Consider the following 57,671-nt stretch of genomic DNA (forward strand, 5'->3'; position numbering starts at 1 on the left):
TCAAGAGCGCATTGACTTCATGGTCGCAGGCCAGGTGCCACCGGTGGCCATCCAAATGAGGCTTCTCGTGCAAGTGGCCAGCGACGCAATGCCAGACCAGATGGGCCTGTAAAAAGGCGCGGGTGGTGGCATTTAACCCAGCGCTGTAAGCCGCGTTGAAAAACAATGACTGACCATCCGTAGTCGCAGTGGCGAGGCGGTCATCAAGCACCGGCACCAGTGCCAGGCCATCCGCAAGCATTGTCATTAACGGGTGGTGCCGACGCCAGGCGTCACGATCAGCTTGCCATAAGGTCAGTTGTTCATTTTTGATACAGGGGATATCTGAGAGAACTGGCTTCATGTCGAGGACCTGGCATTGTGCGGTGAACATACTGGCTCCTGATGCTTCCCTTGAGAACACCTCCACCATGACAGGGCCTAACGACAAAACATGTCGGATAACCTTGATTATCCACTCCCCGTCCAGGTATTTTCACACACCGAGGTACCGGCATCGCCGTATCCTCGTACACCATCATCGCAGACCATAGCACCTGGCATGTTGGTATCGGCAACGGTGGCCGGGGTGGCGACGACAGCATCTCAACCAGCCGTTGCCATGTTACCAGTTCACCCATATGTGCCAAGAACCGTTCCCGGCGGGTGACCTTCTTCTTGTTCTGCTTCATCAAGGCACGGATGTGCCGTTCGGTTCAGCCAGTTTCAACAGGGAGATCAGCTGTGTTCCACGCCGCCCACGACCCCGGGGTGTTCGCCACGTCGGAGAAGCCAGCTCGCTTCAGAATGCTGGCGGCAATGGAGGCACTATAGCCTGAACCGCAGTAGGTGACGGTGGTCTTGTTCGGATCCAGCTCGTCAAGCTGATCGGCAAGATGGGCGACGAAGATATGCTTTGCGCCAGGCACCCGACCATTGGCAACCTCATTCGGACTGCGCACATCGAGCACTTGAACATTGGGCTCTTCGCGCCGGGCGTTCAGCTCGTGGACGGTCCATTCCTGCAGCATGTTCAGCGGCAGGGCCGTGTTTTGCCAATCCGTCATGCCATTGCGCAGGTAACCACGGATGTCATCCAGACCGATGCGGTAGAGCTGGGTAATGGCTTGATGGACATCGTCTGCCGACTCGCCCACCAACAGGATCGGGCGGGAGTCATCGAGCATCCATCCCGCCCAATTGACGAACTCGTTACGCAACGCAATGTTGATCGCCCCCGGCACATGTCCACCGCCGAATGCCAGTATCGAACGAATGTCCACGACCTGCATGTTGGCGTTGCCGGCTAGTTCCTGGAAGTCTTGAGGCGACAGCGGCGGAGGCAGCGATGGGCCTTCCATCTGTACGGCGGGACAGACGTTCACCTTCTTCAGGCGCGCATAGTGACGCGGCGGTTCTGGCATATCGGCAAGCAGCCAGTCGATGAACGCCTCTTCGCTGCGCTCTTCCTGGAGGGCAGGATTAAAGAGCCGCTCGTTGCCAAGCGTGGAATGACGCCGGTCACCGATCGACTTGCCGCACGCCGAACCGGCACCATGGCAGGGATACACTTCTATCCGGTCGCCCAGTGGTAGATAGCGATCGAAGAGGCTGTGGAACAGCTTGCCAGCCAGCTTCCGCTCGCTGCCTTCCCCAAGCAAATCGGGTCGCCCGACGTCTAGGTTGAACAGGGTGTCGCCGGTGAACAGTGCGATGGGCTCGCTACCCTGCTGCGTATCGAACAGCTGCAGAGAAACGTGCTCTGGCGTATGGCCCGGCGAATGCATGATCTGCAGCCTTACCTGACCGAGCTCCAATGTCTCGCCATCGCTGACTTGGCAAAGCTCGAACTGGTAGGCATCGGAATGGCCGCCAATGATCTGCGCGCCGGTGTGACTCGCTAGCGCCTGGGCACCGGATACGAAATCTGCGTGAATGTGTGTTTCGATGGCATAGGCAATTCGCAGGCCTTGTTCCTTTGCCATCTGCAAGTAGATATCGATATCGCGACGTGGGTCGATTACCGCAGCCACTGCCGCCTTGCTGTCGCCGACCAGATAGGAAATCTGCGCCAAGCCAGCTGTATAAACAGGCTCAAAAATAAGCATCGCTACCTCCGTTAAAATATGAGACGTAATAGCCCGATTTTTTCTGAAAACGTGAGTGCTTCGCCATTTAATATAGCTATTACCGCAAACTTGTCTCATCTCTGCCGCGACCCAGCAACTTGGATTGCTATCTAGCCTTGGCATAGCCGCTAAAATGTCGCCATCATGTAGAGTGCGTACAAAGCGTTGATGCTTACTTACCGGACATTAGCGGTGAAATTGTGGCCTATATTCGAGATGGCCACGCCTTTCATATCCCCGAGTACTTTTTTGTCCTCCAAAGCGTCAACAGTAGAGCTGTGGTGTCTCCGCAAGAAAACTGTTGCCAGATCACAGCTGTTAAAGCGACGACCCAAAGCGGCCTTTTAGGAGCTTTGCATATAAGCTCAAAGCGTCGCTTTGTACTTCGAATGGGAATGCTTGTCGGCGTTAGTCAAGTCATCACAATCAGCCGGATGTAGAGGTACAGAGATGCAGGGCACTCTGCGAACTCAACATCGAAGTCGAGGCACGATAGGCTATACTTGAACGGTAATCCGGGAGGAGATTTAAGAAGAGGAGGTAGCATCCGACTACTTTAAGGGGGAGACTCTGAGCCGATGACACAGGGAGCCTCAAGGAAGCGGCGCTGGTGGTGGCTCGTGCTGCTGTTGGTGGTGCTGGTCGTGGTCATCGTGCAGCTGATGTCATGGAACGTCTTCAAGCCGTTGATCGTCGAGCGTCTCGAGGCGGCGAGCGGACGCTCAGTAGCCATCGAGGGCGATATCACCGTCGAGCTGCTCCCGCGCCCGAAGATCTCGCTGCACGACGTCAAGATCGGCAACCCGGAATGGGCAGCCTCGCCGCAGATGCTGGAGGCGCGGCGCGTCAGTGTCTCGCCATCGCTTGGCGATTTGCTCGATGGCGAGTTCGTGCTGGACGCGGTCGAGATGGCCGGCCCCACCCTCACCCTCGAACAGCGCCATGACGCCCCCGGCAATTGGGTGTTTCGGAATGCGCAGGGCACGACAGCCGAGTCGTCGGCTGCCGGCGATGAATCCTCGGCGCCGCCGGTGGCCATCCGCCGGCTCTCCCTGACCAATGCCCAGGTGCGCTACCGAGCCGCCGGCGCGGACACGCCGGTGGCGTTGACGATTCCCTCCCTGCAGAGCGAGCGTGCCGGCGACGGCCTGGACACATCCGCGAAATGGGTCTTCGACGAGCGCCACTTTTCGCTGCAGGCGCACACCGATCCCTTGGAGGCCCTGCTGGGATATGCTGGGTCCTTCGGTGGCGAGATATCCCTGGGCGCAGACGATGACCGGCTGAATGGCACCTTCCGTCTGCCTGAGTTTCCCTCCTTGGCGGCCTTGCAGGCAGACGCCGAGCTCAGCGTGGCGTCGACCGCCGACTGGGCCCAGTGGCTGGGGCTGCCTATCGTGGAGCTGGGCGCTCTGCAGGTGGCGACGCGCCTGGTCCGCGAAGGGAGCGAGTGGCGACTCAGCGAGATCGACGCCTCCGCCCTCGATAGCCGCCTCACCGGTGATCTGGAGGTGACGACCGCCGACGAGGCCCCGCGCCTGAACGGTCGCCTGGATGTCACCCAGATCGATCTCGCTGCCTGGCGCGAGGCCCTGCCGGAAGGGGAAGAGACGGCAGGCTTGGCCATACCGGTTCTGCCGGACCTGCGCGGCGAGATAGCGCTGTCGGTGGGACGACTGGCGCTGAATCAGTGGGTGTTGGAGGACCTGGACGCCGAGATGCACCTTGCCGAACACGCGCTGGCGTTGGAGCCGATCACCTTCGGCATTGCAGGCGGTGAGGTCGAGGCCAGCGCCGACCTGACCAGCACCCCCGACAGGCTCTCGGCAGAGGCGCGGATCTCGCTGCAGGGACTGGATATGGAGGCCCTCGGCATCGCCCTCGAACCCGGTGACGCCGCATCGGGCGATACCCTGGCGGGTGACGTCGCGTTGCGCCTTTCGCCGCTGGAGCAGCGCGGTGCGTTCACGCGTGAGACCCTGCTTGCCAACCTGCAGATCGACAACGGCCGCTTTTCCTACCGCAACCCGCAGGTGGGAAGCGACCTCGATATTACCCTCGCTACCGGCGAGGCACCGCCGCTGCGGCTCAGCATGACGGGCACCTTCCGCAACAACCCCCTGACCATGGAGATCGAGGGCGGCCCTCTGCCCGGACTGGTCGCGCTGGACGAGGACTATCGCCTCGCGGCAAAGGCCAGCTCCGGAAACCTGCAGGCCCAGGTCGACACTACTCTCGCCGCGCTGCTGGATCCGGCGACACTCTCCGCCGATGTGATGCTACAGGCCCCGGGCGCTGACGACCTGAACGCCTGGACAGGAGCGGTGCTGCCGCCCCTGCCCGAGTTTCGTCTGGCCGGTCGCCTGGCGCGGGACGCTGAACGCTGGTCCGCCACCGAGCTCGAGGGCCAGGTAGGCCGCGCCCGTGTCGCCGGCAGCGTCGCCTTCCGCAATGCCGAGCGGCCCTTGGTGCAGGCTGACCTCGAGGTGGGGCGCATCGTCCTTTCCCGTCTTCTCCCCGCCGGCGAGGGGGTGAACGCTGAGACGAACGGTGGGGCCGCGGAGGACTCGCGACTGGCGCCGCTGCGGGGGTTCGATGGGCAAGTGGCGCTGCGCGCCGACAGCCTGGTGTTGCCCGACGGCACCGTGCTGCAGGACCTCGACCTGGACGCCGGCCTCGATGCCGGAAGGCTAAACGTCGATCCCCTCCGCTTCGATCTTGCTGGCGGCGCCATTACCAGTCGCCTGGTGGTGGACGTCACCGGCGCGGCGGCATCGGGAAGCCTCGACACGGTGATCGACGACCTGTCACTGGCCAGGCTGGTCGATACCTTCACGCCGGTGGAAGACCGCCTGGGCAGGCTCTCCGGAGAATTGCATCTGGAGATGAGCGAGACTCTGCCCGTCGACAGGCGCCAGAACCTGTTCCTACCGTTCATCGGCCGAATGATGGTCGAACCCTCGACGCTACGCTTCGAGAATCCCCAGGCCGACACGGATTTCACCCTAAGGCTCGAGACCCGCGGCCTGGAGGAGGGTGATCGACAGTTTCATGTGGAGGGGGAAGGCCGCTTTGACGGCGACCCGGCAACGCTCTCTCTAGTGGGTGATTCCCTGCTCGATGCCCGCGACCCGGATCGACCCTATGCATTGGACCTCGAGGCCGAGGTCGTAGGCAGCCGGATCGCGCTGCAGGGCCCACTCCTGCGACCGCTTTCCCTGCAGGGCCAGAATCTGGAGTTCACTCTGGAGGGCCCCAACCCCCAGCGCCTCAGTCGGCTGCTGGGCGTGGCACTGCCGAAGCTGCCGCCTTACTCGGTGTCGGGCAACCTGGAGCTGAACGACCAGCGCTGGAAGCTCGACAACATGGAAGGGGAGATCGGCGGCAGTGACCTCGATGGTTGGCTCAGCCTCGATACCCGGCCCCGACCACCGCACTTGACGGGCGAGCTGCAATCCGACGCCCTCGACATCGCGGATCTGGGGGGCATCTTCGGGGCAACACCGCCAACCCAGGAAAACGGCGACCGCTTCATCCTGCCCGACACACCCTTCGTCGGCGAGGGCTGGCACACCCTGACGGCAGACGTAAGCTATCGGGGAACGTCCGTGCGGGCAGGCAATGTGCCATTGAGCAAGGTGGATATCGACTTTCGCCTCGAGGACGGCCACGGCCGGTTCGAGCCGGTCAGTTTCGGCATCGGCGAGGGAAACATCGACCTGGAACTCGACCTGGATGCCGGCAGTTGGCCACCCGTCGGTACCCTGCAGGTTGAGATGCGACGCGTGGATCTGAACGATGTCCTGCGCCACTGGAACCTGACCAGAGAGAGCGCGGGCGTCGTGGGGGGACGGGGGAAGTTCTGGGTCGAGGGCCGCTCGGTCGCCCAACTCCTGGCGTCGGCCGATGGCGGCCTGCTCCTGCTGATGACCGGCGGCCGACTCGACGCGGTGCTCGTGGAACTGGCCGGTCTCGATGCTCTCCAGGCGTTCTTCAGCTGGTTGCGCGGACGTGAGCCGATTCCCATCGAGTGCGTCTACGCCGACCTGCAGGCAAGGGATGGCGTCGCCGAACTGGATACCCTCGTCATCGACACCCGGGATACCACCTTCACGGCGGGTGGCGAGGTGGACCTGAACACGGAGCGCCTGGATATCTCCGTCTTCGCCTACCCCAAGGACCCCAGCGTCTTTACCGGAAGCGCGCCCTTCCATCTGGGTGGGACCTTCGATGCCATCGAACCAGGTGTCCATGATGGCGGCCTGGGGCTGGGAATGCGCGCCGGAGCCAGCGCCGTGCTCGGGGCCATCGCTGGCCCCATCGCCGCCCTGATCCCCTTTTTGGGCACGGGGAACGACCCGGACATGGCGTATTGCGAGGGGCTGGTCAGTCGCGCTCAGGAAGCGATCAGAGACGAGGTGGGCGGACCATGAAGCGAGGCGAGTGGATGGGGCTTCTGCTGGCAGCGGCACTCCTTGCCGGCTGCGCCGACACCCCGATCAACGAATCCGCGCGGCTCGAGAACCAGGATTCTCCCCAGGCGGTGAGGATCAAGGCCCTGCTTCTCGAGGAGCCGGATCTGGCCGGTTCGGCCATCGACGTGGACATGCGCAATGATCGCGTCATCCTGGAAGGCTTCGTCGAGACCGAGGATCAGCGCGAGCGGGCTGAAGCCATCGCACGCGATCATGGCTCGGGCAGCGAGGTCGAGAACAGGATCACCGTCAAATGAGCGAGAAGATCCTGCTCGAGGATTCCTCGACGTTGTCCGACAAGAAGCGTGACCCCAAACTATAGTGCCACAACAGCCTCCCACTCCTAGGGAGACAGCTTGTTTGCAGGCTCCGGGCGGTCGGCTCGGTGCGGCAATCAGCCGTCACTTCGCCTTCGGTGATCCAGCGGTAGTCGGTTCGCACATTGATGCCCATCACCTGACAGGCCTTGACCAGCCGAGCACCGTCACGCTGGGCGTCTTGCCCCCATGTCACGATGCGCTGGCGATCCGGGAGGCTGGCCAGTCGTCCTCGTCGTGAGCAGGTGGGGGAAGGCAGTGCATTGCACCAGGAACATATCGCCTGGTTCCGACAACTGCCCCTTTTCCTTGAACTCGACGGGTTTCGTGTCGTGCATGCTTGCTGGCATCCCCCTTCCATGGCGGCCTTGCAGCCTTACCTGGATAACCAAAACTGTATTTTGCCATCCGCTTGGCCAGCCCTGACACGTACGCAAGGGGCAGGGTTCGAGGCGCTGGAGACCTTGTTGAAAGGCCTGGAAATAGCGCTGCCCGCCGGGTACGACTTTCTCGACAAGGACGGCCATCCACGTCGGCGTATTCGCACCCGTTGGTGGGAGATGGAAGGCCTGACGTACCGGGATCTGGCGATGGTGCCAGCGGAAGCCATTGAGACAATTCCGCATATGCCCATACCGGATGATGTGCTGCCGGGGTACGATAGTGATAAGCCCTTGTTTGTCGGCCACTATTGGCTGACCGGTACGCCGGCACCACTCAATCAGCAGATTGCCTGCCTGGATTACAGCATTGCGGCAGAGCGTCTCTCAGGCGATGACGCGCCCAAGCTCTGCGCCTATCGCTGGCAAGGAGAAACAGTGCTTACCTCAGAGCACATGGTCTGGGTGGATGCGCCTTTTGCCTAAAGAGAGAATAGAATGTGGCACCAGCAAACGATCACCCTGCGTGCTCAATCACGCGGCTTTCATCTTGTCACTGACGAGATTGAGCAGGGGTTGCCCGATATGCGCTCTCTGCAGGTAGAGCTCTTGCATCTGTTGCTGCAGCATACGTCTGCCAGCCTGACGTTGAATGAGAACACCGATCCTGATGTGAGGGTGGATTTTGAAACCTTCTTTCATCGGCTGGCGCCGGAGAAGGCGCCGGGCTTTCGCCATACCTTCGAAGGCCCGGATGACTTGCCCGCTCATTTTAAAAGCAGCCTGCTGGGGGTCAGCTTGATGCTTCCTGTGCATCACGGGCGGCTAGCGCTGGGTACGTGGCAGGGCATCTACCTCGGGGAACACCGGCATCAAGGCGGGCCGCGTCGGATCATTGCGACACTGCAAGGAGAAGCGGGTTAAGCAGGGCACCCTGGAATATTTTGCACGGAATAAAGTCTCGATTGCGCGAGTCCTGCGAAGCTAGAAAAGCGGATGGATGCCTTTATTCGTATACCGTTCGATTCTTGATTACTTCACCCACTTGAATAAAGAGGTTACATGGCGTTTCGCTTTCAGCGTCGAATCACTCTAGCTCCTGGCATTCGCTTAAATCTGAGTAAGCGCGGTATCGGTTTTTCCGTTGGGCCGCGTGGGGCAAGCGTCAGCATCGGCCCCAGCGGTGCGCATGCACATGCAGGAATTCCCGGTAGCGGGCTTGCCTATCGCACCAAGTTAAATACAACGCGGGGTCGCTCCGACTCACGAGGTTCGACGGCCAGTCTTGCCACCTCAGCGCTTGCGGAGCGTTTAGGGCAGGGTGAGACACTGGCACTCACACTCAAGGTAAATAGTGACGGAAATTCTTACCGAACGACGGTGACGGTACATTCCGCCTGGCGCACAACATTCAGGGCTGTGGAGCCCATAAAAAAGTGGTCAGGAAACCCCGGCCGGTTAGATGAGACGACGATACAATCAATATTGTAACGCTTGGCAAATTTAACGATCTGATGCGCGGCGTTGCCTTCCACAATGTGAATGTCATAACCATGGTTGCCAATATTTCGTTGAGTGCTTTCCCTGACACGCTGTGCCGTGGTTTCGCGATAATTGCTTGGTAGTGATGGTGCAATATAGGGTGGGATCCGCTCCATAACAGAAATAATCTGTATGACGCTGTCTTCGTCGCCTAGTTTGCGTGCGACCTCGATTTTCTGCAGGACATTCGAATTGTCGTCGGCTGCAGTGGTGACCAGAATGTTCTTGTACATGGGTTGTGCCCTCAGGTGGACTAGGCAGCGATGCAGTGTCTCCCATCACGACACTCGTTCGTGTCGAGAAAGGCGGCCATCATTAAATAGCCGCCCCACATTCGCGTGCCTGGTTTGTTGTTTAGCGCCCTGCCTCGCTGAACTCGACTAGCGGCTGATTGTAGGTATTAATGTCGTTACGCTCGCCTTCACGCCAGATGAAGATATTGAACAGTCCGTACAGAATGGCAATGATGGGCGTGATGATGGCGAGGAATGTCCAGCCCATGTAATCCCACGCGGAAACGTCCAGAACACCCATGAAATAGGCGCCTCCCAACCCCCAGGGCACCAGCGGCGAAGTGACGGTGGCCGAGTCTTCACAGGTACGCGAACATACCGACGGCAAGATTTTCAGCTTGCGGTAGGCCGGTACGAACATCCGCCCTGGAATGATGATGGCAATATACTGGCTGGCTGAAAACAGGTTGGTTGCCAGCGATGCAAAGACGTGGGTGACAATCAGCCCGCGTGAATTGCTCACCAGTTTGCCCATTTTCTCCAATATCACCTCGAGCATACGGGTTTTCTCCAGTAGGCCACCGAGACTCAAGCCGATGAAACCGAGTGAAATGGTCCACATCATCTCTTGCAGACCACCACGGCTGAGCAGGCTGTCCACCGCTTCAACACCGGTTTCTGACACATAGCCGTAATTCATGTAGTTCATCATGCTGCCCAGCGAAACGCCCTGAGTGGCCACGGCAAGTCCTGCCCCCAACAGGCTACCGATGACCATAACGGCCAGTGCATTAATGCGCCGATAGGCCAGAACGACCACCACCAGCGGTGGGATAAACGTTAGCAGACCGACGGAGAAATTCTCGCGGATGCCGTCCAGTAGTTCCGTGGTGCGAGAAATATCAGCCTCTCCGCCTTCAAATTGCATGCCGATGAAGAAGAACAGGATAACGGTAATGATCAGTGCGGGACCGGTGGTATAGAACATCGAACGGATATGGTCGAACAGGTTGGCTTCAGCCACGCCAGCTGCGAGGTTGGTGGAGTCCGACACCGGCGAAATCTTGTCACCAAAGATTGCACCTGAAATTATCGCGCCAGCGGTCATGGGCGGTGGAATATCCAGCCCGCCGCCGATACCGATAAAGGCAACGCCGAAAGTGGCGGCGGTGGTCCATGAGCTGCCTGTTACCAGTGACGCCACGGCGCACACGATCACGGCGGTGAACAGAAAGAAAGACGGGTTGATCAGCTGTAAGCCGTAATAGATTAGCGAGGGGATGGTGCCGGAAGCAATCCAGCTGGCCACCAGTACCCCGACCATCATCAGGATCAACATGGGCAGCATGGCAATCTCACAGCCATAGAGAATGCCCTTCTGGATATCCTGCCAACTGAAGCCAGAGACCAGTGCGATGATGGCACAGACGACGATGGCAAAGATCAGCGAGATATGGGTCACCCAATCTTCGCCGAGCAGAAAAATTTGCGCAAACATCATGAAGCATAGAAAGCCGATGCCAATGATGGCCCCTAGAAACGAGGGCCGTTTTTTTTCGTCATTCGTCGTTGTTGTTGACATTGTTGTTCTCCGCAAGGAGTTAGTGTTGCTTGCCGCCCTTAGTAAGCGGCGTCCAGGTGTCTTCTATCTGCAATACATCTTCGAGTAGGCTTGGCAGTTAACAGCGTTCCAGAATGATGGCGATTCCTTGCCCGCCGCCAATGCAGGCCGCTGCGCAGCCATAGCGCTGCTGGCGGGTCTCAAGAAGACGGGCAAGCGTACCGGCGAGGCGGATACCCGTTGCACCGAGCGGATGCCCCAGCGCCATGGCCCCGCCCCAGATATTGACGTTAGCCGGGTCAATCACAAGCTCACCCATGGCATGTAACGGCACGGCGGCGAAGGCTTCGTTGATTTCCCACACCGCGATATCCTGTGGCGTTAACTGCGACTGTTTGAGGACGCGCTGAATGGCGGCGGCGGCACCGGCGCCCATCTCCTCAGGCATGACGCCGCAGTCGGCGATGGCTACCACCCGCGCTAATGGGCTCATGCCATGCTGGTGCAGGGCTTGTTCCGACATCAGCAGCGTGGCGGCAGCCCCAGAGGTCAGTGGGGAGCTATTGCCTGCGGTAACAACGCCGCCTTCCATAAATACGGGGTCAAGTCCCGCCAGGCGTTCGGCGCTGGTATCGGCGCGGATATTGCTGTCCTCGTTGACCAGCTCGCCAGCGGTGTTGTTCAGGGTCAGGCGCTCAGCATCAAAATGGCCTGCGGCGTCGGCTGCAGCGGCGCGTTGGTGGGAGCTCAGGGCAAGGGCATCCATGGACTCCCGTGAGATGCCGGACGCCTTGGCCAGCCGCTCGGCGGTCAGCCCCATGTTGAGCACCACATCCAGCGCCAGCCAGTCAGCTTTTTGCAGGATCGGTGGGCTGGTCAGCACGCCTTCCTTGAACAGTGCTGGTCCCATGGGCACACGGGTCATGTTTTCCACACCGCCTGCCATGCCAACATCGACGGCACCGGCCTGAATTTCCCGTGCGGTGTTGCGTAGCGCAGCAAGGCCAGAACCGCATTGCTGATCAATCTGGCGGGTAGCGCATGCCTGGCCATGGGGGCCTAAGTGCTTGGCAAGCCACAGGGGGTAGCGCCCACCGAAACTCCATTGCTCCTTGACTGGCAGGGCGCAGCCGATACTCAAATCTTCCACTGCCGCACCGTCGACGCCGCTGCGTGCCAGCAGGCCATCGATCACATTGGCCAGCAGGGCATCGCTGCGGGTGTCTGCCCAGCGGTCCACGTCGAGCTTGCGGGGATGCGCGCGACTGAAAGCGCTGCGCGCATAGTCGGCGAGATAAACATCTCTCATTGTTTCGTCTCCTGGTGTTCGGCCATGCGCGCCCAGCGATGGATGAACAAGGCATAGGTGGTCAGTACGTGGTGGATCGAGTCGATGTCAACGCACTCGTCCACTCCATGAATGCGCTGGGCGATCGGGCCGTAACAGGTACCGTTGATCTCACCGGAAACATGGAAGGCCCGTAAGTCGGTGGTGCAGGTGGAAATGTAGTGGGCAGGCGGCTCGCCCAGCAGCGCTTCATGGCATTCTGATAGCAACTGAATGCCGGGGGTGTTGAGATCGACAACATGCCCTTCGGAACGAAAGCCGTGGAAGCTGACCTTAGGCGGTGGCGTGGCGTCATCAAGCTCGGCGTGGCGAGCCATCAGGGTATCGCGCACCCGCTGCATGGCGTCATCAGGCGACATGCCAGGGGGATAGCCAACACGCCCTTCGAGAATGGCGTGGGCAGGAACGCTGGAGGCCCAGTTGCCCGCATCCACTCGGCCAATGCTGAGGTTAAATGGATGGGGGTGGTCAACGTAAAGTGCAGGCCGGGGCAGGTTATTCATCTCTGCTTCCAGCGCTTTCAACGCTGGAAAATATTGCTGCAGGGATTCAATCGCATTGCGCCCAGCGCTTGGGTCAAGCACATGGGCAGGAACGCCATCCAGGCGCATTCGAAACCACAAGACGCCCACTTGTCCGGCGTAGATCTGGGCGCCAAAAGGTTCCGGAATCAGTACGAAATCACCGCTGTAACCCTGATGGAGACAGGCCAGCGTGCCGTTGCCAGTGCATTCTTCCTCGATGACGGTTTGCAGCGTGAGCGGGAAGTTGATCTCGACCCCCGCCTGACGCACTGCCTTGACCGCCATGACCATGGCGGCAATACCGGCTTTCATATCGCCGGCCCCGCGGCCATACAGCCAGCCGTCCTTTTGCCAGGGCTCCCAGGGTGGGCGTGTCCACATGTCGGTGGGTTCGGCGGGCACCACATCGAGATGGCCGTTGAACACCAGATGCGGACCTTGCGCGCCGGGATTAAGGTTCGAGATGAGATTGTAACGGCCAGCGCTGGGCCACTCGGTGGGTGCCCGATGCGGGTGCTCGGCGAAGCCTGGGGCATCGAGTGGAACACGGGTCACCGGCAGGCCAAGGCGTTCAAGATGGCGCTCCATGGTTTCCAGCACCCCCTGCTCCTGTCCGAGCACGCTATAGCCGCGCACCAAGTCACTGGTGAGCTCCAGGGTGTCGTCCATCAAGGCTTCACAGCAGGCAACAATGCGTTTTTCGGTAGCGTCGAGCATCAGAATCTCCCGAGCCGTGATTCATCAATCAATAGCGTGGCGTCAGTCGCCTCGCGCAGCGCCTCGACGCTCAACCCTTCAGCGATTTCCACGACGTCAAGCCCTTCGGGGGTGACGTCCATCACCGCTTTTTCGGTGATAATGCGGGAAACACAGCGGCTGGCGGTCAGGGGTAGCTGGCAGCGGGAAAGAATTTTGGGGTTGCCGTGCTTGTCGTTGTGCGAACACAGCACCACTAGCCGCGCGACTTTCTGAGCAAGCTCCATGGCGCCGCCAATGCCGGGCGAGAACTTGCCGGGAATTTTCCAGTTGGCCAGGTTGCCTTGCTGGTCGACCTCGAAGGCACCCATAAAGGTGAGATCGACACGGCTGCGCCGGATCATGGCGAACGACGTGGCGCTGTCGAACACGCTGGCGCCAGCGCGGGTGGTAATGTAAGTACCGCCGGAGTCGATCATGTCGATATCCGGCTGTTCGCCGCTGTCTAGTAGGCGACAGCCCAGCACGCCGTTTTCGGAATGCACCAACACATCCATATCGTCGGGCAGGTAGTGGAACAGCCGTGTGGGTAGCCCGATACCAAGATTGACGATTTGGCCATCGATGACTTCACGGGCGGCACGCGTCAACATGCGCTGCTGATCAGAGATCATGAGGGCGGACTCCTTGCTGGCTTGAAGCGCGGTCGACCTGCACCACTTGGCTGACAAAGGCGCAGGGGGTGTGAATGGCGTCGATGGGCAGATCGCCGGGTTCGTCGATGCGATAGGTTTGTGCAATCACCCGGTCGGCGGCCATGGCCATCAAGGGGTTGAAGTTACTTGCCGTGGCGCGATAGATCAGGTTGCCGTAGCGGTCGGCCCGCTCGGCGTGGACCAGCGCGACATCTGCCTGCAAGGCGGCTTCGATCCCCCAAGTCACCCCGTCCACGTCGATACTGCGGCGGGCCTCGGCGATCTCGGTGCCCTGGCCGATATCGGTCAGAAAGCCGCCGTGGCCAACGCCTGCGCAGCGGATCTTTTCCGCTAGCAGTCCCTGAGGATGGAAGCTCACTTTGAGGGTTCCGTTATTCATCGCCTCGATAGCAAAGCGATTCAGCCCGAGGTGAGATGTAATCAGATGGGTAACTCGGCCCGCTTCGATCAGCTTGCCAATACCGATACTCGGTTCGTTGGCATCGTTTTTGATCAGCGTCAGGTCGCGCTGGCCGCTGGCGAGCAGGGCGTCGAGCAACGCAAACGGCGTGCCCGGCGAACCAAAGCCGCCGACCATGATGGTGGCGCCATCAGGGATGTCAGCTATGGCTGCTTCAATGTCACATACTTTTTGGTTCAGTAGCGTCATGGCGTACGGTTCTCCCTAGACGATTGTGCGGGCGGCGGCCGGCGTGGAAAGCGCCTGCTCGAAACGCGCCATGGCGCGCTCCAAGCGTTCCAGCAAGGTCTCGATTTCATTGGCTTGAATGGTCAGCGGCGGGCAGACCAAAAAGTGATCGCCGGCTATACCATCCAGCGTGCGGCGTGGGTAGATCAGCAGACCTTCTTGCTTTGCCAGCGCAGTGATCTGAGCGAAACGGTTCTGCTCGGCAGGGAAGGGGCATCGTGAGGCGCTGTCCGCGACTAGCTCAACGCCCCATAAAAGGCCTGCGCCGCGAACATGGCCGATCCAGTCGTAGCGATCGGCCAGCGCACGAAGCCCGGCTTCCAGCTGCTCACCACGCTGACGGGTGTTTTCCAGCAGGTTGTCGCGCTGGATTGCCTTGATCACCGCAAGACCGGTGGCGCAGGCCAGGGGGTTGCCGGCATAGGTGTGACCGTGTTGGAAGCCACCGCTGGCCATCACGGACTCGACAATGTGGTTGCGGGCGAGCATGACGCCAATCGGGTAATAGCCAGCCCCCAGCCCCTTGGCGGTGACCAGAATGTCAGGCACCAATTGGTAATGTTGGCAGGCAAACCAGGTGCCTGTACGGCCCACGCCGGTGAGCACTTCATCGGCGATCAGCAGGCAACCGAATTCATCGCATAGGGTGCGAATTCCTTGCAGGTAGCGCTTGCCCAATAGCCGCGCACCGGTGCTGGCACCGCCTATCGGCTCTAGTACAAAGCCGATCAGTGATTCAGGCTCGGCGGCTTCCATGGCGGCACGAGTCTCTGCCAGTACACGGTCCACATGGGCGTCGTCATCGCTATCCTGATGGCGATAGAAATCTGGCCCCGACACCTTGATAGAGGCGTGGGTCATGCTAGTAAAAGGGGCTTCCAGGGGCTGATAGCCGGTCATGCCCAGCGCCCCCATGGTGCTGCCGTGGTAAGAGGGGCGCAGCGAAATAAACCGCTGGCGCTGGGGCTGGCCCCGGGCAACAAAATACTGGCGTGCCAGTTTGAGGGCGGATTCCACTGCCTCAGAACCGCTGGAGATGAAAAATACCTTGCCCAATTCAGCGTCAAACAGCTCGACCAGTTGATGGCCAAGCGCTAGGGCTGGGGCATTTTCAAACTGAGTACGGTAGGTGAAGGCTACCTTATCCATCTGGGCAAGCATGGCGTCACGGATATCTTGGCGGCCGTGGCCGAGGTTGCATGAGATGGCCCCGGAGCAGCCATCCAAATAATCCTTGCCCTGGGTATCCCAGATCATGACGCCATCAGCGTGGCTGACTTCCGGCAGGGCAGGACCGATCTGATAGAACAGCGGAGAGTCGGACATCAAGGTTTCCGTTTTTCGTTGTGGTAATAATCAGCGTCAACGTGAAAATAACGTTGCCTTTGCAGTCTAGGCAGCCCTGATGATATATTTCAATATATGATTGTTTATCGATTTTCAATGAGTAAAAGTCATGCCTGAAGTTACCATTAACTCCTTAAAAGCATTGGCAACGTTCAAAACGCTGTTTGAGGTAGGAAGTGCCTCAGGCACCGCACGGCTTTTAGGGATTACTCAATCAGGGGTTAGCCGCTCGCTGGCTCAGTTGGAAGAAAACCTGGGCATTCAGTTGTTTTTGCGTGAAAAGAACCGCCTGATTGCCACCCCGGAAGCGCGTGAACTGTATGACGAAATACTGCGTCTTATGGGCAATATTGAAGAGCTGCGCCATAGTGTGCTGGCACTCAAGGAGTTTGGTACGTCACGGCTACGCATTGCGGCCATTCCAGGGCTGAGTTTTGGCTTTGTGCCGCGGCTGGTGGCGATGCTGCTGGCGGAAAATACCCATGTCAGTGTCAGTCTGGACATGATGTCCAGCCATGATGTGCAAATCGCAGTGGAGTCCAGCCACGCCGATATCGGCTTTATCACCTTGCCAGCTACCTCGCCGCAGCTTTTTACCGAGACGCTGTTGACTACCGATGCCGTGTGCTTGGTGCCGGAAGCGAATCTGCTTTCCGAACGTCAGGTCGTCGATGTCAAGGAGCTGCGCGATCAGCATCTGGTAATCAGTAACCAGCCGAGTATCAGCACCAATCCCCTGCTGGAGCTGGTGACGGCTCATGGCGTTAGAATCGCCGGCAAGACCGAAGCGAATGTCGGAACAATTACTTCTCTGGTGGCGAACGAAGTGGGCATCGCCGTGATCAACCCGATCACGGCTGAAGACCAATTAACCCCTGAGGATAGGGTCAAGATACTGTCCTTTACACCGAGTATCTCATTCAGCTTTGGTTTGGTTTATCGCGCTGAGTGGCAGCAGTCCAAGGTGCTGGCATTTCTGCGTGACAGCGCCAAAACGCTGTTGGCGGATGGCTACGGTCTTGATCAAAAAATACAGCCGTGATTCACTTCTGTACCGTTTTTTTAACCTGTTGCCCTAGGGCCTGACCCTTCTGAGCTAGCGCCTGCTCTAACGTTGCCAATCTGCCCGAGACCAGTGCGTCTTCCACGGCAGTGACACGCAGTATATGCCCGAGTGCCGGGTCAGCGGGGCGCGAGATCAGCATGCCTTCTTCGAGCAGTGCTTTGTGTACCTGTTCCGCCAGTGCCGCGCTTGCCATACGCAAACTCACAAAATTGGTAGCACTAGGAAGCACATCGGCTCCCAGCCTTGAAAGATGCGCCGCCAGTCTTTCACGCCGCTCACGCACCGCGTTGACATGGGCCTGAACCTCCTCAGGATGATCGAGCACCACTTCGGCCGCCTTCTGAGTGAGCGTCGAGACTGCGTAGTGAATACGCACTTTCATCATCACCGCGAGAGTTTCCGGCTCAGCGATGGCGTAGCCCACCCGTAAACCGGCGAGACCATGGGCCTTGGAAAGAGTGCGTACGCGAATCACTCCGGGCAGTACGCGGCATCCGAATTCGCCATCGGCGTCCTCGCGGAAATCATGATAGGCCTCATCCAGCAGCAGCCAGCAGTCAGCGGGCAGATCACGGCGCAGAGCCAGCACGGCGTCATCGTCATGCAGGTGGCCGCTGGGGTTGTCTGGGTTGGCCAGATATACCAGTTTGGCGCATTCGGCATGAGCGGTGCGTGCAAGGGCAGATAAATCCGGCGCCAGCCACCCAACGTCTTCTTGATAGGCCAGCTCCACCAAGTGGCAGCCATGACCGCGGGCGAAGTAGCCAAAGGTGGGGTAGGTGCCGGCGGTGCTGATGACACAGTCGCCGGATTGCGTCAAAGCGCGTAGGGAAAGCGCTAGCAGGCTATCGGCACCGGCATCCACCAGCATCGCCTCAGGTGGAATCTGTTTTTGTTTGGCCAGCCGCGAACGAATGCCCAGCGCTTCGCTGTCACCGTAGCTGTAAACGTGGGCGGCCATGGCATCCCCGAAGTGTTCGCGCAGGGCACGGTGGGGCATATCCAGCCCTTCGTTGGAGCCCAGTTGATGGGGGATGTCGCGGTTCAGGCGGCGCTCCAACACGCGCACACCGGGGAATGGGTTGGTTGGGCCATCACCACAAAGGTGGTCGGGAAAGGTCGGCATCGTTTCCTCCTTTGGCGGCGTTTGTTCTTCGCACGCCACACGGGCAGAGTGGTTAGGGTTACTGTGTGCTGGATGCTGGGGCAGCGCGCTTGAGCATCACGATGGCCACGGCGGCTAGGGTCAGCAACAGGGCGATAAAGACTCGGGGGCTAAGCGGCTCACCCAGCAGCATGATGGCGCTCGACACTCCCACGGTGGGAATGATCAGGGTAGAAATGGTCGCCTGTGCAATTGTCAGCCGGTTAACGTTCATGAACCACAGCATCTGCGCCAGGGTGATCGAAAACAGCAGATGATAGCCAAGCGCCAGCCAGGTTGATGTCTGCCAGACTGATGGCCTGGCCATGGGTTCCAAGGCAATCATCATGATAATCATGGGAATGGCACACAGCACAAATTGCCACCCCGTGATTACCACCGCATGGCTTTCCCAGCCGCCGCGCAGCTTGATTAATACGGTGCCCAGTGCCCATGACAGCGCCGCTCCCAGCATGATCAGCGGTCCAATTAGCCCTTGTTGGCTGCCACCGCTCAGTGCCGAAGGCCCTAGCAGCACCAAAAGACCCACCTGCCCGCATGCAAGCCCCAGCCACTGGCGTTTGGTAATGCGCTGGCCGAGCAGCCACCAACCCAGCAGCAGTGCCCAACAGGGCATGCTGAACGCGATGATGGCGGCTTGCGAGGTCGGCATGTGCAGTTGGCCAAACGCGGTGGCCAAGTTGAAGCCCAGGATGGTGAACAGGCCTGTTGCCGCCAGCCAAGGCCACTCTTTTGACGAAACGGCCAGCGGCAGGCGCCGCCAACGTGCCCAGGAAAGCAGCAAGACGGCACCAGTGGTGAAGCCGATAGATCTGAGGGTAAACGGGGGGATATCAACCAGAATAAAACGCACCGCGGGCCAGTTGCCGCCCCAGAATAGCCCGATGGTAACAATCAGCAGGATGGTAGATAACTGTCCGCTATCGCGTAGCTGAGTGAAGTGTCGTTCGATCCCGGAAAAGATCATGGTGCCGCATCCGGCAGGACTTTATGGCGATTGAGCAGGGTGTGCGGGTCGAGTGCCTTTTTCAGCGTATGCATCAGGGCGATTTCCGCCGGCGTGCGCGATACATGTAAATAGCGGCGTTTATCCAGACCGATGCCGTGTTCGGCCGAAACGGAACCTCCCATTGCGGCTAGCGGCGTATAAACGAGCGTTTCTACCGCCAGCTTGGTGTCATCATCGGCGTTGCCGGTGGCGATGGTGACATGCAGGTTGCCATCACCCAGATGGCCGAAAACGACAACCCTGCCATCCGGCCAACGCTGGATTACCTGCTGCTCCAGGGTGCGAACATAGTGATCCATCTCGGGAATCGGCAAGCTAATGTCGAAGGTGAAGCGTGGGTTGAGGTGACACAGCAGGCCTTCGATATCCTCGCGGATCGCCCATAGACGCTCACGCTGATGGTTGGCACTGGCAATCACTGCATCGTTGATATGGCCGTTTTCAAAGGCGGTTTCGATGGCGGCTTCAAAACGCTGCGCCGTGGTATCTTGATCGTTGCCGAGGGTCTCGATCAGCACATAGAAAGCGGCATCGGTGGCCAAAGGCGGCGCATGGCGTCCGCTTTCTTCAGTGAGCAGCGCATAGTGGCTGTGCCACATGACTTCAAATGCCGCCAACTGATCGCCCAGCGTCTTACGCACGAACTGCAGTAACGCGGTCAGGTCGCTGAAGGTCTCGCAGGCGACCATGGCGGTTTGCATGGCCAGTTGCTGAGGCTGCAGCTTGAGCACCGCGCGGGTGACGATGCCCAGCGTGCCCTCGCTGCCGATAAACAGCTGTTTGAGGTCGTAACCGGCATTGTTCTTGAGCATATGGTTCATGGAGCTGACCCGTGTGCCATCTGCCAGCACCGCTTCCAGCCCCAGCACCTGGTCGCGCATCATGCCGTGGCGAATCACCCGTACGCCGCCTGCGTTGGTGGCGATGTTGCCACCAATCGTGCAGGAACCACGCGCCCCCAGATCCAGCGCGAATTGCATGCTAGCCTCGGCGGCCGCTTCCTGCACCCGCTGAAGCGGCGTGCCCGCTTGTACGGTCAAGGTGCTGCTGATCGGGTCGATGGCGTCGATCTGGTTCATCCGCTCCAGCGAAATCGCCAGTTCGTCAGGGCTCGCCACGCCGCCGCGTACAAGCCCCGTCAACCCACCATGAGTCACGACCGGCTGGCGAGCCCGATGGCAGGCTGCCATTACCCGAGAGAGTTGCTCGGCATCTGCTGGGCGCACAATAGCGCGTGCCCGGCAGGGTGCTGCCTGCATCCAGTCATCGCGGCGGGCGTGCACATCGTCACCCACCAGCAGGTGTTGGCCGCCGACGATAGCGATGATTTCTGTGAATAGTGCATCCATTTAAGGCCTCGCTATCATGATGCGATTTCGGTTGCTTCCGGTCGACCGGGAATCGCGTCGAGCAACTGGCGGGTATACGCCTGCTGCGGGGCAAGGAAGATATCGCGTGCGGGGCCTTGTTCGACGATACGGCCATGCTGCATCACGATAATGTGATCACATATCTGGGCGGCTACCCGCAAATCGTGAGTGATGAACAGCAGCGATAAGGAGAACTTCTGTTTGAGGTCTTCCAGCAGTTCCAGAATCTGTGCTTGAATCGAGACGTCCAGCGCGGAGACAGCTTCATCCGCGACAATCAGTTCCGGCTCCAATGCCAGCGCGCGGGCAATGCCAATACGCTGGCGCTGCCCGCCGGAAAATTCATGAGGAAAGCGATCAGCGGTGTTGGCCAGACCTACCAGTTCCAGCAAGTCATCCGCCTGTGCCAGGGCTTTCTGCTTGGGTATCCCGTTGGCAATCGGACCCTGAGCGATCGCCATGCCGACGCGCGTGCGTGGGTTGAGCGAGGCGTAGGGGTCCTGAAAAATCATCTGCACACGCTTGCGTTCGCGGCGCAGTGACTCTCCGTGGAGCGTCATGAAGTCGGTGCCGGAAAGACTCATTAAGCCGCTGTCCGGGGTTTCAAGGCGAACAATGCAACGGCCGAGGGTGGATTTTCCCGAGCCGGATTCGCCTACAATGCCGATAGTTTCTCCCTTGACCAGCGAAAACGAGACATCGTTGAGGGCGCGCACTTCACGGGCGGGCTTGAACAAGCCGCCCTTCGAGCGAAACACCTTGTTGAGGTTTTTGACATCAAGCAGCGGGGTGTCAGTTTCAGCGCCCCGTGCTTCCGGCACCACATCGCTGGGTATCGCTTCAATCAACGCGCGGGTGTACTCATGCTGCGGGTTGGCCAGTACATCGCGGGCCTCACCGAGTTCGACAATCTTGCCCTGGCGCATCACGCAAACCCGGGTCGCAATTTCAGCCACCACCCCAAAGTCGTGGGTGATAAACATCACTGCCATGCCGTGACGCTTCTGCAAGTCAATAATCAGGTCCAGAATTTGGGCCTGGGTGGTGACATCCAATGCTGTGGTCGGCTCATCAGCAATCAATAGCTCCGGCTCGAGCGCCAGCGCCATGGCAATCATCACCCGCTGGCGTTGGCCACCAGAAAGCTGGAAAGGGTAAGCGCGAATGGCTTTTTCCGGCTCTGGAAGCCCTACTTCCGTTAACAGCTCAAGGGCCTTGATGGAGCGCTCTGCGCCATTCAACTGACCGTGGGCTTCGAACACCTCGCTTATCTGGGCACCGACCCGCATCAGCGGGTTCAGCGCGGTCATCGGCTCCTGAAAGATCATGCCGATGCGTAGGCCACGCAGTTCCCTGTGCTGCTTTTCAGTGATGCTCAGCAAATCCTGGTCAGCAAAGATCGCCTTGCCGTCAACTGGGCGTACGCCCTTGGGCAGAAGGCCCATGACCGCATTGGCGGCCATGGATTTACCAGAACCGGACTCACCCACCACGCAGAGGATTTCACCGCGTTGTACATCGTAACTGAGATTTTCAACGGCATAGGCTCGGTCAGCCCCCTTGGGTAACGCAATGGTCAAGCCTTGCAAGCTCAGCAAGGGGGTATCGGTTGTATGATTCATGCTATTCCCCTCGTTCATGAGCGTTCTCGGCTGAGTTTCGGATTGAGTGCATCGTCGAGACCCTCGCCTACCAGGTTAAGGGCCAGTACGGTCAGAAGAATGGCCAGCCCCGGGAAGAAACTCAGCCACCAGGCTTGACGAATCACCGTGCGGGCAGCGCCAATCATGTAACCCCATGACATGACGTTGGGGTCGCCAAGCCCCAGAAATGAAAGGGATGATTCCAGTAGGATGGCGGTCGCCACCATTAATGACGCCATCACGATGATGGGCGACATGGCGTTAGGCAGAATCTGGCGCAGGATGATGGTGCGGTTGCTCTGACCCACCAGGCGCGCCGCCTCGACGTATTCGCGGTGGCGCAACGACATGAATTCGGCGCGCACCAGGCGGGCGACCGGCGGCCAGCTTACCAGCGCGATAGCCAGCACAATCGAGGTCACGCTGGGCTGCATGATGGCCACCAGCACAATCGCCAGCGCAAAGTTGGGAATGATCTGGAAGAACTCAGTGAAGCGCATCAAAGCGTCGTCCAGCAAGCCGCCGTAATAACCAGCGATAGCCCCCAGCGGCACGCCAATTACCAGGGCCACAAAGGTTGATACCAGCCCAATCAACAGCGACACCCAGGCGCCGTGCATGAGGCCTGCGGCGACGTTGCGGCCCATGGTGTCGGTTCCCATCGGGAAACCGTCCAGCTCCAACGGCGGCAGGAAGGGGCGCTGCACCATACGCCACGGTGATTCAGGAAACAGCAGCGGTGCGGAGATCGCCATCAGGATAATCATGGTCAGTATGATCAGTCCGACCAAGGCACCACGATTCTGGGCGAAGCGGGCAAAAAAATTCATGACGCCTCCTTGATACGTGGGTCAACCAGGCCGTAAACGAGGTCGGTAATGATGTTGAATAAAATGACCAGGGCAGCGGAGAAGAAAAAGATGCCCAACAGCAGGTTGTAATCGCGTTGCATCAGCGCCTCGAACATCAGACGACCGATGCCCGGCCAAGCGAAGACCGTTTCGGTGAGAATGGCACCGCCCACCATCTGTCCGGCTTGCAGGCCCGCCAGGGTGATGATCGGTAGCAATGCATTCCGCAGTATATGCCGGCGTTGAATCACCCCCGACGCCAAGCCTTTGGAACGCGCCGTCTTGACGTAATCCTGCTGACTGGCCTCGAGCATGGAGGTACGCGTCATGCGGGTGTAAATCGCCATGAAGAACAGAGCCAGGGTGGTGGCGGGAAGAATCAAGTGTTTGCCGATATCCAGCGCCAACGCGAAGCCGGTATATCCGGTGCCTACGGAGGCAAAGCCATAGGCGGGCAGCCAGTCGAGCTGTACCGAAAACAGAACAACCGACATCAGCGCGACCCAGAACAGCGGGGTGGCATAAAACACCAGCGCCAGTGCCATGATTACCGAGCCACTCAGTTTTTTGGCCCGTGCAGCGGCCATGGAGCCGGCCAGAATACCCAGCCCCAGCGACATTACGAATGCCGTGCCGGTCAGCAGCAGGGTAGCCGGCATGCGGTCCATGATCAGATCAAAAACCGGCATTTGCTGACGGTAGGAATAGCCAAAATCAAGCGTGGCAATGCCCGATATGTAACGCCATAGCTGGACGTAAAGTGGTTGATCCAGCCCGAACTGCTCGCGAAGCTGGCGCAGAAACTCCGGATCGGTGGCGCCGGCTTCACCGGCCATGACGGCCGCTGGATCACCGGGCGCCATTTGAATCAGGAAAAAATTGAAGATGACAATCAGAAACAGAACGATGACGGCTTTCAAAAGCCGCATGATGATCAATCTGGCATAGAGCATGCCATTACCCCCGTGGCGACATGATGCGAGAGTCGGGCGGCGAAGCGCCGCCCAACGTCGTATTACCGGTCAAGCCAGGCGTTTTTGAAGCCGTCGTTAAGGCCTATACCTGTGGTAACAAGGTTCTTCACATCACAGCTGTAGATGGTGGGAAAGCCGAGTTCGAGCAGCCAACCAACGGGTACTTCGTCGTGAAGAATTCCCTGAACCTCGTGGTAGTACTCTTCACGCTTGTCGTCGGGATACGCGGTAGCCGCCAGATCAAACAGCTCATCAACCCGCTCGTTCTCATAGCCCTCTACGTTGTTCCACGGGGATCCTTTAGCGATATTGCTGGAAATGTAGGTTCGCGAGATACCCAGTGCCGGGTCGCCGTACTGGAAGAGATAGGTAAAGGCAAGATCGTAATCCCATTCCGCTAGACGCTGGTTCCAGCCGCCCACGTCCGTGGCTTGGGTGCGTATGTTGATGCCCACTTCCTGCAAGTTCTGCTTAACAGCTTCAGCCCAACGTACCCAGGTCTCGCCGTAGGGAATCGGCAACAGACGTACCTCTTCACCGTCGTAGCCCATCTCGTCGAGCAGTTCACGGGCACGTTCCGGGTTGTGGTCATACGGTGGCAAGCTGTCATCCTGGAAGCTGGCATTGGAGCCAAATGCTGACAACGGCACCTTACCCAAACCGTTCCACAGCACATCGCGGGCAAACTCGCGATCCAGCGCGTACATCACCGCCTGACGGAAGCGCTTGTCGGCCATGGGGCCTTCGCGGTTGTTGATCCACAGCATGGCGAAGGGGCTGAAATACTCGTGGCCTTGCTCGGTGCGGCAGGTGTTATCGAGTTCGCTCAGGCGCGGTATATCGAAGTTCTCGACCGAGTTGGCCGGTAGCACATCCACCGTGCCGTTTTCGTAAGCAATCGCGCGCGACGAGGCATCCGGGATGACGTGCCAGTTGATGCCATCCAGGTACGGTAGTCCTTGCTCGTAGTAATCCTCGTTTTTCACCAGCTGGATAACGCGACCACGATCCCAGCTCTCGAACTTGAACGGACCGGTGCCGACCGGGTGATTGTTGGCTTCGTTGTCGCGGAAATCGGTGCCCTCATAGATGTGCTTAGGCATCATCGGCATGGTGCCCGCTTCAAAGGCCAGCAGGAAAGGACCGAAGGGGTTCTTGAGGGTAAAGACCACGGTGTGATCATCAGGGGCTTCGATGCTCTCCACGTGGGAAAGAATCGTGCGGGTGCGCGGGTTCATTTCACGTAGATAAACATCAGTAGAGAACACCACATCTGCAGAAGTGAATGGCTTGCCATCGTGCCAGGTCGCGTCTTCGTGAAGATTAAAGGTGTAGACCAGACCATCATCACTGACCGTCCAGTCATGGGCTAGCTGCGGCATGGGGTTGAGGTCGGTATCGTAACGCAGCAGGCTTTCATAGATATTGCCGGAGACTGTCTGGGTCGGTGCGTTTTGGTGAAGGCCCGCGATGATGCTGGGCGGTTCAGGCTGGATCACGGTGTTGATGATGCCGCCTGAGCGTGGCTCTTCAGCCCAGGCATAAGTTGCCGCTATGGAAGCAGCCGCAATGGCAAGTGTTAAGGTTTTTTTCATGGTCTTCCCCGTACTTATGAATTGTTGGTGGGAAACATGGCTCAGTGGAGCCGGGTATTAAGGCATCCCTGCCTTATATCAGTCGTCTTATCCTTTGCGGTTAGCCGCGCGTAGCAGCGCATCACACAGCACTTGTGTGGCGATGGCGCAGTGCGCGGGTTCCACATCTTCTCGCTCGTTGTGGCTGATGCCGTCTCGGCAAGGGATGAACAGCATCGCGGTGGGTGTCACGTAGCTGACATTCACCGCGTCGTGACCGGCACCGCTCATCATGCTGAAAGGCTGATGACCCAACGCCTCGGCGGCGGTGGAGAGATCCTTTACCAGCGTTTCATCAAAGCGGGTGACCGGCATATGCCAAAGCACGCTGATATTGGCGTTGACACCCTCGCGTTCGGCGGCGGCTTGCACATGGGCGCGCAGAGTGTCATCGAGTGCCTGCAGCGCACGTTCATCGGTATGGCGCACGTCCACGTGCAGGGTCACCGCGCCAGGAATCACATTGCGCGACGGCTCGGCAACCTGAAAATCACCGATAGTCAGGCGCGATGTGCCTTCGGCGTCGTCGAGCACGGTCTTGCGCATGGCTTCCACAAAGGCGGTGGCGGCCATCAGCGGGTCGTGGCGGTATTCCATCGGCGTCGGGCCAGCGTGAGCGGAATCACCAGTAAAGGTGATGTCGTACCAACGCAACCCTTGCACGCCGCTGACAATACCGACTGGCAAGTTTTTCTTCTCCAGTATCGGGCCCTGTTCGATATGCAGCTCCAGATAGGCAGCAAGCGGCAGGTCGTGGCGGGTCAGTGCGCCCCTATAGCCGGATTGATCGAGTGCTTCACCGAGGCAGATACCGTCACGGTCCTGTGCGGCGCGAAAATCCTCAAGCGATAGTCGCTCGGCGTAGACACCGCTACCGCCCATTGCTGGGGCAAAGCGGCTGCCTTCTTCATTGGTCCAGTTCACCAGCTCCAGCGGCCGCCGAGTGGTAATGCCCTGATCGTGCAGGGTGCGAAAGATTTCCAGCCCTGCCAGCACCCCCAGCACGCCATCAAAACGCCCGCCGAGCGGTTGCGTATCCAGATGGCTGCCGACAGCCACAGGGGAAAGATCGTTCTCTAGCCCGGGGCGGCGAATGAAGAGATTGCCTGCCTGATCGGTGCGCGATTCACAGCCCAGCGCATCGGTCCACTCAAGCAACTGCTGGCGACCGGCCAGATCCTCCTCGCTCAGAGTCAACCGTCGGCTGCCACCGTTGGGTGACGGCCCAATACGGGCCATTTCCATCAGCGATGACCATAAGCGTTCGCCGTCGATCTGTGGGGTAGTGGGCGGGCCAGAGCGTTGTGTGGACATGCAACTTTCTCCTTGCTGATCAATGAGTCCGGCGTTGCTGGTGATGGGCAGCTACGCCGCTTTGCTGTAATCTTCTTCAGGATTTGCCGGTGATGTTTCTGCCGCCCACGGGAGCTCCCTACGATGAGGTCTGTACATGACACCCTCGACTGGAACCTGCTGCGTACCTTTGTCAGCATTGTTCAGGAGAAAAGCATCAGCCGTGCTGCGCAGCGCCTTAATCTCTCCCAGCCCGCAGTGAGCCTGGCGTTGAAGCGGCTTGAGTCGCATCTTGGGCAGAGCCTCATTGAGCGAGGCAGCCATCGATTTCGCGTTACGGAAGCTGGAGAGCTGGTCTACCGCGATGCGCTGGAAATCTACGCCAACGTGGCGCGGCTCAGCGTCAAAGTGCGCGATAACGCCCCTGAAGTGGCTGGGCAGATCACTTTGTTTCTGGTCAGCGGTATTCAGTGCAGCTTTCTTGACGACGTGTTGAGACGCTTTCATCAGCAGCATCCACGCATCACTTGCGAGGTGACCGTGCTGTCGAGCCAGGACGTGGTTCAGTCGATGGTGCAGAAAATGGGCACGGTGGGTGTGAGCCTGCTGCCGCATCCGGTGGAAGGATTGAACAGCCAGCTTCTGGTACATCAACGCTATCGGTTCTTCTGCGGCCGGGTGCATCGTTTCTTCGGTAAGCAGAACCTGTCGCTGCAGGCGCTCAGCCACGAGCCGTTCGTCTCGTTCACCAGTGCCCAGCTGTCCGGTGCCTTGGCAGGCATTGCGCTCTTTCGCGCCAGTACAGGGCTGGTGGGGGATATGGTGGTTACGTCGAGCAGCCTGGAAGAGATCCAGCGCTTCGTGCGCAGCGGTTGGGGCATTGGTTGCCTGCCGGAACACACGGTTCAGGCGGACGTCAAGAATGGCCGGCTCTGGCCGCTTCCGCCCTATGAAGGCATTCCCAATATTGACTTGCATCTGATATGGCACCAGGACTCGCGCTTTTCCCAAGCGGAGCGCGTGTTCTTCGATTTCCTGCACCGTGCGATGGCAGAAGTGCCCATCGAGCAACGGCTGCCGTGAAGCAACCGCTTGATAAATATTCACTCGGCTCACCTGTTATCGTTTTTATGGACGTTTTTATCGACATTGCCGGCGTGTACTGTTGAGCCTTTAGTATTATTGCGGCCTTTTCTTATTATCCTTTCTTGTTGCTGGCCAGCTTGGCTGACCTGCGACGCATATTTTGAAACTTGTACCAGTCATTTTTTTTAATGTTTCTTACAAGTATCACCCGGTTTTCTATAAGACAATTTTTATATTTTTATTCTTTGTATAAATGAAATTAATACAAAGGCTCTCTTTGTTTTTCCTTGCAAACCGTATTAAAAGATGTGAAAAGTTAAAAAGAGTTGTCTTTAGCAGAGCGCTTGGCAGGCAGGTTTCTGGATTAGTTTGTTGGCGCTAACATGCAGATAAATGAAACGAAAATTTAGAAAAAGAACATTAAAAATCGGTAAGAGCAGTTTATTACAATGATAATGGAGCAATGTCATGCTGACTGATCAGGAGCAGAAAATCCTCTCCTGCTGCGATGCACTGTTCGATGAAACTCTTGAGTTAACAGAGAATTTGGTGCGAGCCTACAGCGTGCTCGGACAAGAGCAAAGTGCGCAGGCAGTGATGGATGACTGGTACCGCAAAGAAAATTTCAACGTCACCCATGTGCCGCTGACAGAGACGGCCTTGTCCTTTGGGGACGATACAGATCATTTGGAAAATACAGCCCATGTAGGCGATAAAGACCAAGCAAATAATAGCGCTGAAAACACGATTGCCAGACGGCTTAACAGGTCAAATATCTCGTCTTATAGCGCGTCTGCGTCACGCTATAACGTGATAGCAACGTTGAATGAAGGGGCAAGCGGGCCTCATCTCGTCTTCAACGGGCATCTCGATGTGGTGCCTGCCGAGCCAAATAAGCTGTGGTCGCGCCCCCCGTGGGAGCCTTGGAGAGACGAACACGGCTGGCTCTATGGCCGTGGTGCCGGTGACATGAAAGCCGGTATTGCTGCCATGTGCATGGCGGTCAAAGCGGTCAGGCAGGCAGGCGTCGAAATTTATCACCCCGTAACGCTGCAAACGGTGATCGAGGAGGAGTGCACCGGCCACGGGGCATTGGCCTGCGTGAATGCCGGTCACACCGGCGATTTTGTACTGATACCGGAGCCCTTTGGCGCCCATATCATCTCGGGGCAGGTCGGTGTGCTGTGGTTTCGTATCAACCTGAATGGCGTGCCCACTCACGTGCTGGACACAAGCGCCGGCACGAATGCAATTGAAGTTGTTATCACCTTGTTCAACGGGTTGAAAGCGCTGGAAACGGAGATCAACGCTGCGCCACGTCATCCGTTGTTCAAGGAAATCGACAAGCCCTTCAACCTTAACCTTGGCCGTATTAATGGTGGAGACTGGGCCTCCAGCGTGCCCGCTTACGCCAGCGTCGAGGGGCGTATCGGTTTCCCGCCCGGGATCGCGGTGGACGACATCAAGGCCAGGGTGAAAGCGTGTGTCGAGGATCAGGCAAGTAAGCTGGGGGCGGGTATTTCCAATCTTGAGGTGGTGTTTCACGGCTTCTGCTCAGAGGGCGTGGAAGTCGATCTGGACGATAACGGGGTACGCCTGTTGGGGCAGTGTCATCAGGACCTGACCGGCGAGGCGGTCACCACAAAACCGCTGACCTGCACCACGGATCTGCGCGCATATAAGGTTCATGGTGGCATCAATGGCACCTGTTACGGGCCGATCGCCGAAAACTTTCACGGGGTTGATGAGCGCGTTGATATCGAGTCCATCCGCCACGTGCTGAAAACCTATGCCTTGTTCCTGAGCCGTTGGGGCGCGAACGCCTCACATGACCGGTAACCTCGTCGTTGCTGGTATCCCAAAATTGCCGTCTGTTATTCTCCAGCGCCGCCGATCATAGAGGAATTGCCGTGAAGTGCTTTTACCATCCAGAACAGCAACGCCATGCGCCGCCCAGTTTTCTGCTCAGAGGCCGTCAGACCGCTTCGCCGGAAGGACCGCTGCGCGCCGAAATGCTGCTAGAAGGGCTTGGGCTGCTGGGTATCGAGACGCTGGCACCGATGGCCACGTCACAACTGCACGAACGGTTGTCGCGGGTGCATACCCCGCGCTATCTGACCTTTCTTGAAACCATTTATGAGCGCTGGGCCGCACTGCCGGATACCGCCGAGATGGTGGCGCCCAACGTGCATCCTTGTGGCCAAGGCTATCATTATCCCCGCCATCCGGTGGGGCAGGCGGGCTGGCACATGCACGATATGGCATGCCCACTGACCGCCGATACCTACGCCGGTATCATCGCTAGCGCCACCAGTGCTGAAGCCGCGACCGAGGCGGTGCTGGCAGGAGATGGACAAGCCTATGCGATGTGCCGGCCGCCGGGGCATCACGCCGGACCGGACCGCGCGGGCGGCTTCTGTTTTTTGAACAGCTCGGCGCTGGCAGCGGAAATCCTGCGTGAAAAGTACGCACGCGTGGCGATTCTAGATGTTGACCTTCACCACGGTAACGGCACACAGGATGTCTTCTACGCCCGTGGCGATGTGTGGACCGGCTCGGTGCACGCTGATACGGCGGACTTCTATCCGTTCTTCTGGGGCGGAGTGGATGAAATCGGCGAAGGCGATGGGCAGGGTGCCAACGTCAATCAGCCCTTGCCACTGGGCAGTGACGGACCGATGTTCATGCAGGCGCTGGAAAAGTTGATCGATGCCATGCAGGCGTTCAAGCCACAGGCGCTGGTGATTGCCTTGGGCCTGGACGCCCACAAGGATGACCCGCTGGCTGGGCTGGCGCTGGAAACAGAAGACTTTGGCCTGCTGGGCAAGCGTCTGGCAGAAATTCCGCTACCCACGGTAGTGGTGCAGGAAGGCGGTTACCCCACCGAGCATCTGGGCCGTAACCTTGCGGCGTTCATGGATGGCTTTATCAAGACGTAACGCTCTATCAAGGTATAACGCTTTAAAAGGTACTGGCAATCTGTCGGGCTATAACCTCGTGAAATACTCGCTTCCTGCCATCCTCATCGGAACATCAAACGAAAGCACCGCCTGACCAACAGGGTAAAAGGGCTGCGCCCCTTGCCCTGATAGACGCCCAACAGAGGTCAGAAACGACACATGACCGTTTATCCTGCGAAGAAATCAGAGTGGGGCATTACCACTGCGATTTACGCCCCTTAATCCGACAGACTGCTAGGAGTAATTCCATGAATAACAAACATGCCGGCCAGGTCATCGTTGATTCTCTATCGTTGCATGGCGTTGAACGCGTCTTTGTGGTGCCAGGAGAAAGCTACCTCGCTGTACTGGACGGTCTGCACGATTCAAGCATCGCCACCGTGGTGTGTCGTCACGAAGGCGGAGCGGCCTACATGGCCGAGGCACATGGAAAGTTCACTGGACAGCCGGGTGTTGCCATGGTGACTCGCGGTCCCGGGGCGGCCAATGCCTTTGTGGCGCTGCATACCGCTTGGCAGGATGCTGTGCCTATGGTGCTGTTCGTGGGGCTGATTCCGGTGGCTGATCGCATGCGCGAGTCTTTTCAGGAATTTGATCCTAATGCCTGGTTCGGTACCCAGTGCAAGCGGGTGTTTGTGCTCGATGAGGCCGAACGTGCCTCCGAGGTGGTGGCTGAGGCCTTTTTCGCTGCGCGCTCCGGACGTCCCGGGCCTGTAGTGGTGGGCCTGCCTGAGGATGTCATCATCCATGCGGTGAGTGGCCAGCTGCATCCAGTGCTACCGGTAGCGGAGGGTGGGATATCACTCAAGGAGCTGGAAGCGCTCAAGGCCGAGCTGTTGGCAGCCAACAAGCCACTTCTATTCATCGGAGGCCAGCGCTGGACTTTCGAAGCTGCTGCACGCCTGACGCGCTTCGCCGAGCACAACAGCATACCCGTGGTGCACGATTGGCGTGCTGCTGACCGGGTACCTTTTGATTCGCCAGTTAACTGCGGCTCGCTGGGCTACGGCCGCACCGCGATGACGCTTTCGATGTTCGAGGAAGCTGACGTGTTGGTGGCGGTGGGGACTGTGCTCAGCGACGTGACAACCGAGGGTTTCACCGCCCGTCAGGGACATGAGCGCACCAATATCCTGATCAATATCGATACCAGCCTACGTGGCCACAGCGGCGCCGTGACAAGGCATATCATCGCTAGTCCTGTGGCCTTTGCCGAATCGGTGGCTGATCTACAGCTAGGCCGTGCGGTGGCCTGGCAAGATTGGCTTGCCGAAGGGCGTGCTGCCCAAGTGGCGGCTTCTAGCCTCCCGGATCTGAGCACTCTGCCGGCGACGCGCTCTGGCACCGCCCATATGGGCGCAGTGGTGGGGGAGCTGGTCAAGCTCCTGCCTGAGGATGCCGTCTACAGCTTCGGTGCCGGCAACCACTGTGTCTGGGCACAACGTTTTCTGCCCACCCGTACCTTTCCCAGCCAGCTGAGCACCCGCAATGGCTCAATGGGCTATAGCGTGCCGGCGGCAGTGGCGGCCTCATTGGAAAGCCCCGAGCGGCTATGCGTGGTGGTGGCCGGCGATGGCGAGTTCATGATGAACGGCCAAGAGATAGCGACCGCTGTGCAGCACGGTGCGGCCATGCTGATCCTGGTGATGGATAATGGGCAATACGGCACCATTCGTTCCCACCAGGAGATGCATTTCCCTGAGCGTGTCAGTGGTACCCAGCTGGCCAATCCCGATTTCGCCAGCTTGTGCCGTGCCTATGGCGGCCATGGTGAGACGGTGGCGTCGAACGACGAAGCCGCTGGCGCCGTGGAAAGGGCGCTAGTTGCGGTTACCCAAGACTGCGTCCCCGCGTTAATCCACGTGATTACCGACCCGCAGCACGACCTGCCCTGAAGCTAGTTCAACGACAATAAAAGGAATCATGCGATGACTCAGTATGCTGTGACCAACCCAGCCACCGGAGAGGTGGAGCAGGTGTTTTCCACCGCCAGCGATGCCGAGATTCAAGAAGCCATTACCCAGGCTCATCATGCCTTCGGCGAGTGGCGCCAAAGCAGTGTGGCTGAGCGTGCCGCTCTTTTGAACCGAGTAGCGGATCTCTACGCCGAACGCCGAGAAGCGCTGGCCAGCATCATCGCCCGCGAAATGGGCAAGCCATTATTCCAGGGTGGGCTAGAGATCGACATTGTGGTGTCCATCTACCGCTACTATGCCGAGAAAGGCCCAGCCTTGCTGGAAGATGAGCCGCTGGATAAGACAGGCGGCGGTAGCGCGATGATCCGAAAAGAGGGGCTTGGAGCGCTACTGGGCATCATGCCCTGGAACTTCCCCTATTATCAGGTGGCGCGTTTTGCCGCGCCTAACCTGATGAACGGCAACACGATTGTGCTCAAACATGCACCTCAGTGCCCTGAATCCGCCGCCGCCATGGCGCAAATCTTCCGTGATGCCGGGGCGGCTGAAAACCTTTATGTGAATGTTTACGCCAGCAATGAACAGGCCGCAGATATCATTGCTGACCCACGCATACAGGGCGTCTCGCTGACAGGCTCCGAACGCGCCGGCGCGGCAGTCGCCGAAATTGCCGGCCGTCATCTCAAGAAGGTGGTGCTGGAGTTGGGTGGTTCCGATCCCTTTATCGTACTGGACGATGCTGACCTGGAGCAGGCTGTTCAGCAGGCGTTGATTGGCCGCTTCGGTAACGCCGGCCAAGCCTGCAATGCCGCCAAGCGTATCTTCATCGATCGTGCCGTGTACGATAACTTTCTGAGCGCTTTCAAATCAGCAGTAGAGAAGATCGTCGTGGGAGATCCCATGATCGAGGGTACCTTCATGGGTCCACTCTCCTCGCAGGCGGCGCTGGATACCCTGGAGGCCCAGGTGAACGATGCCGTGGCCCAAGGTGCCCAGGTGTTGAGCGGCGGCCGGCGTCTGGATGGCCCCGGTGCCTGGTATGCGCCGACCCTGCTCACCGGCGTCACGCCGGAGATGCGGGTGTTTCACGAGGAACTGTTCGGTCCGGTGGCGGTGGTATACCCCGTGGATGACGAGGAAGAGGCGCTACGTTTGGCCAACGATTCCGCCTATGGCCTGGGGGCGGTGATCCAGTCACGAGATATTGAACGTGCTAAGCGCCTAGCCGCTCGACTCGAAGCGGGCATGGTGCATATCAATGAGGGGCCGGGCTCATCCGCCGAGCTGCCCTTCGGTGGCGTGAAACGCTCCGGCTTTGGTCGCGAATTGGGCCGCGACGGCATGGAGGAGTTCGTCAACCGCAAGCTGATTCGCCTTGGCGCCTGAAACGGCACACTTGCCCTTGCTATGCGCATGCCCCGTCTGGAAAACCGGACGGGGCATCTTTTATTGAACTTCCAACTCAATCTTTTATTGAACTTCCACCTCAATAGACTTGGGTTCAGCCGGCTCCGCCTTGGTCAGTGTCAGGGACAAAACGCCATCTTTGAAATTGGCCTGGATGCTGTCTTCGTCCACGTTTTCCGGCAGGGTAAATCGGCGCAGGAAACTGCCATAAAATCGCTCAATGCGGTGGTGCTTCTTGTCGTCGGTTTCTTCCTCGTGCTTGCGCTCACCCTGAATGCTCAAAACGCCGTTCTGCACCGTGACTTTCACGTCATCCTTGGACATACCCGGTAGTTCCGCCTCGATATTGAAGGCCTCCGGGGTTTCCTTGATATCCACGGCCGGGGCCCAGTCGCTGCTGCTGAACAGGTCTTTACCTTCCCGTTCATCGTTGCTGCGAGTCAGGCCAAGTAGCCGGTTGTAACGGTTCATCAGGTCATCAAACTCACTGACCGGGTTCCAGCGGGTAATGTTAGCCATACAAAACTCCTCCTAAGAATCTAAAATCCATTGGTGGTGCCAGTTACGCTCACGGGGCAGTCTCCATACCGGTGGCACCAACCGGATGGTTCTTCGTTAATGCTTTCTAGCTTTGAGTGTAGGATCGATAGGTTATTTTTCAATCGGGGTGGTGGCGAAAAATTTCGTCGAGACTGATGAAGCGCCGAATTACCTGAAGAAAGTGTCTAAAAGGACCATGGATGGTCGTCCCTCCCGGTCTGTTTGCGAGTGTGCACCCCGGCTGAACCCGGGTAGTCCGGCATGATTGCCAACGTCACCAACAAACGGCATCAGCAGAGTTTAGCTCTAACGCTAACTGTCTCAGCTATGAAATGAAGGTCCACCCATCGGCTAACCCGCCTGCTGGGCAGTCCACTACGCGAGGCTCAAAGCTTTTTCTCCAGATAATCGAGCAGCTCGGCAATGCAGTGCATGCGGGCATAATCCTGATCCGGAATATTCACCCCCAGCCGTTTGTGCACAGCCTCCGCCAGGTTCAGCGCGTCCATCGAATCCAGGTCGTATTCGTCCTGTAGGTTGGCGTTGTCATCGAACGATGCCAAGTCTATGTCTGGTGCAATGCCGGACAGTTCTTCCAGTACCGCGTTGCGCAATTCATCCCGATTCACAGTGCCTCCGGTTGTTGTAGCCGTTGTTCAATTTCGTTGAGGAACAGGGCGCCGAGGTGTCCATCACAGACCCGATGATCCGCCGCCAGGGTGATATCCACGGACAGGCGCACGGCGACGCCGTCATCCACCGCCAGCGGGCGCCGGTGTGCGCGGCCGATACCGATCATGGCGACCTGCGGGGGGTAGATGACGCCATACACGGTGTCCACGCCGCGATCGCCGAGGGCGGTGACGGTGGCGGTGCCGCCTGCCATCTCGGAGACGCGCAGACCGCCGCCCCGGGCGCGGCGCACCAGATTGCGAAGCTGGTGCATCAGTTCCGGCAGAGTCAATGTGTCGGCATCCATAATGGCCGGGGCCACCAGGCCGCCGCCTCGCAGGTGCACGGCCATGCCCAAGTTGACCTGGGTCGCGGCAGTGAAGCCGTCGCCAGCATAGTGGCCGTTGAGCTCCGAGTAGCGGGCCAAGGCCAGGGCGGTGGCCTTCATGAATAGCGCGGATAGCAGTAGCCGATTTTCCGGTGGCTGGTGTTCATTGTAGCCGGTGAGCCATTGCTCGGCGGCGTGCAGATCCACGGTGTTGGCCAGGTAGTAATGTGGTATCTCGCGCTTGGCGCGGCTCATGGCGGCGGCAATGGCGGCGCGCATCTGCCCGCGGTCAAAGCCCGGCCCCGGCCCCGGCCGGGTGGCAGGTTTGCTGGGCTGCGCGCTTTGCAGGTCCCGGAGCACGATGGCGCCGGCGGGGCCACTGCCGCGCAGGTCAGCTAGTGCCATGCCGGCCTTCCGGGCTTTGCGGCGTGCGGCGGGGGAAGCTGGCACACGGCCTTCCGATTCGGGCTTGGCGGCGGCCGGTACCACGGCGGGTTCCTTGGCCGAGGGCTTTTTAGGCGTGGCTTTCGGTTCGGCTTCTGGTTCGGTTTTCGTTTCAGACGCCGGCTGCGTTTGCTCTTTCCCTGCGGCTTGGGGTTTCTGCTTGCCGACACGGCTGCCATCGCCGATCCGGGCCAGCGGCTCGCCCACATCCACGTCGGTATCTTCTTCGACGTACAGTTCTTCGACCACGCCGTCCTCGAACACCTCCACGTCGAGCACGGCTTTGGAAGTTTCCACCGCGGCGACAACTTGGCCTTTCTTTACCCGGTCGCCGGGTTTGACCTTCCATTCGACCAGCTTTCCGCTGTCCATGTCGGCGCCCATCGAGGGCATGCTGAAATCACTCACGGTGCTTCTCCGAGCGTGCGTTTCGCGGCGGCGACAATGTCTGCCACCCTGGGCAGGGCGGCCTGCTCCATGTGTTTCGCGTAGGGCACCGGTATCTCGGCGCTGCATACCCGGGCCGGCGGTGCGTCCAGTTCCCAGAATGCCTGCTCAGTGAGTATCGCCATCAGTTCGCCGGCCAGGCTGCCGGTTTTCCAGCCTTCGTCTACCATGACTGCGCGCCGGGTGCGGCTCACGGATTCGATCAGGGTGTCGGTGTCCAACGGTCGCAGTACGCGCAGGTCGATCACCTCCGCCTCGATGCCCTCGGCGGCCAACTGCTCGGCGGCCTCCAGCGTCTTGTACAGGCAGCCACCGTAGGTGATCAGGCTGATATCCGTTCCCGGCCGGCGAATCGCGGCTTTCTCGATATCCACGCCTTGCGCTTGTGGCGTCAGCTCGGCCTTGTGGTTGTAGAGCATCACATGCTCGAAGATCACCACCGGGTTGGGGTCCTGCAATGCCGCCCAGAGCATGTAACGGGCGTCCTCCACGGTGGCCGGCGCCAGCACCCTCAGCCCAGGCACGTGGGCATACCAGTTTTCCAGGCTGTGAGAGTGTTGTGCCGCCACCTGGCGGCCTGCGCCGGTGGCCATGCGAATCACCACGGGCACATTGAACTGGCCACCGGACATGTGCAGCAGGGCGGAGGCGCTATTCACGATCTGGTCAATGGCCAGCAGGCTGAAGTTCACCGTCATGATTTCGATCACCGGTCGCATGCCGCCCAATGCGGCGCCCAAGCCGGCCCCAGTGAAGCCGTTCTCCGCCAGCGGCGTATCGATGATGCGCTCGGCACCGAACTGCCCGAACAGGTCATGGGTGACGGCATAACAGCCACCATAGCGGCCGATGTCCTCGCCCATCAGAAAAACCCGATCATCATGTTCCAGGGCTTCCTCCAGCCCGCGGTGAAAGGCTTCGCGCAGGGTGGTTTCCGTGGCCTCGATCTCCGGCGCCGGGGGTGGGGCCAGAGGTTTTGGCAGCGGCTGAACGAGATGGTCAAACAGCGTTTTTTCTGACTCCCATTCTGCCGCTTCGGCGAACTGAACGGCTTGCTCCACTTCCTCGGCGATCTCTGCTTCCATGGTCTTGCGTTGGTCCTCATCGATCAGGTTAGCCTGGGCCATCCACTCGGCCAGCCGGTCGACGGGATCCTTCTTCTTCCACTCCTCCACCTCGGTCTGATCCCGGTAACGCTGGGGGTCGAACATGGAGTGCGCGCGGAAACGATAGGTCTCGCATTCAATCAGGCGCGGGCCCTTGCCGGCACGGGCTGCTGCCAGGGCCTTGCGCGCAGCCGCTTCCACCTGGACCACGCTCATGCCATCAAGCCGTTCGGCGGGCACCCCGATAGCCTCGGCCTTGCGGTATATCTCTGGCTGGGCGTGTTCCACCGCAATCGGCGTGCCCATGGCGTAGTAATTGTTCTCGCACACAAACACCAGCGGCAGTTGCCAGAGGGCAGCCAGGTTCAGGGATTCGTAAAAGACGCCTTCTGAGGCGGCGCCGTCGCCGAAGAAGCACACCGTGGCCCGGTTGCCGCCCTGCATCTTTTCCGCCAGCGCCAGGCCGACGGCAAGGGGGATACCACCGCCGACGATGGCATTGCCACCATAGAAGCGGGTGTCGGCATCGAAAAGATGCATGGAGCCACCCCGGCCCCTGGCGCAGCCGGAGACCTTGCCGTACATCTCCGCCATCACCTGCTGCATGGTCATGCCCTTGAGCAGGGCATGGCCATGCTCGCGGTAGGCGGCCACCACCGCTTCGTCGTCGGCGATGTTGAACATGACGCCGGCGGCCACCGCTTCCTGGCCGATGCAGACGTGTAGAAAGCCGCGGATCTTCTCCTGAGTGTACAGCTCAACGCAGCGCTCCTCGAAGCGACGCACGCGCAGCATGCCGCGCAACAGTGCCAGTGCGTGTTCCCTCGTCAGCCGAGGCTTGCCCGCAGCGGTTGCCTCATTCATCGCCTGCTCCTCGTGCCGGTGCTTGTTATTCCCTGTTGCCTTCCAGGGTGGAGGTGTCGCCTTCAGGCAGGCCCAACTCGCGGGCGCGCAACAACCGGCGCATGATCTTGCCGCTGCGGGTGCGTGGCAGGTCCTCACGGAATTCTATATGGCGTGGCGCCACTGCCGGGCCCAGGCGCTTACGGGCCTGTCCCATCAGCTCCTTGCGCAGGGCCTCGTCCGGCGGGTATCCCGGTTTCAGTGAAACAAAGGCCTTCACCGTTTCCCCGGCCACCTCGTCGGGCACCCCGATGACCCCGGCCTCGGCCACCGCGGGATGCTCGAGCAGCACGCTTTCCACCTCGAAGGGGCCGATCAGGTGGCCGGAAGACTTGATCACGTCATCGTCGCGGCCGATAAACCAGAAGTAACCGTCCGCATCTCGGCGCGCCAGGTCGCCGGTAAGGTACCAGTCGCCGGAAAAACTGTTGCGGTATTTCTCTTCCTGATGCAGGTAGCCGCGAAACATTGAAGGCCAGCCCTTTTTCAGCACCAGTTCGCCGGTTTCATTGGGCTCATCAATCAGTTCGATACCATCTTCGGTCCTGCGTGCTACTGCCGCTTCGACACCGGGAACGGGCTTGCCCATGGAGCCGGGGCGGACCTCCAAAGCGGCATAGTTGCTTATCATGATGCCGCCGGTCTCGGTCTGCCACCAGTTGTCATGAAAGGGCAGGCCCAGCACTTTTTGCCCCCAAATCACCGCTTCGGGGTTGAGCGGCTCGCCGACGCTGGCCATGAATCGCAGCGAGGACAGGTCATGGGCCCGGGGCAGTTCTTCCCCCAGCTTGATCAACATGCGGATCGCAGTGGGGGCGGTGTACCAGAGCGCCACTTTCTGGTTCTGGAGGATCCGGTACCAGCGCTCGGCGTCGAATTCGGCCTCGTCCACCACCATGGTCACACCGTTGGTCAGCGGGGCGATGATGCCGTAGGAGGTGCCGGTGACCCAGCCCGGGTCCGCCGTGCACCAGTAGATGTCACCGGGATGCATGTCCAGCACATAGCGCCCGGTCATGTGATGGGTGATCACTGCATCGTGCACATGCAGCGCCCCCTTGGGCTTGCCGGTAGTGCCGCTGGTGAAATGCAGCAGGGCAGGATCTTCCGGAGCCATGTCGCGGGTGGCATAGTCACCACTGGCGGCGTCCATCAACGCCGTAGCGTCTAAGGTGCCTGCAGGGGCTTCGTCGAGTTGATCGATCAGCAGCACATGGCGCACCGAGGACGTTTCGGCCACCCAGTCGGCCACCTTCTTCTGGTACAGACGCTTGCTGGTGACCAGCACTGCCGGCTCACCGATTTCCACTCGCTGGCGTATCGGTTCCGGGCCGAAGGCAGAAAACAGAGGCGTGAATACGCAGCCATGCTTGAGGGTGCCGAGCACTGCTGCGTACAGGTCGGGAATGCGGTGGGCCAGGCCATAGACACGCTCGCCGGGTTTCACCCCCAGGTCCAGCAGCACATTGGCGAAGCGGTTGGCGCGCTCGTTTAGCGCCCGGTAGCTGATGTCCACCGGTGTTTCACTGTCCCGGGCCAGAAAGCGGATGGCGGTACGCTCCGCCGTTTCCGTGTCCATGTGCCTGTCGAGAGCCTCGAAGGCGATGTTGAGTCGGCCGTTGCCCATCCCGGCTATCTCCTGTCGGGCCTGGTCCCAGGAAAAGTTGCTGCAGAACTGTTCGTAATCCGGAAGATTTGCCGACATCTTTTGTTTTCCCTATGGTTTCCTTTCGTCGCCGTGGCGTTCGTCGTAACCAAGTGCAAAAACATCCCTTCGCCTACCCAGATCGTTTATGAGATTCACAGGAGGCATGTGAAACAAATACACGAAAACCAGACTGAATACTCTTAAGTGATTGATCTTGCGCAGACTTGATAGCCTCTATGACGTGCGGGTCGTCATCAAGATGCTGGTGTCTCCGACAATCTGCGTCATCCGCTGAAACCCTGCCGAAGGCAGCCGGCCATAGATATCTTTGTGTTTGCGCTCGACGCGATTGACAGGCATGGATTGCTCCACTGCTATGACAAATTAACGTTAGTAACAAAGGAGATTAGCGTCAATCTCAAACACTGCATCAAGAGGACACCCGCACTGTTTTTAATCTTTAGTGTTGGTGACCGCTTATCGGCGAATAAAGAGCTGCTTGCCAAGCGCAAGGGGCTTGCTGGTGACAGTGGAAATGCACCGGCACGCCATTCGCTCGGACGATTCCATGGTTATTGTCGGGGTTTTGCGCGATATCACCGAACGCAAGCGGTCCGAGCAACGGCATTACCTTCTATCCCGATGATGCTGATAACGCCGCTACCCTCGCTCCAGTCGCTTCACAGGCCAGCCCATCAGTCCGGCGGTTAGGATATTTTTCGGTAACTATTCCGGTGATCCCCACGAGACAGCCCCTAAATAGTTATCTAAATTTTTAAGCTTGTCTTCGCACGGTAATATTAACAATTTACCTTGGAGCCATGGGGGTGGCGGGCAAGGATACGCTCGATGAGGCCAGGAGGCCGGCCCTCACCTCTTTCCATTGCCCTGCTTTTTAGTCTCTATCCGATATCTTCTATTTCTCTCTTATTGCCAGGTTGTTCAAAACCTTCAACATTGGAGAACGATTATGACTGCTCAATTGGTTCGTGTTGATCTCGCTAATGGGTCTTCCTGGTACTTTCATTCGGATACCACGACAGAGGAAAGGGTTGACCTGATGCTCTCCTATATTCATGGCACGTTCGGAAGTATTAGGCTGAGGCCCGGTGACGGCCATCATATGTCCCACGATGGACGGCATGAGCTGTTCCAAACGCTTACCCCTGAGATAGACTTTGCTATCGGTCTGCTGGAAGAAACACCCTGATTCCTTTCTGTTCTTCGATGGGCAAACCAGCCCGGTTCTCGGCAAGGGGCAGGCCTCTAAGGCTAGCCATCCTGGATATCCAGTTCAAATACCGTAAATTCCAGAGAGGCGAAGGTTTTCTTGATCTGAGGTATTTTTGAGTGTGTTTCAATTTTGGGGTCTAACTTAACTTGTATTAATTCGCTGCCACATTAACCTTGTTATTGTGCGTTGCAGCAGAGCGGGAATCTCCCGTTCCATTGCACTCAGAACCTGGAGGTTCTCACCATGACTAACGCATTCGACACCAAGCAGATCACCAATCAGTTCGAAACCATGTTCTTCGGTCCGGCTCGTGCCTATGCTGAACTTTCCGTGAACTACAGCGAGAAGTTGATCAACGCCCAGCAGGAGGCTGTCAAGGCCTACTCCGACATCAGCCTGACGCAGTTGCGCAACCTCATGAAGGTCAAGGATGCCGAAGGCTTCCGCGAGTACATGGAAGGCCAGCAGCAAGTCGCCAAGGATATGACCGAGCGCCTGAAAGGCGATGCCGAGAAGGTTGTAGCCCTGCAGCAGGACTTCGTCAAGAATAGCCAGAAGCTGACCGAAGAGAACGTCAAGCAGACCCAGAAGGCTGCCGAGAGCAAAGCCAAGCAGGCGACTGATACGGCCGGTACCACCGCCAAGACTGCCTGATCCAGGCGTCGGCCATCCGGCGCACTGAAAGGGTAATACCAAGGGCCGCTGATCGATGATCGGCGGCCCTTTCATTTGTGCGCCAGGTCTGGCGGGGGAGTCTGAAGAAAGCCGGAGGCAAGCTCCCGATCGCATACGAGGCTGTCGCACCTGGGCGAGAGGGCCAACACCCACCCGACCAATCTTTAACTCAGCGCGACAGTGAAACCCAGGTGAGAATGCGTTGGTGCTCTCAATGCCCGGCCGTTTGAACAAAATCCTGCCGCATTCTGCGATTCGATTCTTTGAATGAATCGTCGGAGGGTTCAAGGGCTCTACATTGCACTTCATTGTTGTCACCTAGGCAGGCAATTGAGTCATGCTCTGCCACAATCCCTTCAAGTGCTTGGCAAAACGCCTGAAAGGCTTCACTGGAATGCCCCGGGCGTTGGTGAAGCTCAATTTCGACATGCCCCAAGTGAGGAAGGTCCTCTTCTTTTGCCACTATCCGACAGCCTGTTGGTACGCTCCGCGGTGTTTTAATAGTTACCGCAAGCCCATTTTGTACGGGAACGTTAATTCCTGTCGGGGATTGGCTGACGTAGCGAAGCTCCCAACGCTTCTCTTCACGCCCAAGCGCAGACAACGCATGCGCACGAAAAATGCAGCCCTCAGGGTTTAAAGCAAGCGGTAATATTTGCCATTGTTCAATGGACGCGTGCTCAGCGATAACCCAAACCATCGGCTCCCAGCCGAGTAGCTGCCCGGATTGTGTCGGTTTATGTCTCACCGAAAGCACAACATCTAACAAGCCTTCCTGGAATCGCTTGACCAAGTTATCGCTGATATCACACTGCACCTCTAGCTGGATATGGGGGAACTGAGCAGAGAAGCGTGGTAACAAGTCCGGCAAGTAGGCAGCTGCTTGTTCTTCAGAGGTGCCTAGCCGAATGATTTCGCCATGCGTCCCACCTCTAAGCAAGTCTTTAGCTTCATCTTCCAGCTTGAGTATATGGCGTGCGTAGGGCAGCAAACGCTCTCCTGCGGCCGTCAACAACACGCTACGGCTAGTACGTTCAAACAGCGGCTGCCGCATCTTATCTTCAAGGCGCTTTATTTGCAGACTCACTGCGGATTGGGTTCGATGCAGCACTTTGCCAGCGGCGCTAAACCCTTGGCATTCCGCCACGGTGACAAAGGCGCGAAGTAAATCCGTATCCATGATAAATGAGCCTTCTAAATGGGTCGTATCTCAACTATTCATTTCTATTATGGGGTGTCTGTCACTACCCTGTCCAAAACATCTTCAACGCGACCTCATTCGAAGCAATATCCGTTAATTCGACAGGAGTACTTGTCATGCAAGCGACCGTGGTTACTCCATCGGCAAATGCATTAGATGGCCTTATCGATCTCAAAACGTACCCCCTTGATGCGCTGGACAGCGAAACCGGGCGTGAGTTAATCGCAGAATGCCGCCGTCAGTTAGACGAAGACGGCTGCGTGGTGCTTAAAAACTTTGTTCCTGAAGAGGCTTTAGCACGCCTTGAGCGTGAAACAGAGCGGCTATCCCCGGATGCTCACTACAACCAAACCGAGACGAACCCTTATAACAGCGAAGGAGATCCCTCACTGCCGGCAAATCACCCCAAAAACCGTTTTGACGATCGCACAAACGGCTTTGTGGCTGGAGATCGTATTGGTCGTGACACGATTATCCGTCAGGTGTACGAGAATCCTGAATTCCAGCGCTTTATAAGTGAAGTCGTGGGCATAGAAGAGATTCATCGGTACGCCGACCCGTTGGCGGATTTGGTGGTGAACGTGCTGCGTGAAGGCTGTCAGCACCCGTGGCACTACGACACTAACGAATTCATCGTCACCATGATGACGCGTCAATCCCACGGGGGGGGGCGCTTCGAGTACGCGCCGGGTATCCGGAGTCCTGAAGGCGAAAACTTCGATGAAGTGGAAAAAGTCATCGACGGTGATCGCTCACGCTTGAAAGCGCTTGATCTCCAACCGGGTGATTTACAGGTGTTCTTTGGTCGCTACTCACTTCATCGGGTCACGCCGGCTGAGGGAGATAAGGAGCGCCACACCGTGATTTTTGCTTACGCCAAAGAGCCAAATTTTGTGGGCCGCCCAGAACGTGCCCAACGTATTTTTGGCCGCATGGCGCCGGTGCACGAAAAAATCCTCAAAGAAGGCATGCAGCGCAGCGATAGCCTAGCGGATTAGCGTAGCGCAGAGAATGCCGTCTATCTAAATTCAACCCTGACACGAGAGACACCATGAGTATTGTCGAGAGTGAAAACCTTACGGATAACGAACCTGATCATATTCCGGTCGTTCCTTCAGCACCAATGGGCAACGGTGACAGTATCCCTACCGCTTTTGATCCTAAGCAGCTGCGTGCCGGGCGACTCAAGCGCCTGCGCGCGATGATGGAGGATCAGGGCTATGCGGCGCTGGTGCTGTTTGATCCTAATAACCAGCGCTACGCGACCGGGTCGCGCAATATGTTTGGTTACTTTTTGCGCAATTCCACGCGGTATATCTATGTGCCGCTGGAAGGGCCAATTATTCTATTCGAATACCCCGGCAGCGCACACGTTTCCACCTGGCTTGAGACCATCGATGAAGCGCGCACCTCCAAGGTGGTGTGGTCGGCGGTCAATCAACGTGATGGCATGTCTTCCGATCCTTTTGGTATCGAAATTGCTGAGCTGGTCGAGGAGCATGGCAAAGGCAACAAAAGGGTGGGCCTTGACCGCTGCGCGCTTAACCACGCCCGCGCGTTAGAAGCGCAGGGCTTGGATGTCTACGACTGCATGCAGGACACTCTGCATTGCCGCCGCATCAAAACCCCGGAAGAAATTGCCTGCTTGGCACAATCCATGGCCGCCAGCGAAGCTTCCGTGGCGGAAGTCGAAGCGGCTATAAAGCCCGGCATTAGCGAAAACGAGCTGTTTGCGATCATGTATGGCGAAGTCATCAAAGGCGGCGGTGAGTTTATCGAAACTCGCTTGCTCTCGTCTGGGCCACGCACCAACCCTTGGTTTAACGAGGCGAGTGATCGCAAGATTCGTCCTGGCGAGCTGGTGGCGCTGGATACCGATACCATCGGTTGTCACGGCTATTACTCGGATTTCTCGCGCACTTTTCATGTCGGGCCGGGCAAGCCAACGGCGTATCAATGCGAGCTCTACCGTATGGCGTATGATCAAGTGCATCACAATATGGGCTTGCTTAAACCTGGTATTAGCTATCGTGAAATTGCTGAAAAGGCTTGGAAGATACCCGAACGTTTTATAGATCGCCGCTATCCCTCGATCATTCACGGCGTGGGGATGCATGGTGAGACGCCGTTGGTCGCTCACCACGCGGATTTTGATCGCTTCTCCAAGGACGGCATTCTAGAGCCGGGCATGGTGGTTTCGGTCGAAAGCTATATCGGCGAGGTCGGCGCCGCCGATGGTGTCAAACTCGAAGAAGAGGTGCTGATTACCGAAACCGGTATCGAGAAGCTCTCTCGCTACCCGTTTAATGAAGCGCTACTGAATAAGGAAGTATAAGCCTGTGACAGATTCATCGCTTATGACCGTGCAGCATTGGATCGGAGGGGATCCTGTACAAGCGTCGCGTCACTTGCCCGTGGTTGACCCGGCATACGCAAAGCCGGTTCGCCAAGTGGCGATGGCTGATGCGTATATCGTCCACGACGCTGTGACGAAGGCGCTAGCGGCGTATCCCGCCTGGCGGAATACGCCGCCCAACAAGCGCGCTCAGGTTATGTACCGCTTCAAGATGCTATTAGAGCGTGATGCCGATGAATTGTGTGAGCTGATTAGCGAAGAGCATGGCAAAGTATTGGAAGATGCCATGGGTGAACTCAAGCGAGGCATCGAAAACGTCGAATATGCATGCGGCATTCCTGAGCTGTTAAAGGGGGAGTATTCCCACAATGCTGGGCCGGGCATCGATACCTGGTCGAACCATCAGCCAGTGGGGGTTGTCGCCGGTATCACGCCGTTTAATTTCCCGGTGATGGTACCACTGTGGATGTTTCCCATGGCGATCGCCTGTGGCAACTGTTTTATTTTGAAGCCGTCAGAGCAAGTGCCCTCCGTGGCAATCAAAATGGCGGAGCTACTTGAAGAGGCGGGACTGCCAGCCGGCGTGTTTAGCGTCATCCAAGGTGACCGTGAAGCCGCCGATGCGCTCATTGATCATCCAAACGTTAAAGCGCTGTCGTTCGTTGGCTCGACGCCGGTGGCCAAAGCGATTTATCAGCGTGGCGCGGCACTCGGCAAACGGGTGCAGGCGCTGGGTGGAGCGAAAAATCATGCCGTAGTATTGCCTGACGCTGACCTTGAAAATGCTGCCAATACCTTGATTGGCGCTGCTTACGGTAGCGCAGGGGAGCGCTGCATGGCGATTTCGGTCGTTGTGTGTGTGGGCGAGAAAACCGCCGATGTGCTGGCAGACAAGATCGCTGAAAAAGCCGAACGTCTGAATATCGGGCCTGGAACGGAGCCAGGGCTGGATATGGGCGCGTTGGTGAACCAAGCGCACCGTGATCGCGTGGCAGGCTATATTGCACAAGGTGAGGCGGCTGGCGCGACATTAAGGCTCGATGGCCGCAAGCATCCGCTGGTAGAAAATTCCCCCGGCTACTTTCTTGGCGCGACGTTGTTTGACCACGTCACACCAGCGATGCGAATTTACCGCGATGAGATTTTCGGCCCGGTCCTGTGCGTCGTTCGTGTGGAGAGTTTTGACCAAGCCGTCGAGCTCATTAATGCGCACCAGTATGGCAATGGCACCTGCTTGTTTACCCGCGAGGGGGAAGCCGCGCGCCGCTTTGCCGATGAGATTGAAGTCGGCATGGTGGGTATCAACGTGCCGCTACCCGTGCCGGTAGCATTTCATAGTTTTGGTGGGTGGAAAGAGTCACTGTTTGGCGACTTGCACGCCTACGGCCCTGACGCAGTACGCTTTTATACTCGGCGAAAAGCGATTTCTCAGCGCTGGCCGCAGCAGAGCGCACAGGAGTCGGCGCAGTTTAGCTTTCCCTCCCACTGAGTTTTTCGTTTACCCCTTCGCATTTGATACTTCTTCTGGCGGGTGAGCTGGCCGTTGCTAGCGATACCCCGCCATAAGTTCCCTGACCAATGGTGTATCCGCGTCGCGATGGGTGGGTAATTCAAAGCGTGCTTTGGCGATTGCGGTGCGGGAAAGATCCGCCACAATCAGTGCCTCTTTGTTGTCAGCCTGCGCGAGCGTTTCACCACAGGGCCCGAGAATGCGTGAGCCGCCCCAGAAGTGGCTCTCGCCCTCTGGTCCAAAGCGGTTCGCCATGATCACCGGCGTGCCGTAGGTCATGGCGTAGAAGCGCGTATTCAACGCCCAGTTTTCTTCATTGGAAAAGTCGTCGCTGACGATGCCGCTGGCTGAGTTGATCGGCGCGCAAAGCACCGTCGGACGAGCGAGAAGGGCGGCATGCACTAGCGCTGGGTTCCATAAATCTGCACAAATCAGCTGTGAAGCCGACCAACCTGGGCAAATATCGGTGTGCGTGAGCTCGCTGCCATGGGTAAACCACTTGCCTTCTTCCAGACCGCCGTAGGTCGGCAAGTTGAGCTTACGGTGCACGGCAATCAACTGGCCGTGTTGAAAGATGGCCAGCGCGTTGTAATACTCACCGGGGCTTGCCTCTTCCACAAATCCGACCACGGTCTGCATATGGCCGCAGGCTTCGGCCAGTGCTTTAAGGCGCGGGTCTTCTAACGGCATGCCGACTTGCATTACTCGGCTTGCCAGGCGATAGCCCGTTAGCGAAAGCTCGGGGAATACCAACAGTTCCACATGGTCACGCTGTGCTTCGGCAATTAATGCCAGATGGCGCTCAAGGTTGTGATCTACGTCGCCAAGCGTGGTGTTGATCTGCGCAGCGCCTACCCGAAGTTTATTTTGATAATGCATTGGTTTCCTCATTGAAAAAGCCGCTCCAATGGAGCGGCTTTGCTGAGAGCTGAGATGTAACGGCAAGGCATCATGCCTGTGCCATGCACGAGGGCCTAGAAAGTTAAAGCAGGTCATTCGCTTTTAGGAAGCTCTCTGCCACATCTTCAATTGTCTCGCGCTCGACATCCACGCGGGCATTAAGCTCGGCCATGGTCGCGTCGTTCAGCAGTGCCGAAAGGTTATTCATCTGCTGGGCAAGTTCAGGGTTTGCATCCAGTGTTTCGGTACGTACAACCGGGGCGAGGGCGTAAGCCGGGAAAAAGCCCTGATCGTCTTCGAGAACATAAAAGTTAAAGGCGGGGATGCGACCGTCGGTGGCAAACACGAGACCGACGTCGACTGCTTCGTCACGCAGCGCTTGATAAACTAAGCCGGTATCCATGCGGCTCACTTCGCTGCGGCCCACGCGAAAGTCGTAGGCTTCCATCAGTGGACGCCAGCCGTCTTCACGGGCATAGAACTCGGCGTTAAGCGCAAACGTTAGTTCTTCGCCGGCGTTGACCGCAGCGGCCAGGTCGGACAGTGTTGCGATACCGCGTGCTTGGGCATCTTCTTCGTGCATAGCCAATGCATAGGTGTTGTTGGCATCAGATGGCGCGAGCCAAGTCAGCCCCTTCTCCGCGTCGAGCTCCTTGACCCGCTGGTAAGTTTCTTCGGGACTCAGGCGTTCACTGATGTCGTTGTAGTTGATCAGGGAGGTGCCGGTGTACTCCCAATAAAGATCAATCTGACCATTTTCCTGCGCTTGGCGCAGAATGGCTGAGCCCATGCCTGAACGGTTATCGACGTCGTAACCCAGGCCATCCAAGTACTGTGTCGTCATGGTGGAGAGGATCTGCTGCTCGGTAAAGTTCTTTCCGCCAACGCTGATTTCGTTGGCGTTAGCTAGCGAGACGCTGCTTGCAAGGGCAATGCTTGTCAGTGCTGTGGTTAATATTTTCATATCGAATCCTGCTTTTGTTAGTGAAACTTAAGTCGTGGTGATACCTAAGCGCGGCTGGGGTTGACCCCACGGGGAACAACGAGAAAAGCAATAATCGCGATCAGCGCATCAATCGTGATCGCCAACAGCGCGGTGGGAATAGCACCGGAAAGCATCATGACCGGGTCGTAAAGATCAATGCCGGTGAAAATCAACTCACCGAGACCGCCAGCGCCGATCAAAAACGCCAGGGGAACCGTGCCCACGTTAATCGTTAGCGCTGTGCGCATTCCCGCAAAAATGACATAGAGGGCATTGGGTAGCTCGACTTTTAAAAGCCGCTGCATCGGTGACATGCCAATGCCTGCGGCCGCCTCCATGAGTGCCGGGTTAACGCCTTTAAGGCCCGCATAGGTGTTACGGGTAATGGGCAGTAGCGTGGCCACAAAGAGGCCAAAGACAGCCGGTACCGTACCAATGCCTAAAAAACTCATCGACAGCGCGAGCACAGCGAGGGTGGGGATGGTAGTCCCTACGTTGAGTACCTGCATGAGTGACTCGGCCACGTTCGCCATTTTCGGGCGCGAAAGAACAATACCCAGCGGGATGGCGACGAGAATCGCCAAGCTACCCGACATCACCGTGAGCCAAATATGCTGCACCATCAAATACTGAACGTCAGGTAGATACCACAAAAACTCATCGATAACGCCGCTGGACTGGCTCCATACGCCGGCGAAAAAAATTGCGAACAGCACCAGTGCCTTAAGCGCCCCTTTAATGGATCGAATAGGCATGGTTACTCCTTAATGGCCGCCGATGGCTTGCGATCATCCCCTTGGCGCGCTCGATAGCGTGCGCCTAGGTGGCTGGTCATGGCGCGCTGGGTAATTTGGCCGCACACCGTTCCTGCTTTATCCACGCAGGGAAGCCAGGTCTGGTCGTGGGCAAACATCAATGAGGCGGCTTTGCGCAGGTCATCGTCGAGATCCACCACCGCAGGGACGGCTTGGAAATGATCGCGGCAGTAGCCTTTGGTGGTGCGAGCGAGAGATCGGCTAATTATACCGGCGGGCTGCTTGCGCTCATTGATCATCAGGATGGCATTTTGGTAGCCGTAATCGTCGATTTTCGCCAACGCTGTTTCTAATGTATCGCTCGGTGTGACCGTGCCGATTTCGTCGGTGACAATCTCGCGCACTTTTACCAGGTTCAAACGCTTTAGCGCGCGGTCTTCACCGAGGAAAGATTCCACAAAAGCGTTTTTGGGCGCTGCCAGCAAATCATCGGGCGTGGAGTACTGAACCAGCTTGCCCTCTCGAAAGACGGCAACGCGATCGCCCATCTTAATGGCTTCATCAATGTCGTGACTGACGAACATGATGGTTTTGTTGAGTTCCTGCTGCATTTTTAGAAACTCATCTTGGATGACGGCGCGGTTAATCGGGTCGATGGCTCCAAAGGGTTCATCCATCAACATCACTGGCGGGTCGGCGGCGAGTGCGCGAGCCACACCAATGCGTTGCTGTTGGCCGCCCGATAATTCACTGGGGAAGCGCTTTAGAAAAGCATCCGGTTCCAGTGCGATCATTGCCATCATTTCGCGTGCCCGTGCTTTGTACTTGGCTTTATCCCAGCCTAAGAGCTTCGGCACAATGGTGATGTTTTCCTCAATAGTCATATTGGGAAATAGACCGATTTGCTGGATCACATAACCAATATTGCGGCGCAGTGTTTGGGTATCGAGGCCGGTTGTATCCTCTCCATTGATAAACACTTTGCCAGAGGTGGGCTTTACGATCCGATTGATCATCTTCAACGTGGTGGTCTTGCCGCAGCCCGAGGGGCCTAAAAGGATGCAAATTTCCCCTTCCGGCACTTCCATATCGATATGGTCAGCGGCTACCACAGCGCCTTTCGGCGTATCGAACACCTTCGTCAGGCTTTCAAGTCGAATCATATGGGTGTCTCTTATATTAAGAATTACGTCAGGAAAGAGGCGTTAGGGCGTTGCGGCCTGGCGGCTCATGCCTTTTGGGGTCAGGCGCTTTTGTAAATACAGCAGTGCGTAGTCAACGATAATGGCCAGCAGACTCACGGCGATCGCACCGACAATCAACTGGCGCGAATCGGATTGAGATATTCCACGGCTGATGAAAGTGCCCAGGCCGCCTGCGCCGATATAGGCAGCTATCGCCATGACGCCAATGTTGAGAACGACCGCTGTGCGAACCCCAGCCATGATAATTGGAACGGCTAGCGGAATTTCGACCAAACGCAGGCGCTGATTGGGGCTCATGCCAATCCCTCGTGCAGCCTCTCGTAGTGCGGGGTTGACGTTATTTATGGCTGTGTACGTGTTACGGATGATCGGCAGTTGGGAGTACAGCAATACTGCGATGACCGCTGGCACATAGCCGATGCCATGCCCGATGAGCGACAGAACCGGAATCATGATCCCAAAAAGTGCGATCGAGGGGATGGTGACGATAATCGACGCTAGGTAGAGCACATTTTGGGCGACTCGCTCATTTTTAGTAATGGCGATACCAATTGGGACACCCGTCAACGTGGCAATGCCTACGGCGACGCCGACAAGAGCAATATGCTCAATCGTGCGTGACAGCAGCAGACTTGCATTATCTAAGGCGTATTGAAGTAGCTCCAAATGCAGCCTCCTCATTATTAATAATAGTTATTAAGAACCGTTATAGAAAAACCACCATGCACACAAGAATGTACAGGGCGCAGTCCGTCAGGGCCGGCTCTTTTGTGTGTAGAAGGAAGGCAGCTTATCAAAAGGGTAGCGTGATTATCAGGAATTGGTATGACGATGCGAAATAGACTGGATCAGAGGTTGTTATAGCGGACAATCCTCGGTGATGGCGCGATGTGGTCGCGAGCCAGTGTGACGAGGTCGGTACACCACGTCGTTGCTTGCGACCCGCCACGACCATCTATTGAACCCCCTGACGATTCATTCAAAGCATCGAGTCGCAGAATGCGGCGGGATTTTGTTCAAAAGTGGGCAACTATCATGACACCCTCAAGCATTGACGAGAGAACCGCCGACGCCGTTCTGCACCGTGACTTTCACGTCATCCTTGGACATGCCCGGTAGTCCCACCTCGATATTGAGGGTCTCCGGGGTTTCCTTGATATCCACGGCCGGGGCCCAGTCGCTGCTGCTGAACAGGTCTTTACCTTCCCGTTCATCGTTGCTGCGAGTCAGGCCAAGTAGCCGGTTGCAGCAGTTCATCAGGTAATCAAACTCACTGACCGGGTTCCAGCGGGTAATGTTAGCCATACAAAACTCCTCCTAAGAATCTAGAATCCATCGGTAATGCCAGTTTCGCTCGCGGGACAGGCTCCATGCCGGTGGAACCAGAACCGATGGCAGGTCAGCGTAGCACCCAGCACAATCGGGGCAGTCTGTGCCGCTCCGCCAAGGAGAACCATCAATGGAATTTTCGAAAGCTTTCAAAGGACGGGAACAGGACATCATCGAACTTTTCACCGCCACCTTCACCGCCTCCGAAGGCGCGGAAGAGGGCGCATTGATCGGCGACCTGGTGCGCCATCAGATGGCCAGCACGGCGGAGCCGGATCTCTATGTCTTTATCGCCGAGGCGGATGGGATGATCGTCGGCGGGGCGGTCTTTTCCCAGCTGGCCTACGATCAGGATGACCGAACTGTGTTCGTCCTCGCTCCCGTGGCAGTCTCGACCGAGCTGCAGGGAAAGGGCATCGGGCAGAAGCTCCTGATGCACGCCCTGCAGACGCTGCGTGATGCTGGCGTAGACATCGTTTTGACCTATGGCGACCCGAGCTACTATTCGCGTATCGGCTTCGCGCCGATCACTGAGGCGCTTGCTCCGGCGCCCTTCAAGCTGCAGCATCCTGAAGGCTGGTTGGGGCAGTCGTTGACGGATGACGAAATTACGCCGTTGGAAGGCAAGTCGCGGTGTGTCGAGGCACTCAACGATCCCGTCTTCTGGTAGGGGAAGATCACCATGGCGCGACTACTCCATATTTTTCTGGTCGCCACACGCACCCGCCCGGCCAAACGCGAGCTATCGGCGCCATTGGACCTTGGACTTTCAGACGCCGAGGGAGATCAAACTTGCAGCTGCGACTTGAAACTGTGTCCTCTCTGACTTGACCACGACAGTAACTGGTGGGGGGAAGGGACGAACAATCATCAGGCTCCCGAGAGAGAGCATGGCAGGTGGACAGAAACTTGCTCCATGTTGGTAAAACATTTTTGAACGCAGGGTCGTCTAAAAATACTTTTTAATCAAATGTTTATAGGTGGATTAAGTGAGTATTAAAAGCCTGCTAACGTTTAATTGATGTATGTCAAGTTACACGGGTCTGGGCAGGGTAGCCTACCGGCATCGAACGCTCTCGCACTACTGCGGAGCACTTTCTTCATCGGCCACCGGAGGCGCTATGGATCCCATTCGCCGCTCACTTCTCGGCCAGCTGGCCCGCCTGAGTGCGGGGGCTGCCTTGGTACCGCTATCGAGCGTTGCCAACGCGGGCATTAATCAGCAGCCACCCCGCCGTGAAGGCGACCCCACCAAGCGCTACGGTATGCTTATCGATCTGCGCCAGTGCATTGGCTGCCAGGCCTGCACCGTGTCGTGCCACATCGAGAACGCCGCACCGCTGGGCAGTTTCCGCACCACCGTCGCCCAGTATGAGGTGGAGCACCAGGAGACCGGCGAGGTTGCCACCTTCATGTTGCCCAGGCTCTGCAACCACTGCGAGAACCCGCCCTGCGTGCCGGTCTGCCCGGTGGAGGCCACCTTCCAGCGCCAGGACGGCATCGTGGTGGTGGACAGCGACCGCTGCGTGGGCTGTGCCTACTGTGTCAACGCCTGTCCCTACGACGCTCGCTTCATCAACGAGCGCACCCAGACCGCCGACAAGTGCACCTTCTGCGCTCACCGCCTGGAAGCCGGCCTGCTGCCGGCCTGCGTGGAGAGCTGCGTGGGCGGCGCTCGGATTATTGGCGACATGCGCGACCCCGCCAGCCAGATCAGCCGCATGATCAGTGAGCATGGCGACGAGCTGATGGTGCTGCAGCCTGAAAAGCACACAATGCCCCAGGTTTTCTACCTCGGTATGGACGAGCGTTTTGTCACCCGTCCCCATGCTGAGCCGGTAGCTCTGGAAGTCCTCGATCCCCACGGCAAGGAGATGGGCTATGAATTCCACCATTGAACTGCTCGCTCCGCGCTATGACATCGCCTGGTATCCTTGGGCGGTGCAGTATTTCTTTATGATCGCACTTTCCTACGCCACCTTGTGGCTGGCAGCACCGGCGCTGGTATTCGGCAAGCAGAAGTGGCTGCCCACCGCACGCCTGGCGCTGCTGGCCTGCCTGGCCACCACCTTGTTAGCTCCGGTGGCTCTGCTCGCCGATCTGCACCAGCCGCTGCGCTTCTGGCACTTCTACGCCTATGCCAACACTCACTCCTGGATGTCTGTAGGCAGCCTGATCTTGCCGCTCTACGTGGTGGGCGTGATCGTTCTAACGTGGCTGGCCTGGCGCCCGGCGCTGCAGGCCAATCGACAGGCGCCTGGCATTGCCGGCTTCATTTCCCGCTGGCTGTCGTTGGGTGACTCTCCCACGCCACCTGTCCTGCTGGTACTCGTTGGTCTTAGCACCCTGGTCTTCTCCACCGGCATCATGCTCTATACCGGTGCCGAGGTGGCCATCGTCAAGGCCCGCCCGCTGTGGAATACCGTCTGGCTGCCACCGATGTTCGTGGCTACCGGCTTTATCGCCGCCGCTGGGCTGATTCTATTACTCAATCGTGTAATGGGTGAGCGCTGCACCGTGGTCAGTGGCCAGATGCTCAAGGTGATGCTGGGCGCCTGCCTGGTGGCGGGCCTGGTCGCCGGCAGCTGGTTCCTCGACGGTATCAACGCCGACGTCGGCTCCGTAGCTGCGGCCATGGAGTCCGTGCGCGGCAGCGCCGAGTGGCGCAGTACTGCCCTGTGGGGCGGCTTGACCGGTGTGGCTTTGTTCGGCGCCGTGCTCTACCTACTCACTCGTCCTGCACCGCGCCGCCCAGCACTCTACGCCTGGGCCTGGCTACTGGGCCTGGTGGCCCTGCATGTTGGCTGGATGTTCCGTTGGGTAGTACTGATGGATGTGCAGACCGTGGCCCGCCACAGCGCAGGCTTCCACCATTACGGCATCCCCGCCGGTTCCTCCGGCATCTTGGGCATTGTCGGCACCTTCGGCCTGTGGCTCGCCGTTATCCTGCTGATCGACCTCTTTGTGCCTTGGCGCCAGGCCCGCCAGGGCGGCAGTGCTACCGATGTCTCCCCTGGACATGCCGTCACTCAGAACGCTGCAAATACTACTGAAGGAGTGTCCAGCCATGGATAAGTCACGTCGCCGCTTCATGAAAGGCGCTGTCGCCGCTGGCGGTGTCGCTACCTTCGCCGCCGGCTATTCTGACCCGTTGCTCAAGATGGGCAAGGGCGTCACCGGCAGCGCGGGAGAGAAGCCCAACCACCGCATCCACGACAACTCCTTAGTGCCGGAATACACCGTCGACCCGCAGAGTGGCGAGCTGACTCTCAATCCGGATCAGCGTGTGGCCTTCACCGTCTGCTACGGCTGTACCACCAAGTGCGGCGTACGGGTGCGCGTGGACAAGGCCACAGATCAGGTGCTGCGCGTCTCCGGCAATCCCTACAACCCGCTATCCTCCGACGAGCATCTGCCGATGCGCACCCCGGTGGTTGATGCCCTGCGCGGGCTAAGCGCCTACGGCGACCAAGGTCAGCAGAACCGTTCCACCGCCTGCGCACGCGGCAACGCCATGATGGCGCAGATCGACAGCCCTTTCCGTGTGACCCACTGCCTCAAGCGGGTGGGCGGTCGCGGCGGCCGCGAGTGGCAGAAGATCTCCTTTGAGCAGCTAATCGAGGAGGTCTGCGAGGGCGGCGACCTGTTCGGCGAGGGTGAAGTGGATGGGCTACGCGCCATCCACGACCATGACACCCTGATTGACCCAGAGAACCCGGAGTACGGCCCCAGGGCCAACCAGTTGATGGTGATGGAGGCCACCGACTATGGCCGCTCCGCGCTGCTCAAGCGGTTCACCATGAACGCCTTCGCTACACGTAACTATGGTCATCACGGCTCCTACTGCGGTCTGGCCTATCGCATGGGCTCCGGTGCAGTGATGGATGACCTGGCCAAGAATGCCCATACCAAGCCGGACATCCAGAATGCCCGCTTCATCCTCTATGTGGGTACCGCTCCCAGCCAGGCCGGCAACCCCTTCAAGCGCCAGGGCCGCCTGATTGCCCAGGCGCGTGCCGCCGGTACCCTGGATTACGTGGTGGTCGATCCGGGCCTCAACGCCTCGGTTTCCCACGCCGCCGATCACAACCGCTGGGTACCGATCCTCCCGGGTACCGACAGCGCCCTGGCCATGGGCATGATCCAGTGGCTGCTCAACAATGAGGGCTATGCCAAGGGGTTCCTCGAACTGCCCGGTCAGCCCGCCGCTGATGCCGCCAATGAAGCGACCCACACCAACGCCACCCACCTGGTGATCGACACCGAGGGCCACCCGCGCCGTGGCCGCTTCCTGCGCGCCAGCGACCTGAACCAGGCCGAGGCCGGCAGCGAGGCTGACGTGCCCATGGTAGTGGCCGATGGCGAGCTGGTGGCAAGCGACTCGGTGATGGCCGCCGAGCTGTTCGTCAACCGAGAAGTGGCGCTGGCCGACGGCGAGACATTACGCGTTAGGAGCAGCATGACTCTGCTGCGCGATGCAGCGAACGAGCAAGACCTGGCCACTTACGCCGAGCACTGCGGTATCCCTGAGGACACCATCGTCGACCTGGCTCGGCGTTTCGCCAGTCACGGCCGCCGAGCGGTGACCAACTCTCACGGCGGCATGATGTCCGGCCACGGCTTCTACGCCGCCTTCGGGATGCAGATGCTCAATGTGCTGGCCGGCAACCATAACCGCAAGGGCGGCAGCGCCGTGGGCGGCGGCCAGTTCAATGGCGTGGGAGAAGGTCCCCGCTACGACCTGGCCAACTTTCCCGGCAAGCGCGGGCCCCAGGGCGTGTTCCTCTCCCGTTCACGCTTTCCCTACGAGAAATCCTCCGAGTACCAGCGCAAGGTGGCCGCCGGCAAAAACCCCTATCCGGCTCGCGCGCCCTGGCGCTCCCTCGCACCGCCCACCCTTACCGAGCACCTGCCTTCGGCGCTGGATGGTTACCCCTACCCGATCAAGGCGGTGATCGGCTGCATGGCCAATCCCATCTACGGCCAGGCCGGCCTTGAGGCGCTGATCGCCGACAAGCTCAAGGACCCGAAGCGCCTGGGGCTTTTCGTGGCCATCGACGGCTTCCTCAACGAGACCAACCGCTACGCCGACTACATCGTGCCGGACTCGGTGATGTACGAAGT

The 57,671-nt window shown here is 58.5% G+C and carries 51 protein-coding genes and 1 pseudogene (1 of these 52 running past the window's edge); 22 read left to right on the forward strand and 30 right to left on the reverse strand.

What is annotated here, in order from left to right; translation table 11 throughout:
• The coding region (locus DU506_RS21435) for a DUF2201 family putative metallopeptidase (RefSeq protein ID WP_422822317.1) at window positions 1-373 on the reverse strand (373 nt) is incomplete at its 3' end.
• Between the two features lie 322 nt (window positions 374-695).
• On the reverse strand, window positions 696-2,087 hold the full coding sequence (locus DU506_RS07975) for an MBL fold metallo-hydrolase (protein WP_114486413.1): 1,392 nt from the start codon (window positions 2,085-2,087) through the stop codon (window positions 696-698).
• A gap of 641 nt (window positions 2,088-2,728) precedes the next feature.
• Here DU506_RS07975 and DU506_RS07980 point away from each other — a divergent pair.
• The 6 genes and pseudogenes from DU506_RS07980 to DU506_RS22115 form a co-directional block, all read left to right on the forward strand.
• Complete coding sequence (locus DU506_RS07980) at window positions 2,729-6,541, forward strand: AsmA family protein (protein WP_181870716.1); 3,813 nt, start codon at window positions 2,729-2,731, stop codon at window positions 6,539-6,541.
• Window positions 6,538-6,840 carry a BON domain-containing protein gene (locus tag DU506_RS07985; protein ID WP_114486415.1) on the forward strand — a complete coding sequence of 101 codons (303 nt, stop codon included), beginning with the start codon at window positions 6,538-6,540 and terminating at the stop codon, window positions 6,838-6,840. The genes DU506_RS07980 and DU506_RS07985 overlap by 4 nt, the downstream gene beginning before the upstream one ends.
• A 103-nt stretch (window positions 6,841-6,943) precedes the next feature.
• A complete protein-coding gene (locus DU506_RS21440; protein ID WP_147273741.1) occupies window positions 6,944-7,141 on the forward strand; it encodes a hypothetical protein in 198 nt (65 codons plus the stop codon).
• Window positions 7,142-7,163: 22 nt separating this feature from the next.
• Window positions 7,164-7,766, forward strand: coding sequence for a metallophosphoesterase family protein (locus DU506_RS07990; protein ID WP_147273742.1), 603 nt, complete (start codon window positions 7,164-7,166; stop codon window positions 7,764-7,766).
• A gap of 12 nt (window positions 7,767-7,778) precedes the next feature.
• On the forward strand, window positions 7,779-8,204 hold the full coding sequence (locus DU506_RS07995) for a secondary thiamine-phosphate synthase enzyme YjbQ (protein ID WP_114486417.1): 426 nt from the start codon (window positions 7,779-7,781) through the stop codon (window positions 8,202-8,204).
• A gap of 138 nt (window positions 8,205-8,342) precedes the next feature.
• A pseudogene (locus DU506_RS22115) lies at window positions 8,343-8,498 on the forward strand (DUF4236 domain-containing protein); the annotation flags it as partial.
• Between the two features lie 149 nt (window positions 8,499-8,647).
• Here DU506_RS22115 and DU506_RS08005 read toward each other — a convergent pair.
• The 7 genes from DU506_RS08005 to DU506_RS08035 form a co-directional block, all read right to left on the reverse strand.
• Window positions 8,648-9,055 (reverse strand): universal stress protein, encoded by a 408-nt coding sequence (locus tag DU506_RS08005; protein WP_114486418.1) that lies wholly within the window; start codon window positions 9,053-9,055, stop codon window positions 8,648-8,650.
• Window positions 9,056-9,176: 121 nt separating this feature from the next.
• Window positions 9,177-10,637 carry a Na+/H+ antiporter NhaC gene (gene nhaC / locus DU506_RS08010; RefSeq protein ID WP_114486419.1) on the reverse strand — a complete coding sequence of 487 codons (1,461 nt, stop codon included), beginning with the start codon at window positions 10,635-10,637 and terminating at the stop codon, window positions 9,177-9,179.
• A gap of 97 nt (window positions 10,638-10,734) precedes the next feature.
• A complete protein-coding gene (locus DU506_RS08015) occupies window positions 10,735-11,925 on the reverse strand; it encodes an acetyl-CoA C-acyltransferase (protein WP_114486420.1) in 1,191 nt (396 codons plus the stop codon).
• Complete coding sequence (locus DU506_RS08020; protein ID WP_114486421.1) at window positions 11,922-13,205, reverse strand: ArgE/DapE family deacylase; 1,284 nt, start codon at window positions 13,203-13,205, stop codon at window positions 11,922-11,924. Before DU506_RS08020 ends, DU506_RS08015 begins: the two co-directional genes overlap by 4 nt.
• On the reverse strand, window positions 13,205-13,858 hold the full coding sequence (locus DU506_RS08025; RefSeq protein ID WP_114486422.1) for a 3-oxoacid CoA-transferase subunit B: 654 nt from the start codon (window positions 13,856-13,858) through the stop codon (window positions 13,205-13,207). Before DU506_RS08025 ends, DU506_RS08020 begins: the two co-directional genes overlap by 1 nt.
• Window positions 13,848-14,549, reverse strand: a complete 702-nt coding sequence (locus DU506_RS08030) for a CoA transferase subunit A (RefSeq protein ID WP_114486423.1) — start codon at window positions 14,547-14,549, stop codon at window positions 13,848-13,850. The genes DU506_RS08025 and DU506_RS08030 overlap by 11 nt, the downstream gene beginning before the upstream one ends.
• Before the next feature lie 15 nt (window positions 14,550-14,564).
• Entirely contained in the window at window positions 14,565-15,914 is a 1,350-nt protein-coding gene (locus tag DU506_RS08035; RefSeq protein WP_114486424.1) for an aminotransferase family protein, read from the reverse strand.
• Window positions 15,915-16,044: 130 nt separating this feature from the next.
• On the opposite strand from DU506_RS08035, the gene DU506_RS08040 reads away from it, so the two are divergent.
• The gene (locus DU506_RS08040; RefSeq protein ID WP_114486425.1) at window positions 16,045-16,977 is read left to right on the forward strand and encodes a LysR family transcriptional regulator; all 933 of its coding nucleotides are present in this window, start codon (window positions 16,045-16,047) and stop codon (window positions 16,975-16,977) included.
• A gap of 1 nt (window position 16,978) precedes the next feature.
• On the opposite strand, the gene DU506_RS08045 is transcribed toward DU506_RS08040, so the two are convergent.
• The 8 genes from DU506_RS08045 to DU506_RS08080 all read right to left on the reverse strand — a co-directional run bounded on the left by DU506_RS08045 (window position 16,979) and on the right by DU506_RS08080 (window position 26,961).
• Complete coding sequence (locus tag DU506_RS08045; protein WP_114486426.1) at window positions 16,979-18,127, reverse strand: pyridoxal phosphate-dependent aminotransferase; 1,149 nt, start codon at window positions 18,125-18,127, stop codon at window positions 16,979-16,981.
• Window positions 18,128-18,185: 58 nt separating this feature from the next.
• Entirely contained in the window at window positions 18,186-19,133 is a 948-nt protein-coding gene (locus DU506_RS08050; protein ID WP_114486427.1) for a DMT family transporter, read from the reverse strand.
• On the reverse strand, window positions 19,130-20,524 hold the full coding sequence (locus DU506_RS08055) for an FAD-binding oxidoreductase (RefSeq protein ID WP_114486428.1): 1,395 nt from the start codon (window positions 20,522-20,524) through the stop codon (window positions 19,130-19,132). The genes DU506_RS08050 and DU506_RS08055 overlap by 4 nt, the downstream gene beginning before the upstream one ends.
• Window positions 20,525-20,538: 14 nt before the next feature.
• The gene (locus DU506_RS08060) at window positions 20,539-22,167 is read right to left on the reverse strand and encodes an ABC transporter ATP-binding protein (RefSeq protein WP_220254321.1); all 1,629 of its coding nucleotides are present in this window, start codon (window positions 22,165-22,167) and stop codon (window positions 20,539-20,541) included.
• 14 nt (window positions 22,168-22,181) lie between these two features.
• Window positions 22,182-23,018, reverse strand: a complete 837-nt coding sequence (locus DU506_RS08065) for an ABC transporter permease (protein ID WP_114486430.1) — start codon at window positions 23,016-23,018, stop codon at window positions 22,182-22,184.
• On the reverse strand, window positions 23,015-23,992 hold the full coding sequence (locus DU506_RS08070) for an ABC transporter permease (protein ID WP_114486431.1): 978 nt from the start codon (window positions 23,990-23,992) through the stop codon (window positions 23,015-23,017). The genes DU506_RS08065 and DU506_RS08070 overlap by 4 nt, the downstream gene beginning before the upstream one ends.
• 62 nt (window positions 23,993-24,054) lie before the next feature.
• Window positions 24,055-25,608: an ABC transporter substrate-binding protein gene (locus tag DU506_RS08075; protein WP_114486432.1), complete on the reverse strand. Its 1,554-nt coding sequence runs from the start codon at window positions 25,606-25,608 to the stop codon at window positions 24,055-24,057.
• A gap of 87 nt (window positions 25,609-25,695) precedes the next feature.
• Window positions 25,696-26,961 carry a Zn-dependent hydrolase gene (locus DU506_RS08080; RefSeq protein ID WP_114486433.1) on the reverse strand — a complete coding sequence of 422 codons (1,266 nt, stop codon included), beginning with the start codon at window positions 26,959-26,961 and terminating at the stop codon, window positions 25,696-25,698.
• Between the two features lie 123 nt (window positions 26,962-27,084).
• On the opposite strand from DU506_RS08080, the gene DU506_RS08085 reads away from it, so the two are divergent.
• The 5 genes from DU506_RS08085 to DU506_RS08105 all read left to right on the forward strand — a co-directional run bounded on the left by DU506_RS08085 (window position 27,085) and on the right by DU506_RS08105 (window position 34,288).
• A complete protein-coding gene (locus DU506_RS08085) occupies window positions 27,085-28,023 on the forward strand; it encodes a LysR family transcriptional regulator (protein WP_114486434.1) in 939 nt (312 codons plus the stop codon).
• A 471-nt stretch (window positions 28,024-28,494) separates the two neighbouring features.
• Window positions 28,495-29,865 carry an ArgE/DapE family deacylase gene (locus DU506_RS08090; protein WP_114486435.1) on the forward strand — a complete coding sequence of 457 codons (1,371 nt, stop codon included), beginning with the start codon at window positions 28,495-28,497 and terminating at the stop codon, window positions 29,863-29,865.
• Window positions 29,866-29,936: 71 nt separating this feature from the next.
• Window positions 29,937-30,965, forward strand: coding sequence for a histone deacetylase family protein (locus DU506_RS08095; RefSeq protein ID WP_114486436.1), 1,029 nt, complete (start codon window positions 29,937-29,939; stop codon window positions 30,963-30,965).
• Between the two features lie 269 nt (window positions 30,966-31,234).
• Window positions 31,235-32,881, forward strand: coding sequence for a thiamine pyrophosphate-dependent enzyme (locus tag DU506_RS08100; RefSeq protein WP_114486437.1), 1,647 nt, complete (start codon window positions 31,235-31,237; stop codon window positions 32,879-32,881).
• Window positions 32,882-32,914: 33 nt separating this feature from the next.
• Window positions 32,915-34,288 carry an NAD-dependent succinate-semialdehyde dehydrogenase gene (locus DU506_RS08105; protein WP_114486438.1) on the forward strand — a complete coding sequence of 458 codons (1,374 nt, stop codon included), beginning with the start codon at window positions 32,915-32,917 and terminating at the stop codon, window positions 34,286-34,288.
• A gap of 84 nt (window positions 34,289-34,372) precedes the next feature.
• Here DU506_RS08105 and DU506_RS08110 read toward each other — a convergent pair whose 3' ends face one another.
• The 6 genes from DU506_RS08110 to DU506_RS22455 all read right to left on the reverse strand — a co-directional run bounded on the left by DU506_RS08110 (window position 34,373) and on the right by DU506_RS22455 (window position 40,757).
• A complete protein-coding gene (locus tag DU506_RS08110; protein ID WP_114486439.1) occupies window positions 34,373-34,828 on the reverse strand; it encodes an Hsp20/alpha crystallin family protein in 456 nt (151 codons plus the stop codon).
• Between the two features lie 407 nt (window positions 34,829-35,235).
• Window positions 35,236-35,478 (reverse strand): acyl carrier protein, encoded by a 243-nt coding sequence (locus DU506_RS08115; RefSeq protein WP_114486440.1) that lies wholly within the window; start codon window positions 35,476-35,478, stop codon window positions 35,236-35,238.
• Window positions 35,475-36,701: a dihydrolipoamide acetyltransferase family protein gene (locus tag DU506_RS08120; protein WP_114486441.1), complete on the reverse strand. Its 1,227-nt coding sequence runs from the start codon at window positions 36,699-36,701 to the stop codon at window positions 35,475-35,477. The genes DU506_RS08115 and DU506_RS08120 overlap by 4 nt, the downstream gene beginning before the upstream one ends.
• Window positions 36,698-38,710 carry a pyruvate dehydrogenase (acetyl-transferring) E1 component subunit alpha gene (pdhA, locus tag DU506_RS22120; protein ID WP_114486442.1) on the reverse strand — a complete coding sequence of 671 codons (2,013 nt, stop codon included), beginning with the start codon at window positions 38,708-38,710 and terminating at the stop codon, window positions 36,698-36,700. Before pdhA ends, DU506_RS08120 begins: the two co-directional genes overlap by 4 nt.
• A gap of 25 nt (window positions 38,711-38,735) precedes the next feature.
• Entirely contained in the window at window positions 38,736-40,454 is a 1,719-nt protein-coding gene (gene acsA, locus DU506_RS08130; RefSeq protein WP_114486443.1) for an acetate--CoA ligase, read from the reverse strand.
• 177 nt (window positions 40,455-40,631) lie between these two features.
• Window positions 40,632-40,757 carry a hypothetical protein gene (locus DU506_RS22455; RefSeq protein WP_268877312.1) on the reverse strand — a complete coding sequence of 42 codons (126 nt, stop codon included), beginning with the start codon at window positions 40,755-40,757 and terminating at the stop codon, window positions 40,632-40,634.
• Window positions 40,758-40,866: 109 nt separating this feature from the next.
• On the opposite strand from DU506_RS22455, the gene DU506_RS22765 reads away from it, so the two are divergent.
• From DU506_RS22765 to DU506_RS08145, 3 genes are all read left to right on the forward strand, one after another.
• Window positions 40,867-41,043: a PAS domain S-box protein gene (locus DU506_RS22765; protein WP_415843580.1), complete on the forward strand. Its 177-nt coding sequence runs from the start codon at window positions 40,867-40,869 to the stop codon at window positions 41,041-41,043.
• 324 nt (window positions 41,044-41,367) lie between these two features.
• Window positions 41,368-41,607 (forward strand): hypothetical protein, encoded by a 240-nt coding sequence (locus tag DU506_RS08140; RefSeq protein ID WP_114486445.1) that lies wholly within the window; start codon window positions 41,368-41,370, stop codon window positions 41,605-41,607.
• A gap of 267 nt (window positions 41,608-41,874) precedes the next feature.
• Window positions 41,875-42,285, forward strand: a complete 411-nt coding sequence (locus tag DU506_RS08145; protein WP_114486446.1) for a phasin family protein — start codon at window positions 41,875-41,877, stop codon at window positions 42,283-42,285.
• A gap of 232 nt (window positions 42,286-42,517) precedes the next feature.
• Here DU506_RS08145 and DU506_RS08150 read toward each other — a convergent pair whose 3' ends face one another.
• Window positions 42,518-43,486, reverse strand: a complete 969-nt coding sequence (locus DU506_RS08150) for a LysR family transcriptional regulator (protein ID WP_114486447.1) — start codon at window positions 43,484-43,486, stop codon at window positions 42,518-42,520.
• A gap of 137 nt (window positions 43,487-43,623) precedes the next feature.
• Here DU506_RS08150 and DU506_RS08155 point away from each other — a divergent pair, with 137 nt between their 5' ends.
• The 3 genes from DU506_RS08155 to DU506_RS08165 are packed head-to-tail and all read left to right on the forward strand — an operon-like array spanning window position 43,624 to window position 47,352.
• A complete protein-coding gene (locus tag DU506_RS08155; protein ID WP_114486448.1) occupies window positions 43,624-44,505 on the forward strand; it encodes a HalD/BesD family halogenase in 882 nt (293 codons plus the stop codon).
• Between the two features lie 53 nt (window positions 44,506-44,558).
• Window positions 44,559-45,842: a M24 family metallopeptidase gene (locus DU506_RS08160; RefSeq protein ID WP_114486449.1), complete on the forward strand. Its 1,284-nt coding sequence runs from the start codon at window positions 44,559-44,561 to the stop codon at window positions 45,840-45,842.
• Between the two features lie 22 nt (window positions 45,843-45,864).
• Entirely contained in the window at window positions 45,865-47,352 is a 1,488-nt protein-coding gene (locus DU506_RS08165) for a CoA-acylating methylmalonate-semialdehyde dehydrogenase (RefSeq protein ID WP_114486450.1), read from the forward strand.
• Between the two features lie 57 nt (window positions 47,353-47,409).
• Here the strand turns inward: DU506_RS08165 and DU506_RS08170 are convergent, their stop codons facing one another.
• From DU506_RS08170 to DU506_RS08195, 6 genes are all read right to left on the reverse strand, one after another.
• Window positions 47,410-48,252 carry a nitrilase-related carbon-nitrogen hydrolase gene (locus DU506_RS08170; protein ID WP_114486451.1) on the reverse strand — a complete coding sequence of 281 codons (843 nt, stop codon included), beginning with the start codon at window positions 48,250-48,252 and terminating at the stop codon, window positions 47,410-47,412.
• A gap of 103 nt (window positions 48,253-48,355) precedes the next feature.
• Window positions 48,356-49,237, reverse strand: coding sequence for a glycine betaine ABC transporter substrate-binding protein (locus DU506_RS08175; RefSeq protein WP_114486452.1), 882 nt, complete (start codon window positions 49,235-49,237; stop codon window positions 48,356-48,358).
• A gap of 44 nt (window positions 49,238-49,281) precedes the next feature.
• Window positions 49,282-50,013, reverse strand: a complete 732-nt coding sequence (locus DU506_RS08180; RefSeq protein ID WP_114486453.1) for an ABC transporter permease — start codon at window positions 50,011-50,013, stop codon at window positions 49,282-49,284.
• Window positions 50,014-50,015: 2 nt separating this feature from the next.
• Window positions 50,016-51,176 carry an ABC transporter ATP-binding protein gene (locus tag DU506_RS08185; protein ID WP_114486454.1) on the reverse strand — a complete coding sequence of 387 codons (1,161 nt, stop codon included), beginning with the start codon at window positions 51,174-51,176 and terminating at the stop codon, window positions 50,016-50,018.
• A 42-nt stretch (window positions 51,177-51,218) separates the two neighbouring features.
• Window positions 51,219-51,884 (reverse strand): ABC transporter permease, encoded by a 666-nt coding sequence (locus tag DU506_RS08190; RefSeq protein WP_114486455.1) that lies wholly within the window; start codon window positions 51,882-51,884, stop codon window positions 51,219-51,221.
• Between the two features lie 378 nt (window positions 51,885-52,262).
• The gene (locus tag DU506_RS08195; protein ID WP_220254322.1) at window positions 52,263-52,523 is read right to left on the reverse strand and encodes an Hsp20/alpha crystallin family protein; all 261 of its coding nucleotides are present in this window, start codon (window positions 52,521-52,523) and stop codon (window positions 52,263-52,265) included.
• Window positions 52,524-52,677: 154 nt separating this feature from the next.
• Here DU506_RS08195 and DU506_RS08200 point away from each other — a divergent pair, with 154 nt between their 5' ends.
• The 4 genes from DU506_RS08200 to DU506_RS08215 all read left to right on the forward strand — a co-directional run.
• Entirely contained in the window at window positions 52,678-53,217 is a 540-nt protein-coding gene (locus tag DU506_RS08200) for a GNAT family N-acetyltransferase (protein ID WP_114486456.1), read from the forward strand.
• Between the two features lie 451 nt (window positions 53,218-53,668).
• The gene (gene dsrO, locus DU506_RS08205) at window positions 53,669-54,445 is read left to right on the forward strand and encodes a sulfate reduction electron transfer complex DsrMKJOP subunit DsrO (RefSeq protein ID WP_114486457.1); all 777 of its coding nucleotides are present in this window, start codon (window positions 53,669-53,671) and stop codon (window positions 54,443-54,445) included.
• The gene (nrfD, locus tag DU506_RS08210) at window positions 54,429-55,622 is read left to right on the forward strand and encodes an NrfD/PsrC family molybdoenzyme membrane anchor subunit (protein WP_114486458.1); all 1,194 of its coding nucleotides are present in this window, start codon (window positions 54,429-54,431) and stop codon (window positions 55,620-55,622) included. Before dsrO ends, nrfD begins: the two co-directional genes overlap by 17 nt.
• A protein-coding gene (locus DU506_RS08215; RefSeq protein WP_114486459.1) for a molybdopterin dinucleotide binding domain-containing protein crosses the window boundary here: on the forward strand, window positions 55,615-57,671 show its 5' portion. Its footprint extends 1,030 nt past the window's final position; the window shows 2,057 of its 3,087 coding nt (coding positions 1-2,057); its start codon is at window positions 55,615-55,617; its stop codon lies beyond the right edge, outside the window. The genes nrfD and DU506_RS08215 overlap by 8 nt, the downstream gene beginning before the upstream one ends.

Source organism: Vreelandella rituensis (genome assembly GCF_003336665.1).
GTDB lineage: Bacteria > Pseudomonadota > Gammaproteobacteria > Pseudomonadales > Halomonadaceae > Vreelandella > Vreelandella rituensis.

Coding starts and splice junctions, on each gene's coding strand:
- DU506_RS07995 (WP_114486417.1), top strand. CDS start 7,779: ATGTGGCACCAGCAAACGATCACCCTGCGTGCTCAATCACGCGGCTTT.
- DU506_RS08025 (WP_114486422.1), bottom strand. CDS start 13,858: ATGATCTCTGATCAGCAGCGCATGTTGACGCGTGCCGCCCGTGAAGTC.
- DU506_RS08200 (WP_114486456.1), top strand. CDS start 52,678: ATGGAATTTTCGAAAGCTTTCAAAGGACGGGAACAGGACATCATCGAA.
- acsA (WP_114486443.1), bottom strand. CDS start 40,454: ATGTCGGCAAATCTTCCGGATTACGAACAGTTCTGCAGCAACTTTTCC.
- DU506_RS08050 (WP_114486427.1), bottom strand. CDS start 19,133: ATGATCTTTTCCGGGATCGAACGACACTTCACTCAGCTACGCGATAGC.
- DU506_RS08035 (WP_114486424.1), bottom strand. CDS start 15,914: ATGTCCGACTCTCCGCTGTTCTATCAGATCGGTCCTGCCCTGCCGGAA.
- DU506_RS22455 (WP_268877312.1), bottom strand. CDS start 40,757: ATGCCTGTCAATCGCGTCGAGCGCAAACACAAAGATATCTATGGCCGG.
- DU506_RS08165 (WP_114486450.1), top strand. CDS start 45,865: ATGACCGTGCAGCATTGGATCGGAGGGGATCCTGTACAAGCGTCGCGT.
- DU506_RS08195 (WP_220254322.1), bottom strand. CDS start 52,523: ATGGCTAACATTACCCGCTGGAACCCGGTCAGTGAGTTTGATTACCTG.
- DU506_RS08150 (WP_114486447.1), bottom strand. CDS start 43,486: ATGGATACGGATTTACTTCGCGCCTTTGTCACCGTGGCGGAATGCCAA.
- DU506_RS08055 (WP_114486428.1), bottom strand. CDS start 20,524: ATGGATGCACTATTCACAGAAATCATCGCTATCGTCGGCGGCCAACAC.
- DU506_RS08085 (WP_114486434.1), top strand. CDS start 27,085: ATGAGGTCTGTACATGACACCCTCGACTGGAACCTGCTGCGTACCTTT.
- DU506_RS08040 (WP_114486425.1), top strand. CDS start 16,045: ATGCCTGAAGTTACCATTAACTCCTTAAAAGCATTGGCAACGTTCAAA.
- DU506_RS08185 (WP_114486454.1), bottom strand. CDS start 51,176: ATGATTCGACTTGAAAGCCTGACGAAGGTGTTCGATACGCCGAAAGGC.
- DU506_RS07975 (WP_114486413.1), bottom strand. CDS start 2,087: ATGCTTATTTTTGAGCCTGTTTATACAGCTGGCTTGGCGCAGATTTCC.
- DU506_RS08145 (WP_114486446.1), top strand. CDS start 41,875: ATGACTAACGCATTCGACACCAAGCAGATCACCAATCAGTTCGAAACC.
- DU506_RS08160 (WP_114486449.1), top strand. CDS start 44,559: ATGAGTATTGTCGAGAGTGAAAACCTTACGGATAACGAACCTGATCAT.
- DU506_RS08065 (WP_114486430.1), bottom strand. CDS start 23,018: ATGAATTTTTTTGCCCGCTTCGCCCAGAATCGTGGTGCCTTGGTCGGA.
- DU506_RS08045 (WP_114486426.1), bottom strand. CDS start 18,127: ATGCCGACCTTTCCCGACCACCTTTGTGGTGATGGCCCAACCAACCCA.
- DU506_RS08110 (WP_114486439.1), bottom strand. CDS start 34,828: ATGGCTAACATTACCCGCTGGAACCCGGTCAGTGAGTTTGATGACCTG.
- DU506_RS08155 (WP_114486448.1), top strand. CDS start 43,624: ATGCAAGCGACCGTGGTTACTCCATCGGCAAATGCATTAGATGGCCTT.
- DU506_RS08140 (WP_114486445.1), top strand. CDS start 41,368: ATGACTGCTCAATTGGTTCGTGTTGATCTCGCTAATGGGTCTTCCTGG.
- DU506_RS08005 (WP_114486418.1), bottom strand. CDS start 9,055: ATGTACAAGAACATTCTGGTCACCACTGCAGCCGACGACAATTCGAAT.
- nrfD (WP_114486458.1), top strand. CDS start 54,429: ATGAATTCCACCATTGAACTGCTCGCTCCGCGCTATGACATCGCCTGG.
- DU506_RS08075 (WP_114486432.1), bottom strand. CDS start 25,608: ATGAAAAAAACCTTAACACTTGCCATTGCGGCTGCTTCCATAGCGGCA.
- nhaC (WP_114486419.1), bottom strand. CDS start 10,637: ATGTCAACAACAACGACGAATGACGAAAAAAAACGGCCCTCGTTTCTA.
- DU506_RS08175 (WP_114486452.1), bottom strand. CDS start 49,237: ATGAAAATATTAACCACAGCACTGACAAGCATTGCCCTTGCAAGCAGC.
- DU506_RS08020 (WP_114486421.1), bottom strand. CDS start 13,205: ATGCTCGACGCTACCGAAAAACGCATTGTTGCCTGCTGTGAAGCCTTG.
- DU506_RS08030 (WP_114486423.1), bottom strand. CDS start 14,549: ATGACGCTACTGAACCAAAAAGTATGTGACATTGAAGCAGCCATAGCT.
- DU506_RS08080 (WP_114486433.1), bottom strand. CDS start 26,961: ATGTCCACACAACGCTCTGGCCCGCCCACTACCCCACAGATCGACGGC.
- DU506_RS08170 (WP_114486451.1), bottom strand. CDS start 48,252: ATGCATTATCAAAATAAACTTCGGGTAGGCGCTGCGCAGATCAACACC.
- DU506_RS07985 (WP_114486415.1), top strand. CDS start 6,538: ATGAAGCGAGGCGAGTGGATGGGGCTTCTGCTGGCAGCGGCACTCCTT.
- DU506_RS08105 (WP_114486438.1), top strand. CDS start 32,915: ATGACTCAGTATGCTGTGACCAACCCAGCCACCGGAGAGGTGGAGCAG.
- DU506_RS08015 (WP_114486420.1), bottom strand. CDS start 11,925: ATGAGAGATGTTTATCTCGCCGACTATGCGCGCAGCGCTTTCAGTCGC.
- pdhA (WP_114486442.1), bottom strand. CDS start 38,710: ATGAATGAGGCAACCGCTGCGGGCAAGCCTCGGCTGACGAGGGAACAC.
- DU506_RS08090 (WP_114486435.1), top strand. CDS start 28,495: ATGCTGACTGATCAGGAGCAGAAAATCCTCTCCTGCTGCGATGCACTG.
- DU506_RS08070 (WP_114486431.1), bottom strand. CDS start 23,992: ATGCTCTATGCCAGATTGATCATCATGCGGCTTTTGAAAGCCGTCATC.
- DU506_RS08060 (WP_220254321.1), bottom strand. CDS start 22,167: ATGAATCATACAACCGATACCCCCTTGCTGAGCTTGCAAGGCTTGACC.
- DU506_RS08100 (WP_114486437.1), top strand. CDS start 31,235: ATGAATAACAAACATGCCGGCCAGGTCATCGTTGATTCTCTATCGTTG.
- dsrO (WP_114486457.1), top strand. CDS start 53,669: ATGGATCCCATTCGCCGCTCACTTCTCGGCCAGCTGGCCCGCCTGAGT.
- DU506_RS08180 (WP_114486453.1), bottom strand. CDS start 50,013: ATGCCTATTCGATCCATTAAAGGGGCGCTTAAGGCACTGGTGCTGTTC.